General features: G+C 64.2%; 57 protein-coding genes and 1 pseudogene (1 of these 58 cut by a window edge). 27 read left to right on the forward strand and 31 right to left on the reverse strand.

What is annotated here, in order from left to right; translation table 11 throughout:
• Positions 1–425: 425 nt before the first annotated feature.
• Complete coding sequence (tyrS, locus tag BM046_RS14140) at positions 426–1,625, reverse strand: tyrosine--tRNA ligase (RefSeq protein ID WP_090540613.1); 1,200 nt, start codon at positions 1,623–1,625, stop codon at positions 426–428.
• Between the two features lie 240 nt (positions 1,626–1,865).
• Between tyrS and BM046_RS14145 the strand changes: the two genes are divergently transcribed.
• Both BM046_RS14145 and BM046_RS14150 read left to right on the forward strand, forming a co-directional pair.
• A complete protein-coding gene (locus BM046_RS14145) occupies positions 1,866–3,311 on the forward strand; it encodes a peptidoglycan DD-metalloendopeptidase family protein (RefSeq protein ID WP_090540615.1) in 1,446 nt (481 codons plus the stop codon).
• Complete coding sequence (locus tag BM046_RS14150) at positions 3,311–4,411, forward strand: anhydro-N-acetylmuramic acid kinase (protein WP_090540616.1); 1,101 nt, start codon at positions 3,311–3,313, stop codon at positions 4,409–4,411. The genes BM046_RS14145 and BM046_RS14150 overlap by 1 nt, the downstream gene beginning before the upstream one ends.
• An 18-nt stretch (positions 4,412–4,429) precedes the next feature.
• Here the strand turns inward: BM046_RS14150 and erpA are convergent, their stop codons facing one another.
• The 3 genes from erpA to argC all read right to left on the reverse strand — a co-directional run bounded on the left by erpA (position 4,430) and on the right by argC (position 6,674).
• Positions 4,430–4,783 carry an iron-sulfur cluster insertion protein ErpA gene (erpA, locus tag BM046_RS14155; RefSeq protein WP_090540618.1) on the reverse strand — a complete coding sequence of 118 codons (354 nt, stop codon included), beginning with the start codon at positions 4,781–4,783 and terminating at the stop codon, positions 4,430–4,432.
• A gap of 131 nt (positions 4,784–4,914) precedes the next feature.
• A complete protein-coding gene (locus BM046_RS14160) occupies positions 4,915–5,640 on the reverse strand; it encodes a DUF6776 family protein (RefSeq protein WP_143084204.1) in 726 nt (241 codons plus the stop codon).
• The gene (gene argC, locus BM046_RS14165) at positions 5,640–6,674 is read right to left on the reverse strand and encodes an N-acetyl-gamma-glutamyl-phosphate reductase (RefSeq protein ID WP_090540622.1); all 1,035 of its coding nucleotides are present in this window, start codon (positions 6,672–6,674) and stop codon (positions 5,640–5,642) included. Before argC ends, BM046_RS14160 begins: the two co-directional genes overlap by 1 nt.
• A 109-nt stretch (positions 6,675–6,783) precedes the next feature.
• Between argC and hemJ the strand changes: the two genes are divergently transcribed.
• Positions 6,784–7,206: a protoporphyrinogen oxidase HemJ gene (gene hemJ, locus BM046_RS14170; protein ID WP_090540624.1), complete on the forward strand. Its 423-nt coding sequence runs from the start codon at positions 6,784–6,786 to the stop codon at positions 7,204–7,206.
• Here the strand turns inward: hemJ and BM046_RS14175 are convergent.
• Positions 7,203–8,681: an AAA family ATPase gene (locus tag BM046_RS14175; RefSeq protein WP_090540626.1), complete on the reverse strand. Its 1,479-nt coding sequence runs from the start codon at positions 8,679–8,681 to the stop codon at positions 7,203–7,205. The two genes, hemJ and BM046_RS14175, sit on opposite strands and share 4 nt — an antisense overlap.
• 89 nt (positions 8,682–8,770) lie before the next feature.
• Between BM046_RS14175 and BM046_RS14180 the strand changes: the two genes are divergently transcribed.
• Both BM046_RS14180 and coq7 read left to right on the forward strand, forming a co-directional pair.
• Positions 8,771–9,109, forward strand: coding sequence for a histidine triad nucleotide-binding protein (locus tag BM046_RS14180; protein WP_090540628.1), 339 nt, complete (start codon positions 8,771–8,773; stop codon positions 9,107–9,109).
• Between the two features lie 61 nt (positions 9,110–9,170).
• Complete coding sequence (coq7, locus tag BM046_RS14185; RefSeq protein WP_090540630.1) at positions 9,171–9,815, forward strand: 2-polyprenyl-3-methyl-6-methoxy-1,4-benzoquinone monooxygenase; 645 nt, start codon at positions 9,171–9,173, stop codon at positions 9,813–9,815.
• Between the two features lie 33 nt (positions 9,816–9,848).
• Here coq7 and BM046_RS14190 read toward each other — a convergent pair whose 3' ends face one another.
• Complete coding sequence (locus tag BM046_RS14190; RefSeq protein WP_090540632.1) at positions 9,849–10,271, reverse strand: OsmC family protein; 423 nt, start codon at positions 10,269–10,271, stop codon at positions 9,849–9,851.
• A 182-nt stretch (positions 10,272–10,453) separates the two neighbouring features.
• Here BM046_RS14190 and crp point away from each other — a divergent pair, with 182 nt between their 5' ends.
• The 9 genes from crp to BM046_RS14235 all read left to right on the forward strand — a co-directional run bounded on the left by crp (position 10,454) and on the right by BM046_RS14235 (position 22,269).
• Positions 10,454–11,098, forward strand: coding sequence for a cAMP-activated global transcriptional regulator CRP (gene crp / locus BM046_RS14195; RefSeq protein ID WP_090540634.1), 645 nt, complete (start codon positions 10,454–10,456; stop codon positions 11,096–11,098).
• A gap of 74 nt (positions 11,099–11,172) precedes the next feature.
• Positions 11,173–12,525, forward strand: coding sequence for an adenosylmethionine--8-amino-7-oxononanoate transaminase (locus BM046_RS14200; protein ID WP_090540635.1), 1,353 nt, complete (start codon positions 11,173–11,175; stop codon positions 12,523–12,525).
• Between the two features lie 3 nt (positions 12,526–12,528).
• Complete coding sequence (locus BM046_RS14205) at positions 12,529–13,251, forward strand: 16S rRNA (uracil(1498)-N(3))-methyltransferase (protein WP_090540637.1); 723 nt, start codon at positions 12,529–12,531, stop codon at positions 13,249–13,251.
• 94 nt (positions 13,252–13,345) lie between these two features.
• Positions 13,346–13,585: an exodeoxyribonuclease VII small subunit gene (locus BM046_RS14210; RefSeq protein WP_090540639.1), complete on the forward strand. Its 240-nt coding sequence runs from the start codon at positions 13,346–13,348 to the stop codon at positions 13,583–13,585.
• Positions 13,582–14,469, forward strand: a complete 888-nt coding sequence (gene ispA / locus BM046_RS14215) for a (2E,6E)-farnesyl diphosphate synthase (protein ID WP_090540641.1) — start codon at positions 13,582–13,584, stop codon at positions 14,467–14,469. Before BM046_RS14210 ends, ispA begins: the two co-directional genes overlap by 4 nt.
• A gap of 107 nt (positions 14,470–14,576) precedes the next feature.
• Complete coding sequence (dxs, locus tag BM046_RS14220) at positions 14,577–16,460, forward strand: 1-deoxy-D-xylulose-5-phosphate synthase (RefSeq protein WP_090540643.1); 1,884 nt, start codon at positions 14,577–14,579, stop codon at positions 16,458–16,460.
• 88 nt (positions 16,461–16,548) lie between these two features.
• Complete coding sequence (locus BM046_RS14225) at positions 16,549–17,985, forward strand: Wadjet anti-phage system protein JetA family protein (RefSeq protein WP_090540645.1); 1,437 nt, start codon at positions 16,549–16,551, stop codon at positions 17,983–17,985.
• Positions 17,978–18,637 carry a DUF4194 domain-containing protein gene (locus BM046_RS14230; RefSeq protein ID WP_090540647.1) on the forward strand — a complete coding sequence of 220 codons (660 nt, stop codon included), beginning with the start codon at positions 17,978–17,980 and terminating at the stop codon, positions 18,635–18,637. Before BM046_RS14225 ends, BM046_RS14230 begins: the two co-directional genes overlap by 8 nt.
• Complete coding sequence (locus tag BM046_RS14235; protein WP_090540649.1) at positions 18,637–22,269, forward strand: ATP-binding protein; 3,633 nt, start codon at positions 18,637–18,639, stop codon at positions 22,267–22,269. Before BM046_RS14230 ends, BM046_RS14235 begins: the two co-directional genes overlap by 1 nt.
• An 11-nt stretch (positions 22,270–22,280) precedes the next feature.
• Here BM046_RS14235 and BM046_RS14240 read toward each other — a convergent pair whose 3' ends face one another.
• From BM046_RS14240 to nrdR, 11 genes are all read right to left on the reverse strand, one after another.
• Positions 22,281–23,042 (reverse strand): NYN domain-containing protein, encoded by a 762-nt coding sequence (locus BM046_RS14240; protein ID WP_090540651.1) that lies wholly within the window; start codon positions 23,040–23,042, stop codon positions 22,281–22,283.
• Between the two features lie 18 nt (positions 23,043–23,060).
• Positions 23,061–23,495, reverse strand: a complete 435-nt coding sequence (locus BM046_RS14245; protein WP_090540653.1) for a hypothetical protein — start codon at positions 23,493–23,495, stop codon at positions 23,061–23,063.
• Positions 23,492–24,103, reverse strand: a complete 612-nt coding sequence (gene ribA, locus BM046_RS14250; protein WP_090540654.1) for a GTP cyclohydrolase II — start codon at positions 24,101–24,103, stop codon at positions 23,492–23,494. The genes BM046_RS14245 and ribA overlap by 4 nt, the downstream gene beginning before the upstream one ends.
• Before the next feature lie 102 nt (positions 24,104–24,205).
• Positions 24,206–24,691 carry a phosphatidylglycerophosphatase A family protein gene (locus tag BM046_RS14255; RefSeq protein WP_090540656.1) on the reverse strand — a complete coding sequence of 162 codons (486 nt, stop codon included), beginning with the start codon at positions 24,689–24,691 and terminating at the stop codon, positions 24,206–24,208.
• Entirely contained in the window at positions 24,684–25,649 is a 966-nt protein-coding gene (gene thiL / locus BM046_RS14260) for a thiamine-phosphate kinase (protein ID WP_090540754.1), read from the reverse strand. Before thiL ends, BM046_RS14255 begins: the two co-directional genes overlap by 8 nt.
• Positions 25,650–25,672: 23 nt before the next feature.
• Positions 25,673–26,107, reverse strand: coding sequence for a transcription antitermination factor NusB (nusB, locus tag BM046_RS14265; RefSeq protein WP_090540756.1), 435 nt, complete (start codon positions 26,105–26,107; stop codon positions 25,673–25,675).
• 54 nt (positions 26,108–26,161) lie between these two features.
• A complete protein-coding gene (ribH, locus tag BM046_RS14270) occupies positions 26,162–26,638 on the reverse strand; it encodes a 6,7-dimethyl-8-ribityllumazine synthase (protein WP_044501218.1) in 477 nt (158 codons plus the stop codon).
• Positions 26,639–26,695: 57 nt separating this feature from the next.
• Positions 26,696–27,790, reverse strand: coding sequence for a bifunctional 3,4-dihydroxy-2-butanone-4-phosphate synthase/GTP cyclohydrolase II (gene ribBA / locus BM046_RS14275; RefSeq protein ID WP_090540657.1), 1,095 nt, complete (start codon positions 27,788–27,790; stop codon positions 26,696–26,698).
• 22 nt (positions 27,791–27,812) lie between these two features.
• Positions 27,813–28,478: a riboflavin synthase gene (locus BM046_RS14280; RefSeq protein ID WP_090540758.1), complete on the reverse strand. Its 666-nt coding sequence runs from the start codon at positions 28,476–28,478 to the stop codon at positions 27,813–27,815.
• A 119-nt stretch (positions 28,479–28,597) separates the two neighbouring features.
• Positions 28,598–29,731 (reverse strand): bifunctional diaminohydroxyphosphoribosylaminopyrimidine deaminase/5-amino-6-(5-phosphoribosylamino)uracil reductase RibD, encoded by a 1,134-nt coding sequence (gene ribD / locus BM046_RS14285; protein ID WP_235818656.1) that lies wholly within the window; start codon positions 29,729–29,731, stop codon positions 28,598–28,600.
• Positions 29,724–30,191 (reverse strand): transcriptional regulator NrdR, encoded by a 468-nt coding sequence (gene nrdR / locus BM046_RS14290; RefSeq protein ID WP_090540658.1) that lies wholly within the window; start codon positions 30,189–30,191, stop codon positions 29,724–29,726. Before nrdR ends, ribD begins: the two co-directional genes overlap by 8 nt.
• Positions 30,192–30,323: 132 nt before the next feature.
• On the opposite strand from nrdR, the gene BM046_RS14295 reads away from it, so the two are divergent.
• The 7 genes from BM046_RS14295 to BM046_RS14325 all read left to right on the forward strand — a co-directional run bounded on the left by BM046_RS14295 (position 30,324) and on the right by BM046_RS14325 (position 35,423).
• Entirely contained in the window at positions 30,324–30,989 is a 666-nt protein-coding gene (locus tag BM046_RS14295; protein ID WP_090540660.1) for a class I SAM-dependent methyltransferase, read from the forward strand.
• A 56-nt stretch (positions 30,990–31,045) separates the two neighbouring features.
• Positions 31,046–31,921 carry a thioredoxin family protein gene (locus BM046_RS14300; protein WP_090540662.1) on the forward strand — a complete coding sequence of 292 codons (876 nt, stop codon included), beginning with the start codon at positions 31,046–31,048 and terminating at the stop codon, positions 31,919–31,921.
• Between the two features lie 131 nt (positions 31,922–32,052).
• A complete protein-coding gene (locus BM046_RS14305; protein WP_143084205.1) occupies positions 32,053–32,277 on the forward strand; it encodes a hypothetical protein in 225 nt (74 codons plus the stop codon).
• Between the two features lie 69 nt (positions 32,278–32,346).
• Positions 32,347–32,901 (forward strand): DUF2796 domain-containing protein, encoded by a 555-nt coding sequence (locus BM046_RS14310; protein WP_090540666.1) that lies wholly within the window; start codon positions 32,347–32,349, stop codon positions 32,899–32,901.
• A 17-nt stretch (positions 32,902–32,918) separates the two neighbouring features.
• On the forward strand, positions 32,919–33,632 hold the full coding sequence (locus BM046_RS14315) for an ATP-binding cassette domain-containing protein (RefSeq protein WP_090540667.1): 714 nt from the start codon (positions 32,919–32,921) through the stop codon (positions 33,630–33,632).
• Entirely contained in the window at positions 33,632–34,894 is a 1,263-nt protein-coding gene (locus BM046_RS14320) for an ABC transporter permease (protein WP_090540668.1), read from the forward strand. Before BM046_RS14315 ends, BM046_RS14320 begins: the two co-directional genes overlap by 1 nt.
• A gap of 10 nt (positions 34,895–34,904) precedes the next feature.
• Entirely contained in the window at positions 34,905–35,423 is a 519-nt protein-coding gene (locus BM046_RS14325) for a DUF3299 domain-containing protein (protein WP_090540671.1), read from the forward strand.
• Here the strand turns inward: BM046_RS14325 and BM046_RS14330 are convergent, their stop codons facing one another.
• The 6 genes from BM046_RS14330 to BM046_RS14355 are packed head-to-tail and all read right to left on the reverse strand — an operon-like array spanning position 35,424 to position 40,266.
• A complete protein-coding gene (locus BM046_RS14330) occupies positions 35,424–36,530 on the reverse strand; it encodes a tetratricopeptide repeat protein (protein WP_090540673.1) in 1,107 nt (368 codons plus the stop codon).
• A gap of 2 nt (positions 36,531–36,532) precedes the next feature.
• Positions 36,533–37,222: an energy transducer TonB gene (locus tag BM046_RS14335; protein WP_090540675.1), complete on the reverse strand. Its 690-nt coding sequence runs from the start codon at positions 37,220–37,222 to the stop codon at positions 36,533–36,535.
• Positions 37,222–37,635 (reverse strand): ExbD/TolR family protein, encoded by a 414-nt coding sequence (locus tag BM046_RS14340; protein WP_090540677.1) that lies wholly within the window; start codon positions 37,633–37,635, stop codon positions 37,222–37,224. Before BM046_RS14340 ends, BM046_RS14335 begins: the two co-directional genes overlap by 1 nt.
• 12 nt (positions 37,636–37,647) lie before the next feature.
• Complete coding sequence (locus BM046_RS14345; protein WP_235818657.1) at positions 37,648–38,163, reverse strand: MotA/TolQ/ExbB proton channel family protein; 516 nt, start codon at positions 38,161–38,163, stop codon at positions 37,648–37,650.
• Positions 38,156–39,502 carry a MotA/TolQ/ExbB proton channel family protein gene (locus BM046_RS14350; RefSeq protein ID WP_090540680.1) on the reverse strand — a complete coding sequence of 449 codons (1,347 nt, stop codon included), beginning with the start codon at positions 39,500–39,502 and terminating at the stop codon, positions 38,156–38,158. Before BM046_RS14350 ends, BM046_RS14345 begins: the two co-directional genes overlap by 8 nt.
• Entirely contained in the window at positions 39,499–40,266 is a 768-nt protein-coding gene (locus tag BM046_RS14355) for a DUF3450 domain-containing protein (protein ID WP_090540682.1), read from the reverse strand. Before BM046_RS14355 ends, BM046_RS14350 begins: the two co-directional genes overlap by 4 nt.
• Before the next feature lie 190 nt (positions 40,267–40,456).
• Here BM046_RS14355 and BM046_RS14360 point away from each other — a divergent pair, with 190 nt between their 5' ends.
• Positions 40,457–41,167 (forward strand): OmpW/AlkL family protein, encoded by a 711-nt coding sequence (locus BM046_RS14360; protein ID WP_090540683.1) that lies wholly within the window; start codon positions 40,457–40,459, stop codon positions 41,165–41,167.
• Positions 41,168–41,232: 65 nt separating this feature from the next.
• Here the strand turns inward: BM046_RS14360 and BM046_RS14365 are convergent, their stop codons facing one another.
• Together BM046_RS14365 and BM046_RS14370 are read right to left on the reverse strand one after the other, a co-directional pair.
• The gene (locus BM046_RS14365; RefSeq protein WP_090540685.1) at positions 41,233–42,114 is read right to left on the reverse strand and encodes a sugar nucleotide-binding protein; all 882 of its coding nucleotides are present in this window, start codon (positions 42,112–42,114) and stop codon (positions 41,233–41,235) included.
• A gap of 79 nt (positions 42,115–42,193) precedes the next feature.
• Complete coding sequence (locus BM046_RS14370) at positions 42,194–42,871, reverse strand: histidine phosphatase family protein (RefSeq protein WP_090540687.1); 678 nt, start codon at positions 42,869–42,871, stop codon at positions 42,194–42,196.
• Between BM046_RS14370 and BM046_RS14375 the strand changes: the two genes are divergently transcribed.
• A complete protein-coding gene (locus BM046_RS14375) occupies positions 42,870–44,090 on the forward strand; it encodes an O-antigen ligase family protein (RefSeq protein WP_235818658.1) in 1,221 nt (406 codons plus the stop codon). The two genes, BM046_RS14370 and BM046_RS14375, sit on opposite strands and share 2 nt — an antisense overlap.
• Before the next feature lie 435 nt (positions 44,091–44,525).
• Here the strand turns inward: BM046_RS14375 and BM046_RS16525 are convergent.
• The 5 genes and pseudogenes from BM046_RS16525 to BM046_RS14400 all read right to left on the reverse strand — a co-directional run.
• Positions 44,526–44,600: pseudogene (locus BM046_RS16525) on the reverse strand (toxin-antitoxin system HicB family antitoxin); the annotation flags it as partial.
• Between the two features lie 66 nt (positions 44,601–44,666).
• Positions 44,667–45,074, reverse strand: coding sequence for a DUF5615 family PIN-like protein (locus tag BM046_RS14385; protein ID WP_090540689.1), 408 nt, complete (start codon positions 45,072–45,074; stop codon positions 44,667–44,669).
• Positions 45,071–45,763, reverse strand: a complete 693-nt coding sequence (locus tag BM046_RS14390) for a DUF433 domain-containing protein (RefSeq protein ID WP_090540692.1) — start codon at positions 45,761–45,763, stop codon at positions 45,071–45,073. Before BM046_RS14390 ends, BM046_RS14385 begins: the two co-directional genes overlap by 4 nt.
• 255 nt (positions 45,764–46,018) lie before the next feature.
• On the reverse strand, positions 46,019–46,516 hold the full coding sequence (gene ssb / locus BM046_RS14395; protein WP_090540694.1) for a single-stranded DNA-binding protein: 498 nt from the start codon (positions 46,514–46,516) through the stop codon (positions 46,019–46,021).
• A gap of 29 nt (positions 46,517–46,545) precedes the next feature.
• Positions 46,546–47,916 carry an MFS transporter gene (locus tag BM046_RS14400; protein WP_090540695.1) on the reverse strand — a complete coding sequence of 457 codons (1,371 nt, stop codon included), beginning with the start codon at positions 47,914–47,916 and terminating at the stop codon, positions 46,546–46,548.
• Between the two features lie 199 nt (positions 47,917–48,115).
• Between BM046_RS14400 and uvrA the strand changes: the two genes are divergently transcribed.
• The 4 genes from uvrA to BM046_RS14420 all read left to right on the forward strand — a co-directional run bounded on the left by uvrA (position 48,116) and on the right by BM046_RS14420 (position 53,758).
• On the forward strand, positions 48,116–50,947 hold the full coding sequence (gene uvrA / locus BM046_RS14405; RefSeq protein ID WP_090540697.1) for an excinuclease ABC subunit UvrA: 2,832 nt from the start codon (positions 48,116–48,118) through the stop codon (positions 50,945–50,947).
• A 335-nt stretch (positions 50,948–51,282) separates the two neighbouring features.
• Positions 51,283–52,287, forward strand: coding sequence for a methionine ABC transporter ATP-binding protein (locus tag BM046_RS14410; RefSeq protein WP_090540699.1), 1,005 nt, complete (start codon positions 51,283–51,285; stop codon positions 52,285–52,287).
• Entirely contained in the window at positions 52,284–52,949 is a 666-nt protein-coding gene (locus tag BM046_RS14415) for a methionine ABC transporter permease (protein ID WP_090540701.1), read from the forward strand. Before BM046_RS14410 ends, BM046_RS14415 begins: the two co-directional genes overlap by 4 nt.
• Before the next feature lie 35 nt (positions 52,950–52,984).
• Positions 52,985–53,758: a MetQ/NlpA family ABC transporter substrate-binding protein gene (locus BM046_RS14420; RefSeq protein WP_090540703.1), complete on the forward strand. Its 774-nt coding sequence runs from the start codon at positions 52,985–52,987 to the stop codon at positions 53,756–53,758.
• Between the two features lie 510 nt (positions 53,759–54,268).
• Here the strand turns inward: BM046_RS14420 and BM046_RS14425 are convergent.
• A protein-coding gene (locus BM046_RS14425; protein WP_090540705.1) for a catalase crosses the window boundary here: on the reverse strand, positions 54,269–55,531 show its 3' portion. Its footprint extends 198 nt past the window's final position; only the last 1,263 of its 1,461 coding nucleotides appear in the window; the start codon falls outside the window, past its right edge; it ends in the stop codon at positions 54,269–54,271.

Genomic DNA, 55,531 nt, shown 5'->3' on the forward strand with positions numbered 1-55,531 from the left:
GTTAAATACTGATCGGGTTTTGAGAAAACCCTAAACTTGGCTCAGCCTTTAATAAACTCATGAATTCACGAGTTACTTGCAAGGCTGATAATCTTGCGATCATCCAGCTACTCACAAGCACCCACACGAATTACTTGATTCCAATTTGTTAAAGAGCGATTCGGTTGCCACTTCGTTCAACCAAGGCCGCGCATTCTACGCTAACCTCCTGATCTGTCAAGCGTTTTTGTTTCGATTCTGTTGCCTCGAAACCGCCTGGCGATCGACCCGGAAGCTGTTCGCCTGCCGTGTCAGGGAGGCGCATTCTACAGGATCAGAACCCCTTGTCAACGCCTTCCGTAAAACCTTTTTCACTGCCTCGGGACGGGGTTGAACCGGCCGCCGCGGCGATGAGGTGGCGAATTATAGACCCATTCGCCGCCTCGTCAAGAGGCTTTCAAAATGATTTTGGCAAACTTCTTCTTGCCAGCCTGGCAGATGTGCTCCGAGCCCAGCGCAAAGACGAACTCGCGATCCACCACCTCGCCATCCACCTTGACCGAACCAGCACCGAGCAGGTCCCGCGCAGCGGCGGCATTCTTCACCAGACCGGCACGATTGAGCACGGCCGACACCGGCAGATCCGCATCACTTTCCAGCACCACCTCGGGAATATCCTCGGGCAGCTCACCGTCCTTGAGGCGGTTACCGGCCGAGCGATGGGCATTGGCAGCGGCCTCTTCCCCATGGAAACGGGCGACCAGCTCTTCCGCGAGCTTGATCTTGATGTCCCGAGGATTGGCGCCGGCTTCAACGTCCCGGCGCATCTGATCGATCTCTTCCATGCTGCGGAAGCTCAGCAACTCGAAGTAGCGCCACATCAGGGTATCGGGCATGGAAACGATCTTGTTGTACATGACGCCCGGCGGCTCGTTGATGCCAACATAGTTGCCCAGCGACTTGGACATCTTCGCCTCACCATCGAGCCCCACAAGCAGCGGCATGGTCAGGGTGACCTGAGGCTCCTGACCGTACTGACGCTGCAGCTCGCGCCCCATCAGCAGGTTGAACTTCTGATCGGTACCGCCCAGCTCGATGTCCGCCTTCAGCGCGACCGAGTCGTAGCCCTGGATCAGCGGATAGAGGAACTCGTGAATGGCGATCGGCTGATTGCCCTTGTAACGCTTGTCGAAATCATCCCGCTCGAGCATCCGCGCGACCGTGTACTTGCCGGCCAGCTGGATCATCTCGGCCGCGGAGAAGGCATCCATCCATTCGGAATTGAAGACAACCTGGGTGAGCTCGGGATCCAGGATCTTGAACACCTGCTCTTTATAGGTCTCGGCATTGGCCAATACCTGCTCACGGGTAAGCGGCGGACGGGTGCTGTTCTTGCCGCTGGGATCACCGATCATGCCGGTGAAGTCGCCAATCAGGAACAGGACCTGATGGCCGAGCTCCTGGAACTGGCGCAGCTTGTTGATCAGAACCGTGTGCCCCAGGTGCAGATCGGGCGCAGTGGGATCGAAGCCGGTCTTGACCCGCAGCGGCGTGCCACGCTCCAGCTTGGCGCGCAGCTCGGCCTCCACCAGGATTTCGTCCGCTCCACGCTTGATCAGCGCCAACTGCTCGTCAACCGACTTCATGCTGCTTTCCCGTCCAAAAAAGGTTGATAAAGGTCATAGGAGAAAAGGAAGAAACGATACAGCATTGATGCGCAAGATCAAATCTCGACAGCCCGCCGGGCGCGCGTGGGCAGGTAGCACAGACTGGAAAGTGACGCCTGAAAACTGACAGACGGGCACGGCAAAGCTTGCCTTGAGGGACTTTCAGTTATAATTTAGCAAGTTATTTCACTTTTCATAGAAACGACCACAAGAGCGCTTATGGGACATCACAAGTCAGAGTCACCGCGCTACCCTAAAAGCCATATCATGGCTGCCAGTGGTATCGCCGCCGCGCTGAGCATTTTCCTGCTCGTCATTCCCACTACCGAAGTCGAAGCCAAGCGAACACTTGTCCAACTCGATCTGCACGAAGTCACTGCGGAACACAAAGAACCGGTGCTTTCTGAAGAGTTGGACGCCCTGATCAGCGAAACGGTCACTTTTTCTTCACCGATCGAGCTGACCAGCATCCAGGAAACCCTTTCCACCGCCGCCTCCCCCGAGGTTGTCAATGCCGGCCTCAGCCTGCAGCCCGCACCCCTGGCGGCCCAGCCGGTCCGTCCGGAGTGGACCACCATGACGGTCGATGCCGGCGACACCCTGTCGATTCTTTTCCAGAATGCCGGCCTGTCGGCCAATACCCTGCACGCTGTCATCAACAGCAGCCAGGAAGCCAAGGCCTTTACCCGCCTGCGCGTCGGCCAACAGGTGGAGTTCAAGCTGGATAACGAGGGTCAGCTGCTGGCCATGCGGTCTCCTGTCAACAGTTTGGAAACCATCCGCATCGACCGTGATGGCGACAGCTACAGCTTCAGCAAGGATGTCATCGAGCCGGAAGTGGCCGAGAAATTTGCCAGTGGCACCATCGACAGCTCCCTGTTTGTCGCAGCACAGAATGCAGGCCTGTCCCACAACCTGACCATGCAGATGGCCAACATCTTCGGTTATGACGTGGACTTCGCCAAGGAAATCCGGCAGGGCGACCGCTTTGAAGTCCTGTACGAGGAAAAGCAGGTTGACGGCGAACGGGTCGGCACCGGCAACATCCTCGCTGCACGCTTCACCAACCGCGGCAACACCTATACCGCCGTGCGCTATACCGATGCCAATGGCCATACCAGCTATTACCGCGCCGACGGCACCAGCATGCGCAAGGCCTTCATCCGTACCCCTGTGGAGTTTGCCCGTATCAGCTCCCGATTCAACCCGGGTCGGCGCCACCCGGTACTGAACAAGATCCGCGCCCACAAGGGTGTGGACTATGCCGCCCCCACCGGCACCCCGATCAAGGCGACCGGCGACGGCCGGGTGGTCCACGTGGGCCGCAAGGGCGGCTATGGCAACACCGTCGTCATCAAGCACGGCCAGACCTACCAGACCCTGTACGCCCACATGAGTCGCTACGCCTCCGGCATCCGCGTGGGCAGCAATGTCAGCCAGGGCCAGATCATCGGCTACGTGGGCGCTACCGGCCTGGCCACCGGCCCCCACCTGCATTACGAGTTCCAGATCAATGGCGTGCATGTCGACCCGCTCAGCGTGCGGCTGCCCGCTTCAGACCCCATTCCCCAGCGCGAGCGTTCGGCGTTTCTGGCCCTCAGCAACCAGCTGATGGCCAGCCTCGACCGACATGGAGCAACACAGCTGGCACAACTGGACAACTGATGGACCACCTGCATATCGGCATCATGTCAGGCACCAGCCTGGATGGTGTCGATATCGCCCTTACCCGCTTCAGCGAGCAGCCACGACGCGCCACCCTTGTCGGCGCGTTGTGCATGCCTTTCTCCTCCTCCCTGCGCAATGATCTGCTGAGCCTGTGTCAACCGGGCGCAGATGAGATCCGCCGTGCCGGCCTGGCCGCCGAACAGTGGGCCCGGCTGGCTGCCGAGGGTGTTCACCGACTGCTTGCCAGGCACGACGTGGAGGCCACCCGGATCTCCGCCATTGGCAGCCATGGGCAGACCATCCGCCACCACCCGGAGTCGGGATTCAGCGTGCAGATCGGCGCGCCGGCGCTGCTGGCCGAGCTGTGCGGCATCGAGGTAATCACGGATTTTCGCAGTCGCGATCTGGCCGCTGGCGGCCAGGGCGCCCCGCTGGTACCGGCCTTCCATGCCTGGTTGCTGCAGGATCCCGCACACAGCCGGGCCCTGGTGAACGTCGGAGGCTTTGCCAACCTGACCCTGCTGGGTACGGACGGTCGGATACGGGGATTCGACAGCGGGCCGGGCAATGTCCTGATGGACCACTGGGCGCAACGGCATATCGGCCAGCCCTTTGACAGCAACGGTGACTGGGCACGTACCGGCCAGGTCCTGCCCGAGCTGCTGGAGCAGATGCTCGCCGATACCTACTTTCAGCGCCCGGCGCCCAAGAGTACCGGACGCGAATACTTCCACGAAGACTGGTTACAGCAGCACCTGAGCCGGCGCAACGCGGCGCCGGCGGACGTTCAGGCGACGCTGCTGGAACTGACCGCGCGCACCATTGCCGACGCGCTGGCAAGTTGCGGCCCCCTGCCCGCCGCGCTCCATGTATGTGGCGGCGGAGCCCACAACGGGCTGCTGCTGGAGCGCCTGCAGTCTCTGCTTGGCGATTGCCGGGTGAGCACCACCGCACAGCTGGGCGTGAATCCGGACTGGATGGAAGCCATGGCCTTCGCCTGGCTGGCCTGGCGCTGCCAGCAACGCCTCAGCGGCAACCTGCCGGCAGTCACCGGAGCAAGGGGGGAACGTATTCTGGGAGCCATCTACCCGGCGTGAGACCACGCCGGGACAATGTCAGATGGAAAACGAGGAGCCGCAACCACAGGTGGTGCTGGCGTTGGGGTTGTTGATAACGAAGCGCGAGCCCTCCAGCCCTTCCTGGTAGTCCACCTCGGCGCCCGCCAGATACTGGAAGCTCATGGGATCAACCACCAGCCGGACGCCGTCCCGCTCGATGACGGTATCGTCCTCGGCCAGTTCGTCATCGAAGGTGAAGCCGTACTGGAAACCGGAGCATCCCCCACCGGTGACGAACACCCGCAGACTCAGGCGATCATTGCCCTCTTCCTCGATCAGCGAGCGGACCTTGGCCACCGCACTGTCGCTGAACTGCATGGCAGCAGGGGTAAAAACTTCAACACTGGACATTACAACCTCCGGCGGCGGTGCCGCAGCACATCAAGCCGGTAATTATCCTTTTATCCGACTCTTTTGGTCAACTACTCTTGAAACCTGTCCGCTGGCCAGTCCATCCTGCGCTTGCGCCATCCGCCCTTCAATCAGGGCCTGACGCCCATATCGGTCCATTCCACCGTCTGCTCGAGCAGCAACTTGCCCTCGTTTTCGACCTTCAGCTGCACGGTTTTCGGCTCGAAACCCAGGGGCAGCATCAGCTCGACACCCTCAGTGTCAGGCACCACCTGGAAATAGCGGAAATTCAGGGGCAGATACTGGACGCGACCGCCGGTCAGCTCCGGCAGCCCATACTCTGCCCGGCCGTCGCCCTGCTGGCCGAGTACCGTCAGGCGCAGCCTTGCTTCCACAGTATCACTCTCATTGCCCACCCGGCTGACCATCACCTTGCAGCGGAATACACCCGGCACATCGGTGCGTTGCAGCTCGAAAGCCTGGATGCGCAGGCCGGGGGCGGCGGCACTGGGAGCCAGCGCACCTTGATACTGTGCCAGGTCCTGCTGCAGACGGAACAACTGCTGCTCCAGATCGGCGATCACCGCCTGCCCGTCAGCGACGGATTGCCGGGCAACCATCAGATCCACCTCGAGCTGCTGATGACGCAGGCGGGTTTCCTCCAGTTCGCTCTGGATCGCCGAGCGCTCGTCACGCAACCGCTGGTAGTCCTGCATGGCGGACGAGTTCATCGCGGCAAACCAGCCCAGCCAGACCGCCAGAGGCAACGCAGCAACCAGCATCCAACGCGCGCGGGTGCGCCGAGGCCCCGCTGCGCCGGGGTCCTGTTCTGCGGTTTCCTGCCTGTCAGCGGCCATCAGGGCATGAGCGCCGGGTGCTCGAGCCCCATGCGCTCATCCAGTCCCAGGGCAATGTTCATGTTCTGGATGGCCTGACCAGAGGCGCCCTTGACCAAGTTGTCGATGACCGACAGCACCACCACCAGGTCACCCCCCTGCGGTCGATGTACCGCCAGACGGCAGACGTTGGCACCGCGCACGCTGCGGGTTTCCGGATGGCTGCCGGCGGGCAGCACATCGACGAAGGGCTCGTTGGCGTAGCGCTCCTCGAACAGTTGCTGCAGATCGACGCTGCGATCCGGCACCTGGGCATAGAGCGTGGAGTGGATGCCACGGATCATCGGTGTCAGATGCGGCACGAAGGTCAGACCGACCTCGCGACCGGCGGCCCGCTGCAGCCCCTGGCGAATCTCCGGCAGGTGGCGGTGACCGCCCACGGCGTAGGCCTTCATGCTCTCGGTGGCCTCGCAGAACAGCGAGCCCAGGTTGGTACCGCGGCCGGCGCCGCTGACCCCGGACTTGCAGTCGGCGATCAGGTTATCGGGTTGCGCCAGCCCCTTTTCCAGCAGTGGAATCAGCCCCAGTTGCACCGAGGTGGGATAGCAGCCGGGTACCGCGATCAGCCGGGCGTTGCGGATGGCGTCGCGGTTGACCTCCGGCAGGCCATAGACGGCTTCGCCGAGCAACTCGGGCGCACCATGGGGCTGTCCGTACCACTTGCTCCACAGCTGGGCGTCGCTGAGACGGAAGTCGGCTGACAGGTCGATAATCCGGGTGCCGGTGGCCAGCAGTTCGGCGGCCAGCGAATGGGCGACACCATGGGGCGTGGCAAAGAACACCACGTCGCACTGGCCCAGGGCGGCGGTATCCGGCACGCTGAATTTCAGGTCGTCATAGTGGCCGCGCAGGTTCGGATACATGTCCACCACCCGCACACCCTCCTCGGATCGGGAGGTGATGGTCTCGACTCGAGCCTGCGGGTGCGCCGCGAGCAGCCGCAGCAATTCGACGCCGGTATAGCCGGTGCCCCCTACAATGCCGATCCTGACCATTTTGTGCCTCGTTCGATTAATATGGCTGACAAGCTCCCTATGATAAGAGTGTCCCGCCAATTTACCAACAGACCGGCAGCAGCGATCGGTCCGGATTCAGGAGTTCGATGTGTATCTGTGGATCAAAGCCTTCCATATCATGGCTGTAGTGACCTGGTTCGCCGGTCTGTTCTACCTGCCGCGGCTGTTCGTCTATCACGCCATGAGCGAGGACCAGATCAGCCGTGACCGCTTCAAGATCATGGAGCGCAAGCTCTATCGCGGCATCATGACCCCGTCCATGGTGGTGGCCGTCGGCCTCGGCATCTGGATGCTGATACTGATGCCCCAGTGGCTGCAACAGGGCTGGCTGCACGCCAAGCTGGCCCTGGTCGCGTTGCTGGTGATCTACCACTTCCTCTGCGGCGCCCAGCTGCGCCGCTTTGCCAGCGACAGCAATACCCGCTCCCATGTGTTCTACCGCTGGTTCAACGAGGCACCGGTGCTGGTACTGGTCGGCGCCATCCTGCTGGTGGTGCTCAAGCCTTTCTAATCCGCCATGACTGCCCGCTCACGGGCCCAGGCACGCAGCGCCTGAACCCGCTCGGCCATGACCACGGACAGGGGCGATGTTTCGCTCAGGGCCTCCAGCACATGCTGGTTGACCACCTCCTCCTGCCGGGCGGCGGCGCTGTACACCGCCGCCACCACCGCCTGCTCTATCTCGGCACCGGAAAAGCCCTCGCTGGCTGCGGCCAGCGCCGGCAGATCGAAGCGCTCCACCGCCAGCTCGCGGCGTGACAGGTGGATGCGGAAGATGTCCTCGCGCACGGACGCGGCGGGCAGATCGACAAAGAACAGCTCGTCCAGTCGCCCCTTGCGGATCAGTTCCGCGGGCAGCTGCGCGACATTGTTGGCCGTGGCTACCAGGAACACCCGGCTGCGGCGCTCGGCCATCCAGGTCAGCAGCGTACCCAGTACCCGGCGCGAGACACCCTGATCGCTGCCGTCATCGGCCAGCCCCTTCTCGATCTCGTCGATCCACAGCACGCAGGGCTGCATGGCATCGGCCATGGCCAGCGCCTCGCGCAGGTTCTTCTCGGTCTCGCCGATGTACTTGTTGTACAGCGCGGCAAAATCCAGCCGCAGCAACGGCAGGCCCCAGAGGCCGGCCACGGCCCGCGCCGCCAGACTCTTGCCGGAGCCCTGCACGCCGGCCAGCAGCACGCCCCTGGGCGCATCCGCGCGACCGCCATCGTTGAACGCCGCCTGGCGCTCCTGCAGCCAGCGCTTGAAGCGCGCCAGCCCGCCGACCTCGGCAAAGCGGGCGGTATCCTGCTCGAAGCTCAGTACCCCCTGCATGTCAAGCAGGCTGAACTTGGCCTGATTGAGCACCGGCAGGTCTTCCTGGGTGATGGCGCCGTCGTCGACGATCAGCTTGCGCGCCAGCAACCGCGCCTCCTCGTGGGTGACACCACGCAGGTTGCGCACCACCTGCTCCAGGGTGCGGTTGTCGGTACGCACCCGGCGGCCCTGGTTGCGAGCGGTCCAGCGCGCCGCCTCCTCGCGGATGATGGCCGCCAGCTGCTCGTCCGAGGGCATGCTCAGACTGATGCGCGCCGCCAGACGGCGCAGCTCCGGCGGCAGTGGCAGTTCATGACTGACCAGCAACAGGGTCGGCGCCTGCTCCTCCGGGTTCATCGCGATCATCTTCAGCAGCCGCACCACCCGGGGCGATTGCATGAAGGGGTGCAGGTCGCAGAATACGAACAGCGCCGGCTCGTTCTGCCGGCGTATGTAATCCAGCGCATGCTCCGGGTCGCTCATGTCTTCGCTGGCATCCAGCGCCGTACCGAAGCCCAGCCGCTGCAGCCCCTCCACCTGGTTCCAGGTATACCAGGTCTGGCTGCGCTTGACCGCCAGGGTGGCGATGGCTTCCAGCACCCGCAGCTCTTCCCAGGACTCGATGACGATCAGGCGAACCCGCGAGTCCAGAACCAGTCCCAGATCATGGATATCATTCTTCATGCGGCTTCCCGGCCTGCGACAGGCGCTGTTACTTTGACCGCCGGGTTGGTTACACTGGCGGCATTGGAATCCATTACAAGGAGAGCGCTGTGAACTGTCTGTTCTGCAGTATTGCCGAAGGCAAGATCCCCTCGAAGAAAATCTTCGAGGACGATCGCGTGCTGGCCTTCCATGACATCAACCCCCAGGCTCCGGTGCATTTTCTGGTTATCCCGAAAAAGCATATCGCCACCCTCAACGATATGACAGAGGAAGATTGCGAACTGGTGGGTTACATGACCTATACCGCACAGCGGCTGGCTCTGGAGCTGGGTTGCGAGGGCGGTTTCCGCACCGTGTTCAACTGCAAGGAAATGGGCAGCCAGACGGTCTACCACATTCACCTGCATGTGCTCGGTCAGCGGCAGATGGGCTGGCCGCCGGGTTGATCTGTCGCAGGTCCTGACCCGCGCCAACCGCTATACTGGGGCCAGTTTCAGGAGACACACGATGAGTACACGTCAATACAATCTGTTCGACCGCCTGCTGGTACAGGGCGAGCAGGCCATGCGCACCCTGGTACCGGGCGCGGCCCAGGCGGCCCGGCCGTCACCTGCACAGCACCTGCGCAGCGACGCGGTGGCCGAGGATCAGCGCCGCCACGTCGCCGGCCTGATGCGCATCAACCATACCGGCGAGGTCTGCGCCCAGGCGCTGTATCAGGGTCAGGCGTTGACCGCGAAACTGCCGGATATCCGTGAACAGATGGAACAGGCGGCCGCCGAAGAGATCGACCACCTGGCCTGGTGCGAACAGCGTCTGAACGAGCTGGGCAGCCGCCCCAGCCTGCTCAATCCGCTGTTCTATGGCCTGTCCTTCGGGCTGGGGGCGGTGGCCGGCAGGATCAGCGACCGCATCAGTCTGGGCTTTGTCGCCGCCACCGAGCAATTGGTGGAGCGGCATCTGGACGATCACCTGACCCGGCTGCCGAAGGATGACCTCAAGTCCCGCGCCATTCTCGAACAGATGCGCGATGACGAGATCGAACACGCCAACCACGCACTGCAGGCGGGCGGCGTGGTCTTCCCGCGCCCGATCAAGGGCGTCATGAAGCTGATGTCCAGGGTGATGACCAGCGCCACCTACCGGATCTGATCCGCCCGGCGGGGCGCGGCCGTCGGTTGCGCCTCAGTCCGCTTCGATGATCTCGTAGTCGTGGGTGATTTCCACCCCGCCACGGCCGAGCATGATGGAAGCGGAGCAGTACTTCTCTGCCGACAGCTCCACCGCCCGCTTGACCTGGGCTTCCTTGAGATTCTTGCCGGTGACCACGAACTTCACGTGAATCCGGGTAAACACCTTGGGTTCGGTCTCGGCCCGCTCGGCTTCCAGCAGGGTCTGCACATCGCGGACATCCTGGCGTCCCTTCTTCAGGATGCTTACCACGTCATAGCTGGCACAGCCGCCGAGGCCGATCAGCACCGTCTCCATGGGACGCACGCCCATGTTGCGACCACCCGCTTCCGCCGGGCCATCCATGACGATGGTGTGACCGCTGCCGGACTCTCCGAGAAACATGGCCCCGTCCACCCACTTGATCTGCGCTTTCATTCCACTCTCCCGCTGCAATGATGTTGTTGCTGGCGGCGGAGAATAACACACTGGATGGTCGCGACCCTGATGCTGGTTTTTGTCATGAAAACTGCACATAATCACTTTTGGTCTCATGACGAGCCTGCATGGATGCCCATGTTTGCATGGTCTGCCCGATCATTTCTGACAGGATGACAAAAATGGCTGCTCTTCTTCCCCTGCCAAAAATAAAGAATCTGGACGTATTTCTGGGTCATTGTTATCGCCGTCGTTTTGGCCCCCGCAGCACCATCATTCACGCCGGAGACGTCTCCGATCGACTGTTCTATATCGTCAAGGGCTCGGTCACCATCCTCATCGAGGATGAACAGGGCCGGGACATGATCATTGCCTACCTCAACCAAGGGGATTTCTTCGGTGAAATGGGGCTGTTCGATGAGGAACAGGCCGAGCAGGACCGCAGCGCCTGGGTCAAGGCCAAGACCGAGTGCGAGATTGCCGAACTGCCCTACAGCAAGTTCCGCGAAATCACCGCCCGTGATCCCGAGCTGCTGTATGTGGTGGGCCGGCAGATGGCCGATCGTCTGCGCCGAACCACCCGCAAGGTCGGCGACCTGGCCTTCCTCGACGTCACCGGTCGTGTGGCCGGTACCCTGCTGGAGCTGTGCAAGCAGCCCGACGCCATGACCCACCCCGACGGCATGCAGATCAAGATCACCCGCCAGGAAATCGGCCGCATCGTCGGCTGCTCCCGGGAAATGGTCGGCCGGGTACTCAAGACCCTGGAGGAACAGGGACTGATCAGCGTCAAGGGCAAGACCATGGTGGTGTACGGCACCCGCTGAGCCTTCCCCGGCTCAGCAGCCCGCCCCGCGCTGGGGTACAATCGCCGGATATCCATCTATCCGGCGAGGCTGAAATGGGGCTGAACAATCAGTGGATGCAGCGGGACCTGGCGGTACTCTGGCACCCCTGCACCCAGATGAAGGACCACGAGCACATGCCCATAGTCCCGATCCAGCGGGGCGAAGGCGTATGGCTGCACGATTTCGATGGCAACCGCTATCTGGATGCGGTCAGCTCCTGGTGGGTCAACATCTTCGGCCACGCCAATCCCTACATAAATCAGCGGGTCAAGCAGCAGCTCGATACTCTGGAGCACGTCATCCTCGGCGGCTTCTCCCATCAGGCGGTGATCGAGCTGTCCGAGCGACTGGTGGATATCACCCCCGCGCCGCTGACGCGCTGTTTCTATGCCGACAACGGCTCCTCCTGCATCGAGGTGGCGCTGAAGATGAGCTTTCACTACTGGCTCAATCAGGGCAAGCCGCAGAAGAAGCGCTTCATCACCCTGTCCAACAGCTACCACGGCGAAACCCTGGCAGCCCTGGCAGTGGGTGATGTGGCGCTGTACAAGGAGACCTACAAGCCGCTGCTGATGGACGTGATCACGGTTCCCTCACCGGACTGCTACGAGCGCGAGCCCGGCAGCAGCTGGGAGGAACACAGCCGGCTGATGTTCGAGCATATGGAACGCGCCCTCGAGCAGCACCACGAGGAGGTCGCTGCGGTGATCGTCGAGCCGCTGATCCAGTGCGCCGGCGGCATGCGCATGTACCACCCGGTGTACCTCAGGCTGCTGCGCGAGGCCTGCGACCGCTACGGCGTGCACCTGATCCACGACGAGATTGCCGTGGGCTTCGGGCGTACCGGCAGCCTGTTCGCCTGCGAGCAGGCCGACATGAGCCCGGACTTCCTGTGCCTGTCCAAGGCACTGACCGGCGGCTATCTGCCGATGTCCGTATGCCTGACCACGGACGAGGTCTATCAGGCCTTTTACGACGACTACGAGACCCTGCGCGCCTTCCTGCATTCGCACAGCTATACCGGCAACCCGCTGGCCTGTGCCGCGGCGCTGGCCACCCTGGATCTGTTCGAGCGTGACAATGTGATCGAGAACAACCGGACGCTGGCGGCCCACATGGCCAGCGCCACCGCCCACTTTGCCGATCATCCCCACGTGGCCGAGGTGCGCCAGACCGGCATGGTACTGGCAATCGAAATGGTCCAGGACAAGGCCAGCCGTACCCCCTACCCGTGGCAGGAGCGCCGCGGCATCCGGGTCTACGAGTACGGGCTGCGTCATGAGGCACTGCTGCGACCGCTGGGCAGCGTGGTGTACTTCATGCCCCCCTACGTGATCACGCCGGAGCAGATCGATCATCTGGCCAGTGTCGCCTGGGAAGGCATAGAGCAGGCGACCAGGAACTGACCCATGCGCGTATCCCGTTTCTATCTGGATGCCCCGCTGGGCGCGGGCGAGCAACTGCTCGATGGCGATCTGGCCCATTACATCGGCCGGGTGCTGCGCCTGGGCCCCGGTGCGCCGGTGCAGATCTTCAACGGTTCCGGCCAGGAGTGGCCCGGCGAGGTACTGGAGGTCGGCAAGCGCCAGGTGCGTCTGCAGCTGCATGAGCCGGTGGCAGGCCAGCCCGAATCGCCGCTGCGTGTTCACCTGGGCCAGGCCATGTCCCGCGGCGAGCGCATGGACTGGGCGATCCAGAAGGCAGTGGAGCTGGGTGTCAGCGAGATCACCCCGCTGGTGACCGAGCGCTGCGAGGTACGCCTGCAGGGCGAGCGCGCCGACAAGCGCCAGCAGCACTGGCAGCAGGTAGCGATCAGCGCCTGTGAACAATGCGGTCGCAGCCGTGTCCCACAGGTACACGCACCCATGGCGCTGGCGGACTGGCTGACAACGCTGGAGGCAGACCTCAAGCTGGTACTGCATCACCGCACCGATGCGGATCTGCGCGAGCTGCCCGCCCCGGCATCCCTGGCCCTGCTGATCGGGCCGGAGGGTGGCCTCAGTCGCGACGAGATAGCCCAGGCCGAAAACGGTGGTTTCCGAGCCGCGCGCTTCGGGCCCCGGGTGCTGCGCACGGAAACCGCGCCGGTGGTCGCCCTGAGCCTGGCCCAGCATCTGTGGGGCGATTTCTGAGCCGGGCCGGGCACGGTAAGGCGGGCTGATTGACCGCGCCCCGCCAGCACGGATAATGTTCAGCCGATTTTCATTTGATGACCCGAGGTATCCCATGTCCGGCAAGAAAACCGCTATCGACTTCGAGCAGTCGCTCGGTGCCCTGCAGAGTCTGGTCGAACGCCTGGAGAGCGGCAATCTCAGCCTGGAGGAATCCCTCGGCGCCTTCGAGCAGGGTGTGGCGCTGACCCGGGAGTGCCAGCAGGCACTGACCCAGGCCGAGCAGAAGGTCGCCCTGCTGCTGGAGCAGGACGGTCAGCTGACCACCACGCCCTTCGAGGACGACGGTCAATGAACGGGTTCGAGCAGTATCTCGGATCCTGCCAGCGCCGTATCGACTCCTACCTGGACCAGCAGCTGAATAACAGCCTGCCGCAGCTGAACCGCCTCTATGATGCCATGCGCTACAGCGTGACCGGCGGCGGCAAGCGCATACGTCCGGTATTGACCTATGCCAGCTGCGAGGTCTTCGGCACCGCCGAATCGGCAGTGGATGTGGCCGCCGCCGCGGTGGAGCTGATTCATGCCTATTCGCTGATCCACGATGACCTGCCGGCCATGGATGATGACGACCTGCGCCGCGGCCAGCCGACCTGCCATCGCGCCTTTGACGAGGCCACGGCGATCCTCGCCGGTGACGGCCTGCAGGCCCTGGCTTTCGAGTGGATCAGCCAGGCCGACCACTGGCAGCCCGCCACCCGTCTGCGGATGACCGCGGTGCTGGCCCGCGCCGCCGGCCCGCAGGGCATGGTCGGCGGTCAGGCCATCGACCTGGGCGCGGTGGGCCGCCAGCTCGACCAGAACCAGCTCGAGGACATGCATCAGCGCAAGACCGGTGCCCTGATTCGCGCCAGCGTGCAGCTCGGCGCGCTGGCCAGCGAACAGGCCGACGAGCAGCAGCTCGCCGCGCTGGACACCTACGCCCGCTGTGTCGGTCTGGCGTTCCAGGTGCAGGATGACATCCTCGACGTGGAAGGCAGCACCGAGGTCATCGGCAAGAACCACGGCGCCGATGCCGCGCGCGGCAAGCCGACCTTCCCTGCCCTGCTGGGGCTGGAACAGGCCCATCAGCTGGCCCGGTCGCTGCAGGATCAGGCCATTGCCGCCCTGGCCGGCTTCGACCAGCGCGCCGACCGCCTGCGCCAGCTTGCCCGTTACATAGTGGAGCGCCAGTTCTGACCGTCTATAAGCCGCCGCCGTGGCCGATGTTGGGCTAAGCAGCCTCATCGGTTAAACTGCGCCCTTGTTTCCTGTCGCTCCGGCGGCAATCAGAGTCCTGTCATTAGATGCCTAGTACTTTCCACGAAATACCCCGCGAACGTCCCTGCACGCCCCTGCTGGACAGCATTGACAGCACCGCCCAGCTGCGGGAGCTGGATGTATCGCGCCTGCCGGAACTGGCGGATGAGCTGCGCCTGTTCCTGCTCTGGACTGTTGGTCAGACCGGTGGTCATTTCGGGGCCGGGCTGGGCGTGATCGAGCTGACCATCGCTCTGCACTATGTCTATCAGACGCCGGAAGATCGCCTGGTCTGGGATGTCGGCCATCAGGCCTATCCACACAAGATCCTCACCGGCCGCCGCGAACAGATGGCCACCCTGCGGCAGAAGGACGGCCTGGCCGCCTTCCCCCGCCGCAGCGAAAGTCCCTATGACACCTTCGGCGTCGGCCACTCCAGCACCTCCATCAGTGCCGGCCTGGGCATGGCCATCGCCTCGCGCCTGCAGGGTCTGGACCGGCGCACCGTGGCGGTGATCGGCGACGGCGCCATGACCGCCGGCATGGCCTTCGAGGCGCTCAACCATGCCGGGGAAACCGACGCCGACATGCTGGTGGTGCTCAACGACAACGACATGTCGATCTCCCACAACGTCGGCGGTCTGTCCAACTACCTGGCCAAAATTCTTTCCAGCCGCACCTACGCCCACATGCGCGAGGGCAGCAAGAAGGTGCTGTCGAAGATTCCGCCGGCCTGGGAGCTGGCGCGCAAGACCGAGGAAACCGCCAAGGCGATGCTGGCGCCGGGGGTGCTGTTCGAGGAGCTGGGCTGGAACTACATAGGGCCCATCGATGGCCACGACCTGCCGACCCTGGTGACCACCCTGCGCAACATGCGCCAGCTCAAGGGGCCGCAGTTCCTGCACGTGGTGACCCGCAAGGGCAAGGGCTTCTCCCCCGCCGAAGCCGACCCTATCGGCTACCATGCGATCACCAAGCTGGAACCCAAGCCCGCTGCCAACGGTGTCAGCAAGCCGCGCTTCTCCAACATCTTCGGCCAGTGGCTGTGCGACATGGCCGAGGCCGATGCCCGGCTGATCGGCATTACCCCGGCGATGAAGGAAGGTTCCGACCTGATCGCCTTTGCCGATCGCTTCCCGCAGCGCTATTTCGACGTTGCCATCGCCGAGCAGCACGCCGTGACCCTGGCCGCCGGCATGGCCTGCGAAGGCGCCAAACCGGTGGTGGCGATCTACTCCACCTTCCTGCAGCGTGCTTATGACCAGCTGATCCACGACGTGGCGGTACAGGATCTGGATGTGCTCTTTGCCATCGACCGCGCCGGCCTGGTCGGCGAAGACGGCCCGACCCATGCCGGCAGCTTCGACCTGAGCTACCTGCGCTGCATCCCCAACATGCTGATCATGGCCCCGGCGGACGAGAACGAAACGCGCCAGATGCTGACCACCGGCTTCCTCTACAACGGCCCGGCGGCGGTGCGCTATCCCCGCGGCACCGGCCCGGGTGTGCCGGTCGACCCCGCGCTGACGCCCCTGCCCATCGGCAAGGGCCTGATTACCCGCCGGGGTCGGGACGTCGCCATCCTCTGCTTCGGCACCCTGCACGCCAACGCGCTGGTCGCTGCCGAGGCGCTGGACGCCACCGTGGCCAACATGCGCTTCGTCAAGCCGCTGGACACCGAACTGCTGCGCCAACTGGCCGACAGTCACGGGCTGCTGGTCACGGTCGAGGAGAACGCCATCATGGGCGGCGCCGGCAGCGCGGTGAACGAATGGCTGCTGGCCCAGGGCATCCAGATTCCGGTGCTCAACCTCGGCCTGCCGGATATTTACGTCGAGCATGACAAGCCGGCCAGCATGCTCGCCGAATGCGGCCTGGACGCCGCCGGCATCGAACGTGCGATCCGCCAGCGGCTGGCCAGCCTGGGCTAGTCATCGCGGGCCGGAAAGCGGAGCCGGAGCACAGTCCGGCTTCGCCGAATCCGGCATAATGCCCCTTTGACCTTTTCGAGCCTGATGCATGTTCTTCAGTGACGAGCGACTGCAGTTCTTCCGCCCCCTGACCAGCAAATACCGGGAACAGATAGTCGAATGTCTGCGCCTGCTGCACGGTCGGCTGTACAGCGCCAGCGCCGACTACGGCGAATCACTTCGCCGCGAGCAGGTGCTCGACATCTTCAGCGAGGCGCTGCAGCGTGCGCCCCTGCTGGACGGCGACGAGGAGGATCAGGGCCGCTTCAAGAGCAGCCGCGAACAGGCCGGCTGGATTCTCAACACCCTGGTCGATCACGGCTGGCTGGAGCGTCAGGTCGATCAGGTGACCTTCCAGTCCACCTACCCCTTCAGCCGCCTGGGTCGGCTCTTCACCCAGTCCCTGAGCGAGGCGATCGCGCACAGCGTGCGCACCCGCCACCGCAACACCCGCAACACCCTCAACGCCCTGTCGGCCTTCGCCGACCGCGGCGAGGTCTACGATCTGCTCGACGCCTACGAGTTCTCCGAACGCATCATCGCCGACTTCACCGACATCATCGCCGAGCTGGAGGAGCGCAAACGTCAGCTGGTGCGCGAGGTGGAACAGCGCCAGCTGATCCAGGAAGCCAGCGAGCAGTTCTTCGAATTCATGGAAAAGCGCTTCCAGCCGGACCTGGCCATCCGCCTGTCGGCGGACAGCGTCGAGCGCCACCGCGAACACCTGTTGCAGCAGATCGAACGCATCCGCCGCAAGCCGACCGAATGGAAGGCCCATGCCGAGCGCGAACTGCGCAGGCTCGCCCCCGAGCTGCTCGGCGACACCCGCAGCTCGGTACTCTGGCGCCTGCTCGACCATATCGAGGTACGCCTGCGCAACGCCGCCGACGTCATGCTGCCGGCCCTGCGCCGTACCCTGCAGAGCTTCACCCAGCGCGCCGACATCATCATCCGCCAGCTCAGCTATCTGCACAGCCAGCAGCACACCGATATCGTCGGGCTGTGCCGGGAACTGGCCAGCCTCCCCGAAGCGGAGCAGCACCAGCGCCTGGCCGCCGCCGGCGAGCTGATGGCCACCGTCAACCTGCAGCTGATCGACCCCGCCCAGGTCCAGCTGCGCGAGCGCCGCGCGCGTTCGCCGGTCCACAGTCTGATGCTCGACCCCGGGCTGCCGGATGACGACACCCTCAACGAGCTGGCCGTGCAGCGCCGGCTCGACCAGGCCTTCGCCATCAACGCCGGCAGTCTGCGCTCCTACCTGCAGGCCGCACTCGGTGAAGGGCGCCGCATCGACACCCGCGATCTGCCCATCCAGGACGCCCGGGACCTGCTGGCTGCCAGCCACCTGATCGAGCTGGCTGGCGCCGACCATGCCGCGCATGGCCTCAAGGTGCGCATCGAACCCAGCGGCGAAGTGCTGCAGGACGACTTTTTCAGCCGTCGCGACGGCTTCATCATCGAACTGGAATCCAACGACCATGCGTGAAGCACTGCAAGCCCGACTGGACGAACGCGGCGTCAGCAGCGCCGAGTTCTCCGATCTGATGATCCGCCTGCTCGACCGCGGCGTCCTGTGCCGGGACGAAAGCAAGCGCGAAGCCGAACTCTATGACCGCTTCCTGCAGGTGCGCGAGCTGGTGGAGGACTATCTGGCAGTGCTGCGCATACGCCTGCTGCACGAACCGCGTTTCAACCTGCTGCGGGTATTTCCGCCGGGCGCGGAAGTGCCCGGCCTGCCCGACACCGAGGACGACAGCCATGCCCTGCGCCAGCGCCTGAGCCAGCAGGAGGTGGCGCTGATCCTGGTCCTGCGCGCCGAATACGACAAGAGCCTGCGCGAAGGCCAGCTGGATGAACACGGTCAGGCACTGCTGTCCCTGGAAGCGCTGAATCTGAGCATGCGCAATCTGCTCGGTCGCAGCCTGCCGGAGACCGCCACCGAACGCCAGGCCCTGCTGCGCCGGCTGCGTCAACTGCGCCTGATCCGCAGCCCCGCCGAGATGGACACCGACAGCGAGGAGGCCTGGCTGACAATCCGCCCGGGCATCATCAGTCTGGTCACCGACACGGCCCTGGCCCAGCTGGCCCCGCAGGCGGCGGAGCAGCCCGAAGATCAACCCGAGTACGAGACGCCCTGATGTATCTGAAACGTTCGATTACCGTCAATTGGGGCAACCTGCCGGTGCAGGAGCTGGACTATGGCCCGGTCAATCTGTTCTCCGGTGGCAACGGCTCCGGCAAGACCACGGCCGCCGATGCGCTGCAGACGCTGATGACCGCCGCCCATGACAACCTGTTCAACTACAACCCCGGCCAGGACGAAACCACCCAGCGCGGACGCGGCGGCAAGCAGGTGCGTACCCTGGCCTCCTACGTGCTCGGCTGCGACGATGGCGCCTATGCCCGCCCGCATGACACCGATGGCTATATCGCCGGGGTGTTCCATCCGACCAGGGGCGAGACCAGCGAGCCTTTCACGGCAGTGATAGGGGTGCGCGCGCATCTGGATACCGCCGGCAGCAGCCGTCAGGCCCGTCAGCAGGAACTGCTGCTGATGATAGTCCCCGGGGAGATGCTGTCCCTGTCGCACTTCCTGCGCGAGGCCGAGGATGGCCGCCACGTACTGCCGGTCACCGAGCTGCCGGAACTGCTGCGGCGCCAGTTCGGCAAGCAGGGCGTGGAAGTCTACGATCGCAAGAGCGCCTATCTGGCCCGGCTCTACGGTGCCCTGCGCGGGCGCAGCGATGCCGTATCGGTCCGCGAAGCCAAGAATGCCGCCCGCACCTTCGCCAATTTCATGGCCTACAAGCCGGTGCGCTCGATCGACCAGTTTGTCGCCGAGGAGGTGCTGGAAGCCCGGGACTTCGGCGATACCATCCGCCGCATCCGCGACCTGCTGCGCACCGTGCATGGCATGGAGCAGGAAGCCAGCCGCATCCGCGGCGCGGTAGACCTGCTGCAGCAGGCCCGTCAGCAGGCCGATGACTACCTTGACCTGTGGCTGGAACGTACCGGTCTGGAGTATGCCGCCGCTGCCCAGATCTGGCGTCAGAACCAGCGCCAGTATCTGAGCGCCAAGGACGAGCAGCAGCAGCTGGCAGCGCGGCTCGCAGCCTGCGCCGACGAGCAGCGCCTGACCGGCGAGCGGCTGGATCAGGCCCACCATGAGCTGGTGCAGCTGGAAGCACGGCGCCAGGGCATTCCGGCACTGCACTCCCGGGACCAGCTGCAGGACCGCCAGCAGCAGTTGCATGCCCAGCTGCAGGAAGGCGTGGCGCCGCTGCTGGAGCAGGCCCAGCAGCGCGATCGCAATATCGAGGCCCTGCGCCAGCTGCAGCAGTTGCTCGGCCAGCACAGCCTGGGGCTGGAACTGCCGCACCTGACCAGCCGCAGCTGGCGCGAGGCCAGTCAGGCAGTGCTCAGCGCGGAGCAGCAGCCGGTGGCCGACCTCAACCAGCTGCTGGCCCGGGACTGGATCGATCTCAGCCCGCTGGACAGCGGGCTGGACGCGATACGCGCCCAGCAGCACAGTCACAACCAGTTGGCCGCGCACCTGCAGCAACCCCTGGCCGAGGGCATCAGCCTGCTGCAGAAGGTCGACCGTCTGAGCCAGGAACGCAGCGCCAGCCTCGCCCAGACCGAGCGCCAGATAGCCCAGGTCGAACACCAGATCAAGGGGCTGCAGGCCAGCCGGGTCAGCTATCCGGGCTATGTCGAGGATGCCCTGCGCGCCATCCGCCAGCAGTGCCCGGGCGCCGACCCGCGGGTGCTCTGCGACCATGTCGAGGTACTGGACGCAGACTGGCAGATGGCGATCGAGGGTTATATCGGTGGCAGCCGCTTCGCCATCCTGGTGGAGCCGGAATACGAGGCCGACGCCATACGTATCGTCCGTCAGCTCAGCAGCCGCGAACGCAACCGGGCCCGGGTCATCCAGGGTGACAAGGCACGTCAGGATGCCGAGCGCATCAGTGTGCCGGCGGACTCCATCCTGCAGGTGATGAGCTTCAGCCACAAGATTGCCGAATACTATCTGCGCGCCTCCTACGCCGGCGTGGCGCGGGTGGCCGACGCCGAAGCACTGCGCCGGACCCGGCGCGGGATCACCCGCGAGGGCATGGGCTCGGGCAACTATGCCCTGTTCCGCTGCGATATCGATGATGCCCAGCTGGTATTCGGTGCCGGTGCCCGCGAACGCAACCTGCGGGCCCAGCAACAACAGCTGGACCAGCTGCAGGTGCAGCGCCACAGCCTGCGTCAACAACTCCAGGCCCTGCAGCAGCTGGCCGCCCTGCTCGGCCAGATCCGCCCGCTGGACTACGCCGCCCGGGCCACGGTGCTGCTGGATTGCCAGCGCCAGCTGCGCGAGGTCGAGCAACAGCTCAGTGATCTGGATCTGGGTGCACATCAGGATCTGGATGACGAGCAGCAGCGGGTCAGCGCCCGCTATCAGGAGCTGCAGCAGCACCAGCGCGAACTGGTTGAGCAGCAGGGCCGGCTGGACGAGAAGCATCAGCAGGTCAGCCAGCGCATCCGCCAGCTGGCGGACCAGAGCGACAGTCTGCTCGAGCGCAAGGATCAGGCCGAACAGCACCTGCTTGAGGCCGCCGGCAAGTTGCCGGGCATGGATCCCCAGGCCCGCCTGGAACAGCTGGATGCGATGCTCGACGAGGCCCGCGAGCAGTTCGACTTCGCCGCCGACAGTGCCGCACTGACCAGCCGCCTGCATCAGCAGGCGATCAGCCTCGAGCGCTCGCTGGAGCAGTACAACCAGCAGGCCCAGCCGGCCGACATGCTGCTGCATGACAGCCCCGAGGCGCTGCACAGTCCCGGATTCTACGAGCACGTCGGCGGCCTGCGCCGGCAGCTGGACAATCTCTACAACCGCCTGCGCAACAACGTGCTGCTGGAGAAGCAGAGCCAGCTGGCGAGCCTGCGCGACAGCTTCAACACCACCTTCGTCAGCGACCTGTGCCACGAAATCCATCAGGCCGTGAACGACGGGCGCCGCACCCTGGAACAGCTCAACCGCGAGCTGGAACACCACCAGTTCGGCGCCGACCGCGAGCGCTTCCAGTTCGACTGGGACTGGCTGCCGGAATACCGGGAATACTGGGAGTTCTTCCAGGAAGTGATGAGCCTGCCGAACCTCGGCGACGGCACCAGCCTGTTCGGCGACAGCCTGTCGCAACGCGCCGCCGAGGTGCGGGACAAGCTGCTGTCGCTGCTGCTGGACGGGGATGAACAGCAGGCCCTGCGCGAGCTGGAGCGCATCAGCGACTACCGCCGCTACCGCCGCTACGACATCCTCAAGTTTCCCCAGGGCAAGGCGCCGATCCGCCTCAGCGAATATGGCACCGGCTCCGGCGGCCAGCTGGAGACCCCCGCCTACATCATCCGTGCCGCAGCGGTCACCAGTGCCTTCCGCTTCAATGAGGGCGACAGCCACCTGCGCATGGTGATAGTCGACGAGGCCTTCATGCACATGGATGAGACCCGCTCACGGGAAGTGATCCACTACCTGACCGATACCCTGGGTCTGCAATTGATCTTCATCATGCCGACCAGCAAGGCGGGCCCCTTCCTGGATCTGATCAGCAACCAGTTCGTGTTCAGCAAGGTGCCGGCCAGCCAGCCCATCGGTGAGCTGCAGACCCGGGTGCTGCTGGACCGTCAGCAGCTCAACCGCGAGCGCGTGGCCGAGCTGTGGGCCCAGCACCGCCGGGTTATCCGCCAGCAGGGGTTGCTCGACTTCATGGAAGCGCTCTAGGCTCAGGGCAATCAGCCGCCCCGCTTCTCGGGGCGCTGGTTCTTGATCCACAACAGGGTATTGTCACGCCGCAGGGTGAACAGGCCGATGCCCTCGACCAGCTCGCTGAGCTTGCTGTAGCCATAGTTGCGCGGGTCGAATTCCGGCATCTGCTTGGTGATGTGACTGCCCACCGGCCCGAGATTGGCCCAGCCATCATCCCCCGCCGCCGCATCTATGGCCTGGCGGAACAGGTTGCACAGCTTGGCATCCTGGCGCAGTTCCTGGCTGCTGCGGCGGGTGATGGCGCCCTGGTGTCCCTCGGCGGCCGCGGCGCTGCTGTCGTCGCGCTGCAGGAAGATCTCGGTATAGATGAAGCGGTCGCAGGCGGCCACCAGTGAGCGCGGCGTCTTCTGTTCACCGAAGCCGTAGACCATCTTGCCGGACTCGCGCAGGCGCGCGGCCAGACGGGTGAAGTCGCTGTCACTGGACACCAGGCAGAAACCGTCGAAGGTACCGGTGTACAGCAGATCCATGGCGTCGATGATCATGGCGCTGTCGGTCGCGTTCTTGCCGCTGGTGTAGGCGAACTGCTGGATCGGCTGCAGCGAGTGCTCCAGCAGGCTGGCCTTCCATTTCCCCAGTCCCGGCGTGGTCCAGTCGCCGTAGATGCGCTTGACGCTGGCGACACCGAAACGGGCCACCTCCGCCAGCAGACCCTCGATGATCGCCGGATTGGCATTGTCCGCGTCGATCAGAACCGCCAGGCTGTCGCCCTTGCCGTTGCCATTCATCGGCTGCACCCCCTTTTTTCAGTTCGACTGTCTGAACCGCTGGGGCGCCGGACGGTACAGCAGCATGGCGCCCTGGCTGGCGAGCACCAGCAGGATCAATGGCAGCATTTCCATGGTGCAGACATAGTGCAGCATGCCGATCCAGCCGGGCAGCTTGGCATGGGTCAGCCCCAGCAGCTGGGTATGGTGCAGACGGTTCCAGGCCTGTTCATCGGCAGCGGCGGGGGCCGCGTCCACTTGCTGCAGAGCCGCCTTGTAGAGGCCGAAGCGCCAGACGGTCAGCAGCAGTGTCAGCATGCCGGCAATGAACAGGGGTACCCCCACTCCGGGGTAGGCGCCGCCGCTGCGATCATGGAAGAACCAGACCACCGCGATCGGCAGTATCAGCGAGGCCAGACACTGCATGCGCCAGTTGCGCCGCATCGCCTGCCAGTGGATCAGGGCGTCCATCATTCGGCCTCGGCCTGATGAATGCTGCCCAGCAGGTGACCCAGCTTGCCTGCCTTGGTTGCCAGATAGTTGCGGTTGAAGGGGTTGAGCCCGGTGCGCAGCGGAATGCGCTCGGCCACGGTGATACCGAAGTCTTCCAGCGCCTTGACCTTGCGCGGGTTGTTGGTCAGCAGCTTGAGGCTGGTAATGCCCAGGTGCGCCAGCATCGGCTTGCAGATGCCGTAGTCGCGCTGGTCCGCACCGAAGCCGAGCAGCTCGTTGGCTTCCACGGTATCGGCACCGCCGTCCTGCAGATGATAGGCGCGGATCTTGTTCATCAGGCCTATGCCACGGCCTTCCTGACGCAGGTACAGCAAGGCGCCACGTCCCTCATCGGCGATCGCCTTGAGCGCCGCCTCCAGCTGGAAGCCGCAGTCACAACGCAGGCTGAACAGCGCATCGCCGGTCAGGCACTCGGAATGCAACCGCCCCAGCACGGGCTGGCCATCGCCCACATCGCCCATGGTCAGCACCACATGTTCCTTGCCGGTACCGGGTTCAAGGAAGCCGTGCATGGTGAAAGTGCCCCACTTGGTGGGCAGCTGGGATGACGCAACATAGGTGACTGACACGCTGTCTCCTGAGACCACACTGTTTTGAGAGGGCCGCTATCTTAGCAGCACAAGACCCCGGCAGTCAGCGCTGATCTGCCCGAGCGGTACGAAAGGCGCCGATCACAGCAGCCACTGGGCGCCCTGCAACACCAGCAGAGCCATGATCCCGGCGAGGATATCGTCGAGCATGATGCCCAGCCCGCCGCCGACCCGGCGGTCGACCCAGCCGATCGGCCAGGGTTTCCAGATATCGAACAGGCGGAACAGCACGAAGCCCGCGAGCAGCCACAGCCAGCCGGGGGGCGCCAGCCACAGAGCGATCCACAGGCCGACGAACTCGTCCCAGACGATGCCGCCATGGTCGTGCACGCCCAGATCCGCCGCGGTGCGGTGGCACAGCCAGATGCCCAGCAGGGTGCTGAGCAGCAGCACCAGGGCATAACCGCCCACCGGCAGCTGCTGCCAGAGCAGCACGAAGGGCAGCGCCGCCAGGGTGCCCCAGGTACCCGGCGCCCTGGGCATGGCACCGCTGCCGAAGCCGAAGGCCAGAAAGTGGATAGGGTTGCGCCACACCGAGGCCGGTGTCGGGCTGCGGGACTCAGCCATCGGCAGACTCCTTGAAATGTTGGTAGCCGCCGTCACCGGCGATCGGTTGTCCATCCAGCCAGACGCCCTGGCCTGCTTCGACCCGGCCGATCACCGTGATCGGCCAGTCGCCCAGCTGTGCCAGCGCCGCAACCGGCAGGCTGAACAGCAGCACATAGTCATCACCGCCGCGCAGCATCCAGTCCAGCTGCTGCCGGGCCGGCCAGTGCCGCAGTGCCGGTGCGGACGGCAGGTCGGCGCCCTGGATATGCAGCGCTACCCCGCTGGCCCGGGCCAGATGCCCGGCGTCCTGCAGCAGCCCGTCGGAAATATCCATTGCCGCACTGGCCAGCCCCTGCAAGGCCTGCCCCAGCTCGCACTGGGCCCGTGGCCGCCAGAAGCGCGCCAGCAGATAGTCGCGACTGGCCTCATCCAGCGGCGCGGGCAGCGGCTGACCCAGAACCAGCGCCAGCCCGGCAGCGGCATCCCCCAGCGGCCCGCCCACACAGAGCAGATCGCCGGGACGCGCACCGCTGCGGCGCAGGGCACGCCCACGGGCGACTTCGCCATACACGCTGATGCCGATGTTCAAGGGGCCACGGGTGGTGTCGCCGCCGATCAGGCTGATGCGATGGTCGACCGCGCACTGGGCCAGGCCATCGGAAAAGGCACCGAGCCAGGCCTCATCTGCGGTCGGAAGGGTCAGAGCCAGGGTAAAGCCCAGCGGGCGAGCGCCCATGGCCGCCAGATCACTGACCGCCACCGCCAGGGCGCGGTAAGCGAGATCGGTCGGACAATACTGTTCGGGAAAGTGGACACCCTGCACCAGACTGTCAGTGGAAATAACCCACTGGCAGCCCGGCGCGGGTTCAAGCAGGGCGGCATCGTCACCGATGCCCAGTGCCACGGCGGCCGGGTCACCGGCCTGTTGCAGCACTGCGCGCTGGAAGTACCGGCCTATCAGTCCGAATTCACCCAGCGGCATGTGGCAACCTCCGCGGCTCAACGCCCCCGGCGCGACGCATTGACCTCGACACTGCGCAGGCGGGGAGCCAGCTTGTCGAGAATGCCATTGACGTACTTGTGACCATCGGTGGCACCGAAGACCTTGGCCATCTCGATACCTTCGTTGATCACTACCTTGTAGGGCACGTCGGCTCGCTGGGCCATTTCATAGACGCCGATGCGCAGAATGGCCAGCTCGATGGGATCGACCTCGGCCACCGCGCGGTCCAGAACCTGCTTGAGCTGCTCGTCGATCTCGTCGAGATGGGCGGGCACGCCGCGCAGCAGTTCCTGGAAGTAGGCCCCGTCGGCGCTGTCGAAATCGTACTCGGGGTCGCTGCGCAGCTGGGCCTCGATGTCGCTCAGCGGCTGACCGGCCATCTGCCAGGAGTACAGGGCCTGCAGTGCCAGGCTGCGGGCCTTGCGCCGCATGGCGCTGCGGGACTGTCCGCCGGAGCGCTTGGGTCTTGCGTCGTGATCAGCCACTTAGGCCTCCAGCTGCTTGATCACGCTGACCATTTCGATTGCCGAGAGGGCGGCTTCCGCGCCCTTGTTACCTGCCTTGGTACCCGAGCGCTCGATGGCCTGCTCGATGCTGTCTACAGTCAGTACGCCGAAGGCGACCGGAATACCGGACTCCAGGGACACGGCGCCGACACCCTTGACGCACTCGCCGGCAACGTATTCGAAGTGCGGCGTACCACCACGGATGACTGCGCCCAGGGTGATGATGGCATCGTACTGCTTGAGGTCAGCCACCTTGCGCACCATCAGCGGGATTTCAAAGGCACCGGGGACCCGGACTATGGTGATGTCGGATTCCTTGACACCGTGACGCTTGAGGGTATCTACAGCGCCGTCGACCAGGCTCTCAACCACAAAGCTGTTGAAGCGGCCGACAACCAGGGCGTAGCGACCCTGTGCAGCGACGAAGTCGCCTTCGATGGTACGGATTGCAGTCATAACATTCTCTCTTAAAGAACCGGCGGCACTCGCTGGCACCGCCGTCATTCAATGCGTTTATTCGCAGGGCAGGTATTCTACTACTTCCAGGTCGAAACCGGATATGGCGTTGAACCTCATCGGCATCGACAGCAGGCGCATCTTGCGCACACCCAGATCCCGCAGGATCTGCGAACCCGCCCCTACCGTATTGTAGGTGCTGGGACGGCGTACGACAGGTTCACCACCGGCGATCTGCTGGACGTGATGCAACAGCTCTTCGCCGTCCATCTGATTGCCCAGCAGCAGCACCACACCATTGCCCTGCTCGGCCAGCTTGGCCATGGCCGCACGCAGGCTCCAGCGTCCGGGCTGGCGCACCATGAACAGGTCGCGCAGCGGGTCCATGTTGTGTACCCGCACCAGGGTCGGCTCCTCCGGCTCGATCGTGCCGAGGGTCAGGGCCAGGTGCACGGCGTTTTCCAGGCTGTCCCTGTAGGTCACCAGATTGAAGGTGCCCAGCTCGGTATCCAGCGGCTGCTCCGACACACGCTCGACGGTGCGCTCGTTGAGCAGGCGGTAGTGGATGAGGTCGGCGATGGTGCCGATCTTCAGTCCGTGCTGCTTGGCGAACTCCTCCAGCTCGGGGCGGCGGGCCATGCTGCCGTCCTCGTTCATGATCTCGCAGATCACCCCGGACTCGCCGAAGCCGGCCATGCGAGCCAGGTCACAGGCGGCCTCGGTGTGACCGGCACGGGCCAGCACACCACCGGGCTGGGCCATCAGCGGGAAGATGTGGCCGGGGCTGACGATGTCCTCGGCCACCGCATCGGGGGCTGCAGCGGCCTGCACGGTACGCGCACGGTCGGCAGCGGAAATGCCGGTGGAGACGCCCTCAGCCGCCTCGATGGAAACGGTGAACTTGGTGCCGAAGCCCGAGCCGTTGCGCTGTACCATCAGCGGCAGTTTCAGGCGCTCGCAGCGTTCCAGACTCATGGGCATGCAGATCAGGCCACGGCCGTAACGGGCCATGAAGTTGATATCCTCGGCGCGGCAGGCCTCGGCGGCCATGATCAGGTCGCCTTCGTTCTCCCGGTCCTCGTCATCCATCAGGATGACCATCTTGCCGGCGCGGATGTCTTCAACCAGTTCTTCAACAGTATTCAGTTTCATACGGCCCTCCCGGGCACGTTGTTCAGGACTTCAGAAAGCCGTTTTCGGCGAGAAATGCCATGCTGATGCCGCCACCGGCACCGGATTCGGCGGCCTTGTCACCCAGCAGCAGGCGCTCCAGGTAGCGAGCAATCACGTCCACCTCGAGGTTCACCCGGGTACCGGGCTGATAGTCACCCATGATGGTTTCCTGCAGGGTGTGCGGCACTATGTTCAGATCGAACACCGCTCCATCCACGCCATTGACCGTCAGGCTGGTGCCGTCCACGGTGATCGAGCCCTTCTGGGCTATGTATCTGGCCAGCTCCGCCGGTGCCTCGATGCGAAAGCGCACCGAACGGGCCTCATCCTCGCGTGACAGCACCTGACCGACGCCATCCACATGGCCACTGACCAGATGACCGCCCAGCCGGGTGGTGGCGGTCAGGGCCTTTTCCAGGTTGACCCGGCTGCCGACCTTGAGCTGGGTAAAGGCGCTGCGACGCATGGTTTCCTGGCTGACATCGGCCCAGAAACCGTCACCGGGCAGTTCCACCACGGTCAGACAGACGCCGTTCACGGCAATGCTGTCGCCCAGCTTGACGTCGCCCAGGTCCAGCTTGCCGGTTCTGACCTGAACCCGCACATCACCGCCGCGCGGCTGCAGACTGGCGATCTGCCCTGTTGCTTCGATTATTCCGGTAAACATCTTTGCCTCGGTTAGCTGTGCATTTTCCAGCGGCGCGGCCGCATCTGGCGCAGCCGACATGGAGAAGGGATCCGGGCAATTATAAGCGGGTCGGGCCGATATCGACAGCCCGACCGTGGTCAATCGGCCTGTGCGCGGCTCGGGTGGGCGGTGATGCGCCAGTCCCTGCCCAGGGCGCGCAGGTCGATGATCTGCAGATCCCCGGCCTGGGCCATGGCGTCGAAGGGCAGCTGCAGCAAAGGTCGGGCGTTGCTGCCGAGCAGGCGCGGCGCCATATAGACGACCAGTTCATCGACCAGTCCGGCCTGCCAGAAGGCCCCGGCCAGGGCGGCACCCGATTCCACCAGGACCTCGTTGCAGCCGCGCCGGGCCAGCTCGGCCAGCAGGCCGGGCAGGTCCACTCTGGCGTTCTGTCCGGGCAGTGCCAGCAGCTCCAGCTGCGGACGCTGATACTCAGCCTCGCGGCCCATGGCATCGGAGCAGACCACCAGCACGGGCCCTGGCTCGTGGAACAGCCGCCGGTCCAGCGGTACCCGCAGGCGACCATCGACCAGTACCCGCAGCGGCTGGCGCTGCGCCACCTGGGCAGCCAGCTCCGGCGCCAGCCCCAGCTCGGCAGCGCGCACGGTCAGAGCCGAATCGTCCAGCAGCACACTGTCGGCACCGCTGATGATGGCGCCACTGCGCGCCCGCAGGCGCTGCACATCGGCCCGCGCCTGCGGACCGGTAATCCACTGGCTCTCGCCACTGGCCATGGCGGTACGACCATCCAGACTCATCGCCAGCTTCAGCCGCACCCAGGGCAGACCCTGCTGCATGCGCTTGATGAAACCCGGATTCAGCTGCCCGGCCTCGGCTTCCAGCAACCCGCACTGCACCTCGACACCGGCCTCCCTCAGACGCTGCAGGCCGCGCCCGGCGACCTGCGGATTGGGGTCCTGCATGGCCGCCACCACGCGGCTCACGCCGGCGGCGACCAGCGCATCGGCACAGGGCGGGGTCTTGCCGAAGTGGCTGCAGGGTTCCAGGGTGACGTAGGCGGTGGCGCCCCGGGCCAGCTCGCCGGCCTGGCGCAGTGCATTGACCTCGGCGTGGCCCTCGCCGGCGCGCACATGCCAACCCTCGCCGACGATACGGCCGTCGCGTACCAGTACGCAGCCGACCCGTGGATTGGGTTCGGTGGTGTAGAGCCCCCGCTCGGCCAGGCGGATGGCTCTGGCCATCAGCGCCTGATCGCTCAGCGCCTCAGCCATCGGCGGGCTCGCCGCGGGACAGCCGATCGATTTCCTCGCGGAACTGGTTCAGATCCTGGAAGCGGCGATAGACCGAGGCAAAGCGGATATAGGCCACCTCATCCAGTTCCTTGAGTTCGGCCATGACCATCTCGCCGACCACCATGGCCTTGACCTCGCGCTCACCGGTGGCGCGCAGGCGGTGCTTGATCCGCCCCAGAGCGGCCTCTATCTGCTCGACGCTGACCGGACGCTTTTCCAGAGCGCGCAGCAGACCGGCGCGCAGCTTGTCCTCATCGAAGGGCTGGCGGCGACCGTCCTGCTTGATGATGCGCGGCAGCACCAGTTCGGCGGTCTCGAAGGTGGTGAAACGCTCCTGGCAGGCCAGGCATTCCCGGCGGCGACGCACCTGGGCGCCGTCGGCTACCAGTCTGGAGTCGATCACTTTGGTGTCATTGGCACTGCAGAACGGACAGTACATATCGCATCATTCCCGGAATCGGAGGCGCGCCTAGCATACCGCCTGCCCCCCGCCAGTAAAAGGGCATGGCGGTTTCACCGGAGCCGGCGATCTGGCTACAATGCCGGCCTCTCTTCCAGTCGGTTCTGCACCATGTCGACACCCCGCTTACTTGCCCAGCTCGAGGAATGCCTGCATAAGGTGCTGCCGGATGCGCGTCTGGCGCCCTGCAGCCTGCCCGGTCTGCCGGAACTGCAGCTGTGGCTGCTGGACCCGGTCAATCTGGACCGGGCCTTTGCCAGCGAGGAAACCCGACGCCTGCTCGAGCAGCCACCCTACTGGGGCTTCTGCTGGGGCAGTGGTGTGGCCCTGGCCCGCTGGGTACTGGACAACCCGCAGCAGGTGCGCGGCCGACGGGTACTGGATTTCGGCAGCGGCTCGGGCGTGGTCGCCCTGGCCTGCAGCGCGGTCGGCGCCAGCCGCAGCATCGCCTGCGATCTGGATCAGGGCGCCCAGCTGGCCAGCGCGCTGAATGCCGAACTCAACGGGCTGCCCATCGAGCTGGCCGATGACTACTTTGCGGTGACCGGCGAGCTGGATCTGATCCTGGCCGCGGATGTGCTCTACGACAGCGACAACCGCCCCTTTCTCGAACGCTTCCGGCAACGGGCCGACAGCGTACTGATCGCCGACTCCCGGGTACGCGATCTGCAGCACCCGGGCTACCACAGGCTCGGCCACCTGCACGGCCAGACCTGGCCGGAACTGGGCGAGCCGGTGGAGTTCCGTCAGGTGGCGCTGTATCAGAGTCTCCCTTGATAACCGCGGCGCCGCCCCCAGATAAGCCCTTCAAGCCCTTGCATTCAGGAACCTCAATGAGCCAGTCACCGCATATCTTCGACGTCACCGGCGACACCTTTGATCAGCTGGTAATCGAGAACTCCCGTCACAAGCCGGTGCTGGTGGACTTCTGGGCCGACTGGTGCGCCCCCTGCAAGGCGCTGATGCCGATGCTGGCCTCCATAACCGAGAGTTTCGGTGGCGAGCTGCTGCTGGCCAAGGTCAACTGCGACGCGGAGGTGTTTCTCACCGAGCGCTTCGGCATCCGCAGCCTGCCCACGGTGGTGCTGTTCAAGGATGGCCAGCCGGTGGACGGTTTCGCCGGCATCCAGCCGGAAAGCGCCATCCGTGCCATGCTCGAGCCCCATGTCAGCGCCGCGCCCGCCGAGGAAGAAGCAGAGGATGTCCAGGCCAGCGTAACGGCGCTGCTGGACGCCGGCCAGCCGGAGCAGGCGATCACCCTGCTGCAGCAGGCCATGGCCGAGCACACCAGCGATCCCCTGCTGCTGTTGCTGGCCCGGGCGCTCATGGATACCCGCCAGTTCGACGATGTCGAGGCGGTGCTGAATGCTGTCCAGGATCAGGATGGCAACAAGCAGGCCCTGGCCGGCCTGCGCGCCGGGCTCGGCTTTGCCCGGCAGACCGCGCAACTGCCCGAGCCGCAGGCGCTGCAGCAACGCCTGCAGGCCAACCCGGCGGACAGCGAGGCGCTGTACCAGCTGGCCCTGCATGACCTGGCCCGGGGCCAGGCCGAGGCGGCCCTCAACGCGTTGCTGCACCTGATGCAGAGTGACCGCAGCTATGGCGACAATGCAGCCCAGCGCACCCTGCTGCAGGCCTTCGAGCTGCTGGGCAACGACCATCCCCTGAGCATCAGCTACCGCCGCCGGCTGTACCAGCTCCTCTACTGATCCACCTTTTGTCGCATCCCCGGAGAAATGGCGGTGTGCTATGATCGCGCCGCCCGATCAATGAGGAGTCATCTGCAGCAACACCACGGTCTGCCCCGCTCCCCATCCACATTCAACAGGGGAGTGTCCTCATGAACCTATCGCCCGCCATGCAGCGGTACCTCGATTACATCCAGCAGCTCGAGGCCCAGGGCACACGGCTGGTGGAATTCCCCTGCCCTGCGTGCGCTGAAGGCATCCTTACCCCGGCAGCTGCGCCCTGTGAAGTCATCGACACCCTCACCGACTGCCCATACTGCGGCACCCTGTTCCTGATGATCAGCGAAAGCGACCGCGCCCGGGGCATGCTGATGTGAGGAGGCGGGCTGCCACCCGCTCCGAAATTGTTATAAGGTAACATCCTGAGCCATCAATGGAGCTACAGGATGCGTCGACTCTCTTCCCTGCCCCTCGCCCTGCTGGCCGCTTTCAGCGCCGGCATTCAGGCCCATGACCCCGGCCATCACGGGTCCAATGCCCCCGCCCACCAGCATGGTGTCGGCCAGCTGCATCTGGTGATCGAGCAGGACCAGCTGCATCTCGAGCTGCAGGTTCCAGCGGACGATCTGCTGGGCTTCGAGCACGCTCCCAGCACCGCGGAGCAGCACGCGGCTCTCGCTGCCCTGCAAGAAACCCTGCAGCAACCCGAACGGCTGTTCCGCCTGCCCGCGCCCGCCCGTTGCGAGCTGGAGGCAAGCGAGCTGCACAGCAGTCTGTTTGCCCCTGCCGACCCCGCCATCGAACATGGGCGACATGGGGAACATGCGGATATCAGTGCCCGCTACCAATTCCGCTGCGCGGCAATGCCCCGGCTGCAACAAGTGGAAATACTTGTGTTCGACCTGTTTCCCAATAGTCAACGACTGGTATTGCAGGCGATCACCCCCAAAGGCCAGACTGGCGCCGAGCTGACCGCAAAACGCAATCTGGTCGATCTGTGAATCACCCGAGCAAGTCCATGTCCCTACCCGTGATCCAGCTGGAAAACCTGGTGTTCGCCTGGCCCGGCCAGTCACCGCTGCTGGATATCGAACACTTCACCCTGGCTGCCGGCGAACGGGTCTTTCTCAAGGGCCCCTCCGGCAGCGGCAAGACCACCCTGCTCGGCCTGCTGGGTGGCGTGCAGTTGCCCGCGAGCGGACGCATCCAGCTGCTGGGTCAGGATCTGGCACGCCTGTCCGGCTCCCGTCGGGATCGCTTCCGGGCCGACCACAGCGGCTACATCTTCCAGATGTTCAACCTGCTGCCCTACCTCTCGGTGCTGGAGAACATCAGCCTGCCGTGCCGCTTCTCGGCACTGCGCCGCCGGCGCGCCATCCAGCGCCACGGCAGCGTCGAGGCCGCCGCCCGGCACCTGCTTGCGCACCTGGGGCTGGATCGACAGGAACTGCTGCGCCGCGCGGTAACCGAGCTGTCCATAGGTCAGCAGCAACGGGTGGCCGCCGCCCGGGCGCTGATCGGCAGCCCGGAGCTGGTGATCGCCGACGAGCCGACCTCGGCACTGGACGCCGACGCCCGGGAAGCCTTCCTGAATCTGCTGTTTGTGGAGTGCCAGGCGGCGGGCAGCAGCCTGCTGTTCGTCAGCCATGACGGTGCGCTGGAGCGCCTGTTCGACCGCAGCCTGTCACTGAGTGAACTCAATCGCGCCACCCCCGACGGAGGACTGGACTGATGTATCTGTTGCGTCTGGCCCTGCGCAGCCTGCTTAACCGCCGCTTCTCGGCCCTGTTGACGGTGCTGGCCATCGCCCTGAGCATCACCCTGCTGCTGGGTGTGGAGAAGATCCGCACCGAAGCCCGCGCCAGCTTTGCCGGCACCATCTCCGGCACCGACCTGATTGTCGGGCCGCGCACCGGCTCGGTGCAGCTGCTGCTGTATTCGGTATTTCGCATCGGCCACCCCAGCGCCAACATGCGCTGGGACAGTTTCCAGCGGATCGCCGACCATCCCCGGGTGGCCTGGGCGCTGCCCATCTCCCTGGGGGACTCGCACCGTGGCTACAAGGTCATGGGCACCAGCGCCGACTACTTCCTGCATTACCGCCACGGGCGCGACCGTGCACTGGCCTTCGCCGAAGGCAAGGCCTTTGCCGATCTCTATGATGCGGTGCTGGGTGCCGATGTCGCCCGCGAGCAGGGCTATGTGCTGGGCAGCGAACTGGTGCTGGCCCATGGCACCGGCTCGGTGAGTTTCGTCGAGCACGCAGACAAGCCCTTCCGCGTCAGCGGCATTCTCGAGAAGACCGGCACCCCGGTGGACCGCACCATCCATGTCAGCCTGCAGGGGCTGGAAGCGCTGCACGTCGACTGGCGTCAGGGCATGCCGGCCCGGGGAGCAGCCCGGATCAGCGCCGAACAGGCCCGCGACATGGCGCTGACCCCGTCGAGCATCACCGCCGCACTGCTTGGACTGGACAGCCGGGTGGCAACCTTCGCCGTGCAGCGTGATATCAACCGTTTCCCCGATGAGCCGCTGATGGCGGTGCTGCCGGGGGTTGCCCTGCAGGAGCTGTGGAGCCTGCTCGGCGTGGCGGAAAAGGCCCTGTTCATCGTCTCCGTGTTCGTCGTCCTGACCGGTCTGGTGGGCATGCTCACCGCCATTCTCTCCAGCCTCAACGAACGGCGCCGGGAGATGGCCATACTGCGCTCGGTCGGCGCACGTCCACGGCACATCTTCAGCCTGCTGCTGCTCGAGGCCTTCGGCCTGGCGCTGGCCGGTGCCCTGCTCGGGGTCGGCCTGATGTATCTGACACTGTGGCTGGCCCAGCCACTGATACTCTCGCACTACGGGCTGTTCATCCCGATCACCGCGCCCGGGCCCTGGGAATGGTCTCTGCTGGGCGGCATACTGCTGGCGGCAGTGCTGATGGGCAGCGTGCCGGCCTGGCGCGCCTATCGGCAATCCCTGATCGACGGCCTGTCGATCCGCACCTGAAGGAGACAGCATGAAACCGGCGTTATACCTGATCGCGGGGATACTGCTGCTGAGCGGCAGCGCGCTGGCCGGTATGCCCATGGAAATCGGCTGGGCCGAACTTCTTCCTCCGGAGCTGCGAGACCGGCCATTGATGCCCGAACCGGTTCACGACCTGAGTGCGCTGGGCGAGTTCGACGAGGAGCTGCTGGGTGACCCGGCGGTCCAGCTCGAGCCGGCGGCGCCGGTAGTGGCGGAACTCGATGGCCGCCACATCCGCCTGCCCGGTTACATAGTGCCGCTGGGCATCACCGAGGCCATGGAGGTCGAGGAGTTCCTGCTGGTGCCCTGGTTCGGCGCCTGCATCCATGTGCCGCCGCCGCCCTCTAACCAGATAGTGCACGTACGCAGCACCAGCGGCATCCCGCTGGATGCGCTGTACCAGCCGTTCTGGATTTCCGGGGAGGTGCGGGTGGAGCAGGTGGAAAGCGAGATGGCCACCGCCGGCTACCGGATCAGCGCAGCCAGCGTGGAGCCCTATCTGTACTGATCAGCTGTTGTCCAGCGCAGACTGGGCATAGCCTTCCCATTGGCGGATCAGCTGTCGCTGCTGCGCGCTGGCGCCGGACTGGGCCCGCTTGAGGGTACCCAGCAACTCTTGCCACTGCCCGTCCTCCAGCTGGAAGCCGGCCACACGCAGCCAGTGGTCGGCCCGGTTGCTGCCGTTGGCCAATGCCGCCCAGGCTTCCCGGGCCCGCTGGCGGTCCCGGGCCAGGGTCCAGAGTTGCGCCAGACGCTCCTGATGGGCAGCATCCCGGGGCAGCAGCTGCTGTGCCATCAGCTCCTCCAGCAGACGTGCAGCCTGCCAGGGCGCCCCGGCATTGACCTGCAGCGCCACCAGGTTGTCCAGATCCCGAGCACCCAGCCCGACTCCGGCCTCATGGGCCAGACGCAGGGTAGCCGCAGCGGCGCGCTGCTCCCCCGCCTGACTCTGCAGGGCGGCCAGTTGCCGCCAGTGTTCGGCCCGGGCCGGGTCGCGCTTGAGCAGCACCTTCTGCCACTGGGCAGCGCGGCCATGGTCGCCCTGCTCGTAACTCATGCCCACCAGCAGCTGATACCAGACGTCATCGGCGGCGGCATTGGCGCGCACCACCTCCTCGGCCAGCGGGATGGCCCGACGATACTCCCGCAGCCGGCTGTAGCACTGCACCAGCAACTGGGTCTGCTCCAGGTTCAGGCCAGCCTGCCGGCGCTCCTGCTCCAGCAGCCGGGCGGCCTCGGCAAACTCTTCCCGGGAGGCCAGCAGCTGGGCCAGATTGAGCCTGTCCTGGCGCGCCGCCTCCGGCTCCAGTCGATCATGGGCCAGGGCCTTGCGCAGCCAGCCGATGGCTGCCTCGTACTGCCCGGCACTGATGGCCACATAGCCGAGACGTTGCTGAATCAGTGCCAGCTCCAGACTCCCGGCCGGGGCCTGTTCCAGCGCGGAGTCGAGCAGGCGGCGGGCCTGGGCCAGATCACCCTTCTGCTGTGCCTGCTGCGCGCTGTTCAGCGCGGTGAAGACCACCGGACTGATCGCCTGCTGAGCCATACCCAGTGCCGGTGCCAGCAGCAGAGCGAGCCCCAGCAGGACGTTGCGACAATGTCGGACAGCGGCCATGGCTACCTTCCCTCCAGACGGAAATACAGGGTCTTGGTGGCTTCACGGGCCACCGGCTGACCGTTCTCCCGACGCGGGGCAAACCGCCAGCGGGCAGCGGCGCGGCGCGCCTCGCGCTCGAACACTCCGCGGGGCTCGGCGTGGGTAACCCGCAGGTTCTCCACCCGGCCATCGGCGGTGATGGTGAAGGCCAGGGTGACCTCACCCTCGATGCCTGCGGCCAGCGCCCGCTGGGGATAGTTCGGCGGAATATCCACCAGCGGCGTTACCTCCTCGGCGGTGGAGGGCTCTGCCGCCGGTGCCGCTGCGGCTTCAGGCGGCGCGGCGGGCGCCACCACGGCGGGGGCCTCGGCGGCGGTCAATCCACTGAGCGAGGGCGTCACCGCAATGTTGATACCCGGCGTCGGCAGGTTGGGCACCGCGATATTCAGCTGCATGCTGCTGTCGACCCGGGGCTGCTGCACGGACGGCGGCTGCGGCACCTCGGGCGGTTGCGGGCGCTCCGGCGCCTCGCGTGGCTGTCTCTGGCGGGCATCGCTCTGGGTATCGGAGACGCTGCGCACGAAACTGATCCGCGCCAGCTCGCTGGTCGGTTCGCGGTTGTCCCGCGGCGGCATGACCAGCGCGATCATCAGGGCGAACAGCGCCAGCGCCACCAGCAGTCCACCGGCAAAGCTGACCAGCAGCCGCATCAGATGTCTCCCGCGGTGGCTGCCAGGGCCACGTCGGTAACCCCGGCCATGCGCACCTGATCCATGACCCGGATCACCACGCCGCTGCGGGCGTCCTGATCGGCCTGCACCACCACGCTGCTGTCGGGCTGGTCCACCCGCAGCCGCTCCACCGCCGCGCGCACGCCGCGGATATCCACCTGCTGGCGATCGATCCAGATCTCGCCGTTGGGGTCCACCGCAATCAGGATGTTGCCCTTGGGCTGCTGCTCAGCACTGTCCGCGCTCGGGGTGTTGACCTCGATGCCGGTGGTCTTGATGAAAGTGCTGGTGACGATGAAGAAGATCAGCATGATGAACACCACGTCGAGCATGGGTGTCAGGTCGATGCCGGCCTCTTCGTCGCTGGCCGCGGAATGTCTGCGCATGCGCATGTCGAGAGTTTCCTATTCGTGACGCAGGCGGTCGGATAACCGCTGCATGGCAAGCCGCGACTGGGCATCGAGGCGGGCCAGACAAAACAGACCGCTGATGGCGATCACCATCCCGGCCATGGTCGGTACCGTGGCCCGTGACACCCCGCCGGCCATGGCCCGGGGGTTGCCGGTGCCGCTGACCGACAGCACATCGAATACCTGGATCATGCCGCTGACCGTACCCAGCAGGCCGAGCAGCGGACACAGGGCGATCAGCACCCGGATCAACGGCATGAAGCGCTCCAGGCGCTGTCGGGCGACTGACAGCCAGGCCTGGCGGACGTAGCGCGAAGCGACGCTGCTGCGATCGCTGCGGCGCAGCCAGTGACGCTCCAGCCCCGCTGCACGCTGGGGGAAGATCCGCCACAGATACCACAGGCGCTCGACCATCAGCGTCCAGAGCACTATGGTGAACCCGAGAATGGTCCACAGCACCCAGCCGCCGCTGTCGAGGAAGTCCCGCAGCAACCAGAAGGCTTCACTCACCACGTTTGGCTCCGGGGTCCAGATGCAGGGCGATGAGCCCGGCGCTCTGCTGTTCCAGCACCTGGGTCAGGGCCTTGCTGCGCGCGGCCAGGGTGGCATGCAGGAACAGCAGCGGAATGGCCACTACCAGACCCTGGACCGTGGTCACCAGGGCCTGGGAAATGCCACCGGCCATCAGCTTCGGATCACTGGTACCGAACAGGGTGATGGCCTGGAAGGTGACGATCATGCCGGTGACGGTACCCAGCAGGCCGAGCAGCGGGGCAACGGCGGCGAACAGCTTGATCAGCGAGTTGCCGCGATCCAGCACCGGGGTTTCCCGCAGGATGGCCTCGTCCAGCTTCAGCTCCAGGGTCTCCAGATCCTCCAGCCTGGGCTGATCGCCGATCACACCGAGAATGCGGCCCAGCGGGTTGTCGTCACGCAGGTTGCCCAGGTCGTTGGCCTGCTGATCGATCTGCCGGGAGACACGGAACAGCCAAGCCAGCTTGGCCAGCGCCAGCAGCACGCCCAGGGCGCCGAGGGCCATGATCACGTAGCCGACCAGACCGCCCTGGTGCACGCGGTCCATGAAGGTCGGGGTCTGCTGCATCTGCGCCAGCACGGTACCCCGGGTCGGGTCCACCAGCAGATCCGCCAGCTCGCTGCGCGGTGCGGCAAAATCCCTGATCAGATCCCGCGAGCCCGGCTGCCGGTTGAGCACCTGCAGCACCTCCACCTCGCTGCGGTAACCCAGGTACTGGTCATCGGCGATGGCCACGAAGGGGCCGACCAGCAGTACCGGCGCCTGCTGTTGCTGGCCGTCGCGGTCGACCACGGGCGCATTGATCCTGCTGATCCTGCCGCTGGCGGTCATGTCTTCCTGCAGCATGAACCAGAACTGCTCCAGACTCTCCACGGTGGGAATGCGGGTAGATGAGGCCAGCCGATCGAGCTGCGCCAGGCGATCGGGAAACTGGATGTTGAGCAGGGAATCCTGCCACTGACTGCGGGTGTCGGAGGCCATCTGGCGGACCACGCCGAACAGCTCGCCGAGGTAACCGCTGCGCTGCTTCATCTGCGCCTCGGTGTCGGCCAGCGCCTGTTCCAGACGGTCGAATTCAGCCTTGAGCCGGTCAGCCTCGGCCTTGATCGGCGCCAGCTCCTGCTCGGCCTGCCGCATCAGCTGCTGCTGGCGGTCGCGCTCACGCAGGAACTCGGCTTCGCGCTCGCGCATGGCGGCCTGCTCGCTGCTGCGCAGCTGGCGGATGTCCTGCAGCAGCTGGTCCAGAGAGGCGGGCTGGGCCAGGGCAATGGGGCTGGCCAGTACCAGGGTCAGGGCAATCCAGAAATGTCTCATTGTGCAGCTCCCTGTTCACTGACCGGGGGTAAGGGCAGACGCAGCAGCGCCGGGGTCTGCTGCTGGCGGGCAATATTGAGGCCCTGCTGCAGGGTGCGATTGTAGCTGGCGGGCAATGGCTGCCATTGCCGGGAGGCGTTGTCCCAGTAGCCCTGGGTGTGGCCGTCCAGGGTCTGGTAGAACAGCATCAGCCGGCCCAGCCGCAGGAACTCCACCACACGTTCACTGCCGTCGACGTCCAGACTGCCGCGCCAGGCTTCCAGGGTACGGCCGTAATCACTCTCGATCTGATACGCCTCCAGTACCCGGCGGTATTTTTCTGCCACTGTCACTTCCGGGCGGATCATCAGGGCCTTGAGCTGCTCCAGGCGGTCGGTGCGCTCATCCAGCAGGAAGGGCACGTCCAGCTCGATGAACTGCTCGAGCGAGCTGAGCATGCGCTGCAACAGTGGCATGACCTCGGCCTGGGTTTCCTCGATGGTCGCCAGCTGCGCCTGCAGCTCCGCCAGCTCCCGGCGCTGGGATTCGACCATGCCGGCCAGCTGCTTGTTGTAGTCGGCCAGCTGGTCCTTCTGCTGGATGGCGTTGCGATAGCGGTTCAGCGCATCCCGTGTTGCATCGTCCAGCTGATCGATACGCTGTTGCGAGCGTTGCGCCTCCGTCATCAGCGCCTCACCCTCGGCCAGCGCCTGCTCCCCCGCACTCTGCGCCAGGGCCAGTCCCGGTAACAGCCCCGCCATCAGGATTATTCGAACCAATCTCATCCGCTATCTCCAGCTCCGGCGGAATAAGGCACCCCGCCACAAAAGAGAACCATTATCATCTGCATCCCATCACAATTCAACCGCGACATTCCGTCGCAAGCCCTTCCGGCCGAACAATTGCTTCAGATCAATATTTGCTCCGACCCGGCTTCGTAAAGTGGCTCCATCAAAACTTCAGGAGCCAACACCTATGTCACGCACTGTATCCAGACTCTCCGCCGGCCTGCTGCTTGTTCCCGCTCTGCTGGCGGCTTCCATCGCCCAGGCCCACCAGGCCGGTGACATCATTGTCCGCGCCGGCGCGGTCACTGTTGATCCGCGTGAGGACAGTGGTCGCCTCAATCTGGACGGCGCAGCCGCTGGTGGTACCAGCGCAACCTTGGACAGCGACACCCAGCTGGGTCTGAACTTTGCCTACATGCTGACCGACAAGGTCGGTATTGAGCTGCTGGCTGCTACCCCCTTCAGTCATGAAGTGGGCGTCAAAGGTGTAAGCGCCCTGACCGGCATACCTGGCCTGGACGGAAAACTGGCGGATATCAAGCACCTGCCGCCGACCGTGAGCGTGGTGTACTACCCGCTGGCCAACGGTTCTGCGTTCCAACCCTACGTTGGCGTAGGTCTGAACTACACCACCTTCTTCCAGGAAGACCTGAGCAGCGCCAGGAAGGCGCAGGGCTTCAGCAGCCTGGAGCTGGACGACTCCTTTGGCCTGGCCTTCCAGGTTGGTGCTGACTATATGCTCAGCGACAAATGGATGGTCAACGCCCAGGTTCGCTATATCGATATCGATACCGAAGCTACCGTCAAGGGCCCCACTGCTCTCGGCGTGCAGAAGACCAAAGTCGACGTCGACGTCGATCCCTGGGTGTACATGGTGGGTCTGGGCTACAAGTTCTGATCGCCTGCCCTGCAATGACAACGGCCGCTTCTGCGGCCGTTGTCATTTGTGGGTTCCGGATTGCCTCAGCGGCTGAGCTGCTCCAGCAATTCGGGCATCTGCGCGCGCCAGCTGCGCTGCTTGATGCCGAACACCATCATCAGCTGGCGCGCCAGCAGCGCGGCGTTGCGCGGCCGACCACCCAGGGCTGGCAGGGTTTCGAAGGGCGCCGGTTCGATGGCGACGTCGGCCTGCAGCTGGCCGCTGCCGATCAGCTCCTGCATCACATACTGGACAAAGCCGATCCAGGTGGTCGCTTCACTGCTGCCATAGTGATAGGTACCCCACAACGGGGCCGCGCAGTCGATCTGCTTGAGCACCGACAGAATCACCCGTGCGGCGTCGGCGACCGGCGTGGGGTTGCCCCGCCACTCCTCGGCCAGGGTGATCAGCCTGGTGGACTTGAGCTGATCGACCAGCTGACCCAGGGGGCCGTCCGGGCAGGCATCAAGCAGCCAGCTGAAACGCATTATCACATGCTGGGGGCAGCGATCACGCAGCAGCCGCTCCAGATCCAGCTGCAACTGCCCGAGGGCGCCGGCGGGGGATTCCTCATCCTTTTCGGTATAGGCCGACGACTTGCGCCCGTCGAACACCCGGGCGCTGGAAAGCATCATCAAGGGTGTCTGCCTGGCTGCACAGCCCTCGATCAGCCGTTCTTCGAAGGCCCGCTGGGCCTCCAGGGTCTGCGCGTCCTGCAGGCCCAGCTGGAACTGCTCGCGATAGAACGCCAGGTTGAGTATCAGGTCGGGCTTGGCGCCATTGAGCAACTGGTCGGCCATGTCCGGCTGCCAGCCCTGCTCCGGACGCTCCACCGCCTCCAGCCGGATGAACTCGGCCGCCGCCTGGGACAGCAATGCCTGCCCCATCGAGTTCTCCGCCCCCAGCACCAAAACCCGCATTCGCATTCAGATAGACCCGCCCATGCCATTGAGATAGTGCATTGTGCAATGTCCAGCGCGATCCGTCACCCGGGTTTCTGCGGTCTCAGGTATAGGTGATCAGCGCCTGACGATCCGGCCGATCCAGATGGGGGACATTGTTGAAGCTGCTCAGGCGCATGGCTCGGCTGTTGAAGCGGCAGTGGGTGATGGCCGTGTTGCGGGTCTGCAGGTTGAGTTCGATCATCACCGACTCCGGTGCCTGCAGCAGCTGGCGCACCACCATGGCAATGGCGCCGCCGGAACTGACCACCAGCAGACGCTGCCCGACATGGTTCTGCATGACGGTGTCACAGAAGGTTTTCAGACGTTGTTCGAAGCTGGCCCAGGTCTCGGGCAGATCACCCTGCAGCTCGCCGGTCGACCACAGCAATATGCCCTTCTTCAAACGACGGAAGAAGTCGGCTGCCACCGGCTTCTCCGGCAGGGCATGTTCGGGGAACTGGGTGGTATAGGCGCGCAGCACCGAGTGGAAATCGAACTCGTTGAGCTCCGGATACACCTGGAACTGCTGCTCCCCAAGGCCCATGCCCACGCAGATGCCTTCGGCCGTCTCCCGATGACGCACCATGTCCCCGGTGATGATGTGATCGAACCGGGTGTCGCGCTCGGCAAAGTATTCACCCAGCAGGCGCGCCTGCTCATGCCCCAGCTCGGACAGCTGGTCGTAATTGCTTGAGCCGAAGGACGCCTGACCATGGCGCACAAAATAGATTTCCGACATGCCTGCTCCACAGATTCTGGGCGAAAAAAAAGCCCGGGGCATCCATACTCATGCAGCCCAACCGGATAGACAAGGTCATCAAAGAAGAGAATACCTGCGGCAAAGTGACAACTATCCTGCCAGAGGGGGCAGGACTGGTGCTTTACCTCGGCTCCACAACTCAGCAGGAAACCCGACAGAAAGTCTTGATTTTTATCTTGATAGCAGTTGCCTTGTCCTGACCGTACAGTTCTTTGCTTTTTATCTGGCCTCTTTTTTTACTGGGACCCGCTCGGTAAACCCCTACCTGATGTATCCCGGGTTCGACAACCCGCGCTTCTTTGGCCAATTCCAGACCATAATGATACCGATCATGCATGGACTATATTTTCATCGCATTTGGCAAGAGAAAATATTCAACCGCGGGATACTGGCAGCGATACTGATTCTTCAATGGTGTATTGTCTGGGCTCTGGCAGGGCGCGGTGTCATGCTCGGAATAGCAGCCGCCTTCAGCATCTTGCTACTTACTACAGGCCCTCGGTACAGGAGGCTGCTCCTGCAAGCGCTACTTGCCATGCTGATCGGACTAGCCCTGTACTGGCTGTTTTTCTTCTGCATCCCTTCCTGGGCCGGACTGGCACAGGATATTCCTTCCGGCCTGAGGTTTGGTCTATCAAAGCGCGACACCCTATGGCTTGGCGCGTGGGAGATGATCAAGAGCAATCCTCTGCTGGGCGTTGGCCCGCTACACTTTTCCGCTGTCTGGAATCATATAGGTGCCCATCCTCACCAGGCCGTGTTGCAATTTGCAGCAGAATGGGGAGTACCGGCAACGCTGCTGCTGTTATGGATCGTCGCACGCGCCATGTGGCAGGGGTTAATGGTAGTACGTACGCAACCCACTCCCTTGGACGCTGGTCTCTGGGCAGCACTAATGGCATCGCTGGTGCTGGCTCAGGTAGACGGCGTATTTGTCATGCCCTACACCGAAGGCTGGCTGGCACTCATAGCTGGCCTGGCCTTGGCACGATGGCAACAACCAGGTCATGCAGCCAACACCTTGAGCCTCTGGTCCGGGTATATGATGAAAGCCGTTCTGTTGCTGGCAGTTCTTGTTATCGCCAAAATCCTGATCGTCGACGTCCCTGTTTTGCATGAGACCTATCGTGAGTTTTACGAACAGCACCGTATCGGCAGCCCACCAAGATTCTGGGATCAAGGGTGGATTCCAATGTAGTGTCCTACTATCCGATAGAGGAGCATTTGTACTCCTCCCCCCCCAACTCGCCAAGACTCGTTGTTTCCGGGGTTAAAACCATCAGCTATATAAGCTTTTAGAGAGCCTGGCCGACAGGGTTGTGCCGACGGTCGGTTTTCAGGACCGGAAAATGCTCCTGCATTTACGGCACTTCCGCCATCCCTGGCGGTCGGATAAAAACCGCGAGCTTACAGGGACGTACTTGCAGCGTGTCGTAGCAGGGGCGTCCCAACGCAACGGCGGAAACGCCGAGTGGCTGAAGGTTTTTACCCACCCTTTCTGATTGCCCGCACCGTCTCAGGTGCCTGCTTCGCAGCCTTTCGGCGCGAGGGCGCGCCTCCTACAGGAAAGGTGGCCCAAGATTTGTGCTTCGCTACAGACAGGATGATTTGCGACAGAGCGGCAAGCAAGACTTCAATGCAACCGACTGGCCACCAGTCTGTTCAGACTGACACCCACCTCCGCCGCCTGAATCACCAGTGAACGGTGTGTTTCGGGCGAGTCCGCTCATCGAGCTGGTGCTCGACGCTCCCAGGTGGGGCGTTATGCTGCGCTTCAGAGCTTCATTACTTCAAACTTGCCGGGTACGCTGAATCGCCAGCCAACCTTGAACACGCCACCGCCAGTGATGCGTTCCGCCTGCTCGGTAATAGCTGGCCACCAGCGGACCAGATTGTGCGCAGTATCCCAGAAAGGTGCCTTGTGCCATTGTTTTGCGAGAACAAAGATAGCCAGCCCCGACTCACTGAACGCTCGCTTTTCCATCGATCCCTTGCTGAATTTATCCTTGGAAACGACAACCCAGTTGCCTTCCGCCCGCAATTGACTGATCCACTCGATATCAGGCGTATTGGCCTTGAACTTTTCACGCAAGGCAGTGACCTGATGCCCATCGGCTTTACTCAGCTCATGTAAAGCCCTGGCCAATGCTGGAGGCAGATTGTTATCCAGAAGAAACTTCATGCAGCATCCTTGCTCTCGAAACGAACGGCGGCCTCCACTTCAGCAGGGGATATCTCGTAGAGGCGTGCGACCCGGCGGGCATTGCGGTTTTCAGCGATAAAAGCAGCAGCCACCGACTGGGTATCTATGCCGGACTGATCGAGAATAGGCTTGCCGAAATGCCGACTGGGGTCCAGAACCACGGCCTTGCTGCGCTTGAGCGGATACCAGCGCAGCGCTTCACCTTCACTGTCATAGTCAATACCGGCGTACAACGAATCACTGATCACCTGCTTGAAGGCATATTGACGCTTTACCAGATCGATAAGTGATTCATCCCCCGTCTGTTCCAGGACAGTGGCAAAGATACTGCGACCATCTGTCTGAAAACGCCGACAGGTGAAAGGATATGGCTGCTTGAACCACTCGGCAGCATGCTGTGACGCCGCCCGGATAGCTTGCAAACTGATCCCATGCTGACGAAAAGCATGCACAAAGCGCACTTCCAGCAGGTCATGAAAACCAAGTGTTTTCTCATCCAGATCAACCAGCGCTGGCTGCCACAGCCCTGGATACTGCTTGCCGTCAGCGCGGTAGCCGAATACCCAGCGACCAAGTTGTGCCGCCGGAATGCCGGTATAGGCAGCGGCTTCAGGCAGGCTATACAGACCAACACCGATCAACGGGCTGATGGAGGAAGTGGAAGTCATGTTTGCCAGTCCAGGTACGGCCATCCTTGGTACCTTGCATGCTTTTGAGGAGCAACCAATTTAGCATGGATACCTCCCATGAACGAGCGACTGGCTCACACCCCGCGCCATGTCTACCGCCGAGCCCTTTCATCGAGCTGGTGCTCGACGTTCCCGGGTGGGGGCGTTGTGCTTGATCAAAAAAGCCCTGGGGTTCAGGGCTTTTTGGGTTTGCAGCTGGATTCCCGCTTTCGCGGGAAATGACGATATTCCGTTCTAGAACGGAATGTCGTCATCAAAGCTGTCGTAATCCGGCATCTGCTGCGGCTGCTGGGCCGGTGCCGGCTGCTGGGCGTACTGCTGCTGTTGCTGCGGCGCGGCCGGGCGCGATTGCTGCGGGCGCTGGCCCATGTTGTCGCCACCACCCTGGCCACGGCTGTCGAGCAGCTGCATCTGGCCATTGATGTCGACCACCACCTCGGTGGTGTAACGCTTGATGCCGTCCTTTTCCCACTCGCGGGTCTGCAGTCGGCCCTCGACGTAGAGCTTGGAGCCCTTGCGTACATATTCGCCGACGATCTCCGCCAGGCGACCGAAGAACACCACGCGGTGCCACTCGGTACGTTCCTGCTGCTGACCGGTCTGCTTGTCCTTCCAGCTGTCGCTGGTTGCCAGCGTCACGTTGGCGACGGCGTTGCCGTTGGGCATGTAGCGCACTTCCGGGTCGCCGCCCACGTTACCGATCAGGATTACCTTGTTTACGCCTCTGGCCATGCTCACTCTCCTCGGGTGTCTGGTGTATGTCAGACCGGATGCAGTACCCGGTCCAGTTGCTCGCGATCCAGCACCTGTGTATCGACTTTTATATAAGCGGCTGCTTCCTCAGCCACGATGATTGCCTCAGCCACTCCCGGTACATCCAGTACTCTGCGAAGCAATGCTTCATCCCTGACCAGTGTAGGGTCCACTGCCAGACGATAGCTCGTCACGTACGGAGGCTCGTCCATGGTAGCACCAATCGCCAGCCAGGAAATGGCCAGCAGCGCACAACAGACGAACACCCCGCCGAGACCGAAACTGCCGTAGACGGCGCCGCCCAGCACGCCGCCCAGGGCGGCACCGGCGAACTGGCTGGTGGAATAGATGCCCATCGCCGTGCCCTTGCTGCCGGCCGGAGCGATCTTGCTCAGCATCGACGGCAGGGTGGCCTCCAGTACGTTGAAGGCGGTGAAGAACAGCACCACCGCCACCACCAGTGCCGCCAGCGAGTTCATGCTCAGCCACATGAGCAGCTGGGTCAGCGCCAGCAGCAGGATGGCGCCCAGCACCACCCGCTTCATCCGTCGGCGCCGCTCGGCATAGATGATCAGCGGCACCATGCCGATGAAGGACAGCAGCAGGCCGGCAAGATAGACCCACCAGTGCTGCTCCCGCGGCAAACCGGCATGCTCCTGCAGGGCCAGCGGCAGGGCCACGAAACAGGCCATCAGCAGCGCATGGAGTACCGCGATGCCGTAATCCAGGCGCAGCAGATCGGCGTTGCGCAGGGCCGGCAGAAAAGCGCCTCTGGCTACCCCGGCGTCGCGATGGTGCTGCGCCTGCTGCGGGCTGGGTACCACCAGCGCCACCAGCGCGATGCCCACCAGCGCCAGCAGGGAGGTGCTGTAGAACACCCCGGCCAGGCCGGCGGCACCGGCGATCAGCGGGCCGACTACCATGGCCACGGCAAACGACAGACCGATGCTCATGCCGATCATGGCCATGGCCTTGGTACGATGCTGGTCCCGGGTCAGGTCGGCGACCAGGGCCATGATGGCAGCGGCGATGGCACCGGCGCCCTGCAGGATGCGCCCGGCCAGCACACCCAGCATGCTGTCGGCCTGCCCCGCCACCAGCCCGCCGAGGGCGAACAGGATCAGGCCACCTATGATCACCGGCTTGCGCCCAATGCGATCGGACAGCATGCCGAAGGGTATCTGCAGAAAGGCCTGGGTCAGACCGTAGGCACCGATGGCCATGCCGATCAGCAACGGGGTGGCGCCTGCGAGGTCCTGACCGTAGGTGGCCAGCACCGGCAGCACCATGAACAGCCCGAGCATGCGGAAGGCGAACACGCTGGCCAGCGAGGCGGCGGCGCGGCGCTCCTCGGATGACATGCTATCGGGCTGGTACATGGAAACTCCGGGTAGTGACAAAGGGCGGCATTTTAGCACGGCTGCTCGGGCAACACCGAACCCGTGCGCCCGTGCCGCAGGCCCGCCCGCGGCCGCATGTCTGGCAGCGGTTCGCTGGCTGTTTTTTGTCCGTTTTTTTGCGGGGATTGGCGCCGAACACGTATACTATCGGGCTTTGCTGTCTACCGGGTGGTGTACCTTGGATACAATCTCGATTCGTGGGGCGCGTACCCACAACCTGAAGAACATTGATCTGGAACTGCCCCGCGACAAGCTCATCGTGATCACCGGGTTGTCGGGCTCCGGCAAGTCCTCGCTGGCCTTCGATACCCTGTACGCCGAGGGGCAGCGCCGCTACGTGGAGTCCCTCTCGGCCTACGCGCGGCAGTTCCTGTCGATGATGGAAAAACCCGATGTGGATCACATCGAGGGCCTGTCACCGGCCATCTCCATCGAGCAGAAGTCCACCTCGCACAACCCCCGCTCCACCGTCGGCACCATCACCGAGATCTACGATTACCTGCGCCTGCTGTTTGCCCGCGCCGGGGAGCCGCGCTGCCCGGATCATGACCTGCCCCTGGCGGCACAGACCGTCAGCCAGATGGTCGACCAGGTGCTGGCGCTGCCCGAGGGCAGCAAGCTGATGCTGCTGGCACCGGTGATGCGCGAGCGCAAGGGCGAGCACCTGGCACTGCTCGACGAGCTGCGCGCCCAGGGCTTTGTCCGTGCCCGCATCGACGGCCGCATCCACGAGCTGGACGAAGCGCCGGCGCTGGAAAAGAACCGCAAGCACACCATCGAGGTGGTGGTAGACCGCTTCAAGGTCCGCGAGGACCTGCAACTGCGTCTGGCCGAGTCCTTCGAGACCGCCCTGCACCTGGCCGATGGCATCGCCATCATCGCTCCCATGGACGGCGAGGAACTGGAGGAAATCACCTTCAGCTCCCGCTTTGCCTGCCCCCAGTGCGGCCACTCGATCAGCGAGCTGGAGCCGCGGCTGTTCTCCTTCAACAACCCGGCCGGCGCCTGCAGCGGCTGCGATGGTCTGGGCGTCAAGCAGTTCTTCGATGCCCGCCGCCTGGTCAATGGTGAACTGACCCTGGCCGAAGGAGCCATCCGCGGCTGGGATCGGCGCAACGTCTACTACTTCCAGATGCTCAGCTCGCTGGCCGAGCACTACGGCATCGATCTGGATCAGCCCTTCGACGACATCAGCGAAAAGCACCGCAAGCTGATTCTGCAGGGTACCGGCAGCGAGAAGGTGCCCTTCCGCTACCTGAACGACCGGGGCGATATCGTCAAGCGCGAACACCCCTTCGAGGGCATAGTGCCCAACCTGGAGCGGCGCTACCGGGAAACCGAGTCCCAGAGCGTGCGCGAGGAGCTGGCCAAGTACCTCAGCACACAGCCCTGCCCGGACTGCAGCGGCACCCGCCTGCGCCGCGAGGCGCGGCACGTGTTCATCGACGACCGCAACCTGCCGGGCCTGACCACCCTGCCGGTCGGCGCGGCGGCCGAATACTTTGCCCAGCTGACCCTGCCCGGCAGCCGCGGCGAGATCGCCGAGAAGATTCTCAAGGAAATCCGCGCCCGCCTGCAGTTCCTGGTCAATGTCGGCCTCGATTACCTGGCGCTGGATCGCAGCGCCGATACCCTGTCCGGCGGCGAGGCCCAGCGCATCCGCCTGGCCAGCCAGATCGGCGCCGGTCTGGTCGGGGTCATGTATATCCTCGACGAGCCCTCCATCGGCCTGCACCAGCGCGACAACGAGCGTCTGCTCAGCACCCTGATCCACCTGCGGGATCTGGGCAACACCGTGATCGTGGTCGAGCATGACGAGGACGCCATCCGCCTGGCCGATTATGTGGTGGACATAGGCCCCGGTGCCGGCGTCCATGGCGGCCGGATCGTCTCCCACGGCACCCCCGAGCAGGTCATGGCCGACCCGAACTCGCTGACCGGCCAGTACCTGTCCGGGGCGAAGAAGATCCCGGTACCGGGCAAGCGCATCCCGCCGAGCAAGGACAAGTGGCTGCGACTCAAGGGCGCCTGCGGCAACAACCTGAAGAAGGTTGATCTGGAGATTCCGGTGGGCCTGTTCACCTGTGTCACCGGGGTCTCCGGCTCGGGCAAGTCGACCCTGATCAACAATACCCTGTTCCCGATCACCGCCACCGCGCTGAACGGTGCCACCACCCTGGATGCCGCGCCCTACGACAGCTTCGATGGCCTGCAGCACCTGGACAAGGTGGTGGACATCGACCAAAGCCCGATCGGCCGCACCCCGCGCTCCAACCCGGCCACCTACACCGGTCTGTTCACGCCGATCCGCGATCTGTTCGCCGGCACCCAGGAAGCCCGCTCCCGCGGCTACAAGGCCGGGCGTTTCTCCTTCAACGTCAAGGGTGGGCGCTGCGAGGCCTGTCAGGGCGACGGCCTGATCAAGGTGGAAATGCACTTCCTGCCGGATATCTACGTGCCCTGCGACGTGTGCAAGAGCAAGCGCTACAACCGCGAGACGCTGGAGATCAAGTACAAGGGCAAGAACATCCACGAAGTGCTGGAGATGACCATCGAGGAGGCGCGGGAGTTCTTCGATGCGGTACCGGCGCTGGCGCGCAAGCTGCAGACGCTGATCGACGTGGGCCTGTCCTATGTGCGTCTGGGCCAGTCCGCCACCACCCTGTCCGGCGGCGAAGCCCAGCGGGTGAAGCTGGCGCGGGAGCTGTCCAAGCGCGATACCGGCAAGACCCTGTACATCCTCGACGAGCCGACCACCGGCCTGCACTTTGCCGACATCCAGCAGCTGCTGGACGTGCTGCACCGCCTGCGCGACCACGGCAACACCCTGGTGGTGATCGAGCACAATCTGGATGTCATCAAGACTGCGGACTGGATTGTTGATATCGGCCCTGAAGGGGGCTCCGGCGGGGGCCAGATCATCGCCACCGGCACCCCGGAACAGATCGCCGAAGCACCGCAGTCGCATACCGGGAAGTTCCTCGGCCCATTGCTGGAGCGGGATAGATAGTCCGGGGCGGCAACCCCTCTTGCCGGGATGGAACCCGGCACGCCATTGAGTGCACTACCCTCCCTGGGAACGTCAAGCACCAGCTTGATGAGCGGACTGACTGGCAGCAGAGCAGCATCCTGCAGCGTCGCGGACGAGCTGGTGCTCGTCCCTCCCAGGGTTGGCCCGCCCTCGCTCAATAACCGCCCGTAGCTCACCAGATGATCCGTTACTCGCCTCCCGGACGTCAGGAGAACTGCCCGGTCAATACCCCCTGGAGCGCCAGCCCTGATAAACTGCCAACCCGCGCCATCCGGCGGCAATCATGCAATTCACCATGTTCTACGGGAACCCTTGTGATTGAATTTCAGCAGGTAACCAAGGCCTACCAGGTAGCAGGGCGTGAGATTCCCGCCCTTCACAGCACCGACCTGACCATTGAAGCGGGTCAGGTGTTCGGCATCATCGGCCATTCGGGGGCCGGCAAGAGCACCCTGCTGCGCCTGATCAACCGTCTGGAAGAACCCAGCAGCGGCCGCATCCGGGTCAACGGCGAGGACGTCACCGCGCTGGATGCCGCCGGCCTGCGCCGTTTCCGTCAGCGGGTGGGGATGATCTTCCAGCACTTCAACCTGCTGTCCTCGGCCACGGTGGCGGACAACGTCGCCCTGCCCCTGCGGCTGGCCGGCGAGCTGGATCGCGGGCAGATCAACCAGCGGGTGCGCGCGCTGCTGGAACGGGTCGGCCTGAGCGATCACGCCAACAAGTACCCGGCGCAGCTGTCCGGCGGGCAGAAACAGCGGGTCGGCATTGCCCGCGCCCTGTCCACCGAGCCGAGCATACTGCTGTGCGACGAGGCCACCAGCGCCCTCGACCCCCACACCACCCGTCAGGTGCTGCAGCTGCTGGCGGAGATCAATCAGGAACTGAAGCTGACCATAGTACTGATCACCCACGAGATGGACGTGATCCGCCGGGTCTGTGATCAGGTGGCGGTGATGGACGGCGGCCATATCGTCGAGCAGGGTCAGGTCACCGACGTGTTCCTGCACCCCCAGCATCCGACCACCCGCAGCTTCGTGTTCGACGACGAGAGCGATGAACAGCAGGCCGACGACTTTGCCCATGTGCCGGGCCGCATCCTGCGCCTGACCTTCCTCGGCGAGTCCACCTTCGCCCCGCTGCTCGGCCAGGTGGCCCGGGCCACCGGCGTGGACTACAGCATTCTCGCCGGTCGCATCGACCGCATCCGTGACCTGCCCTGCGGCCAGCTGACCCTGGCCCTGATCGGGGGTGATGTGGATGCCGCCATGGCCCTGCTGCAGGCCTCCCAAGTGCATGTCGAGGTACTACGCACATGAGCGAACTCTTCACCAATATCGACTGGTACGACATCTGGATCGCCACCCTGGATACCCTGCTGATGCTGGGTGGCTCGCTGCTGTTCACCGTGCTGTTCGGGCTGCCGCTGGGTATCCTGCTGTTTCTCACCGGGCCCCGGCAGATGTTCCAGCGCAACGGCCTGTACGCGGTGCTGTCGCTGATCGTCAACGCCCTGCGCTCGCTGCCCTTCATCATCCTGCTGATCGTGATGATCCCGGTGACCAAGCTGATTACCGGCACCTCCCTGGGCGTGGCCGGCGCCATTCCGCCGCTGGTGGTGGGTGCCACCCCCTTCTTCGCCCGTCTGGTGGAAACCGCCCTGCGCGAAGTGGATCGGGGCATCATCGAGGCGACCCAGTCCATGGGCGCCACCACGGCGCAGATCATCACCCGCGCCCTGCTGCCGGAGGCGCGCCCCGGCATCATCGCTGCGATCACCGTGATCGCCATTACCCTGGTCTCCTATACCGCCATGGCCGGGGTGGTGGGCGGCGGAGGACTCGGCGACCTGGCCATCCGCTACGGTTATCAGCGATTCCAGACTGATGTAATGGTGGTTACCGTTGTATTACTGCTGGTATTGGTGCAGATTCTGCAAAGTATCGGCGACCGCCTGGTTGTCCACTATTCCCGTAAATAAATAACAGGCACTGACCTCACCTTTCGGAGCATTTCATGAAAAAGATCGTAGCTGTCCTGGCGCTGGCCACTGCGTTTGGCGCCCACGCTGCTGAGAAACTCAGCGTCGCCGCCACTGCTGTTCCCCACGCGGAGATCCTCGAGTTCGTCAAACCCACTCTGGCCGAACAGGGCGTGGAGCTGGATATCAAGGTCTTCACCGACTACGTGCAGCCGAACCTGCAGGTCGCCGAAGGCCGTCTGGATTCCAACTTCTTCCAGCACAAGCCCTACCTGGATGAGTTCAACAAGGGTCGCGGTACCGATCTGGTGAGCGTGGCCAACGTCCACGTCGAGCCCTTCGGTATCTATTCCAGCAAGCTGGAATCGCTGGACAACATCCCCAGCCGCGCCACCGTGGCCATCCCCAACGACGCCACCAATGGCGGCCGCGCTCTGCTGCTGCTGGCCAAGGCCGGGCTGATCACCCTGAAGGACGACACCAACATCCTGTCCACCCCGCGTGACATCGCTGACAACCCGCACAAGCTGCGCATCCGCGAGCTGGAAGCGGCCACCCTGCCCCGCGTTCTGGATCAGGTGGATCTGGCTCTGATCAACACCAACTACGCTCTGGAAGCCGGCCTGAACCCCACCACCGACGCCTTGGCCATCGAAGGTGAGGATTCCCCTTACGCCAACATCCTGGTCACCCGCTCCGACAACAAGGACGCCGAAGCCGTCAGCAAGCTGGTTAACGCTCTGCAGAGCGACGAGGTGAAGGCCTTCATCGAAGAGAAGTACAAGGGCGCGGTGGTTCCGGCGTTCTGATTTGTAGTCACTCCCAATAAATCCCCTGTCACGAACGCGCGGCAGGGGATTTTTTTGTTCAGCGGATTTTAACGCCACCATGCTTGCGTGTCCGTGCAGGCCTCTGCGTTGGTACGCCCCTGCTAGGAGCCCGTGCAAGGCCGTTCTGGGGTGCAGGGCCGTGCCGACACGCCGTGAATACATCCCTGTAGGCTCGCGGTTTTCATCCCTGAAAACCGACGGTCGGCACAACCCTGCCCCCCAGCCCGCCTATAAACTCCGCAGCTGCTGAAAGCAAAACCATCAGCCACTCGGAGTTTCCGCCGTTGCGTTGGGACGGCCCTGATACGACCGTTTGATGTCAGGGATGACATCAACGAGCCTACACGGACGTACTTGCGGCGTGTCGTAGCGGGGGCGTACCAACGCAGAGGCTACCGGAAGATTCGCCGCCATAACGAATACCACGCAGACACAAAAAACCCGCGACTGATACCACGTCGCGGGTTGTTTCCTGCCCCCAGTCCGTTATCAGACTGGTACTTCGGACATCGGAATGCCCAGAGCTTTTGCCACACCCTCGCCATAGGCCGGATCAGCCTTGTAGCAGTGGGTGATGTGACGAATCATGATGTGGCGCTCCACACCGTTCATCGCCCGAGCCGTATTGTCGAACAACCGCTGTTGCGCGTCTGCCGGCATCAGTCGGAACAGATCGCCAGGCTGGGTGAAGTAGTCCGCATCCTCGGCCCGATAGTCATAACGGGCGGCGGGACCCTCCAGCGCCATCGGCGGCTCGCTGAAATCGGGCTGCTGCTGCCATTCGCCATAAGTATTCGGCTCGTAATGCAGGCGGCTGCCCTGGTTGCCGTCAACCCGCATGGCACCATCGCGGTGATAGCTGTGTACCGGGCAACGGGGCGCGTTTACCGGGATCTGGTGGTGGTTCACACCCAGACGGTAGCGCTGCGCATCGCCGTAGGAGAACAGACGCCCCTGCAGCATGCGATCCGGCGAGAAGCTGATGCCGGGCACCACGTTGGCCGGGGTGAAGGCAGCCTGCTCCACATCCTGGAAGTAGTTGTCCGGATTGCGGTTGAGCTCCATGTAGCCCACCTCGATCAGGGGGTAGTCCTTCTTCGACCAGACCTTGGTCAGATCGAACGGATGGAAGCGATAGTTGGCAGCCTCTTCCTCGGGCATGATCTGCACGTACATGGTCCAGCGCGGGAAGTCACCGTTCTCGATCGCCTCGTACAGGTCCCGCTGAGAGCTTTCGCGGTCATTGGCCACGATGGCGGCTGCTTCCGCGTCGGTCAGGTTCTTGATGCCCTGCTGGGTCTTGAAGTGGAACTTGACCCAGTAGCGCTTGTGATCGGCGCTGATGAAGCTGTAGGTATGCGAGCCGAACAGGTGCATGTGGCGGTAGCCGGCGGGAATACCCCGATCACCCATGACGTAGGTAATCTGGTGCAACGCCTCGGGCAACCCGGTCCAGAAGTCCCAGTTGTTGTTGGCGTTGCGCATGTTGGTGCGCGGGTCGCGCTTCACCGCGTGGTTGAGGTCGGGGAATTTCAGCGGGTCGCGGAAGAAGAACACCGGGGTGTTGTTGCCCACCAGGTCCCAGTTGCCCTGCTCGGTGTAGAACTTCAAGGCTGCGCCACGGATATCGCGCTCGGCGTCAGCCGCGCCACGCTCACCGGCCACGGTGGAGAAGCGGGCAAACATCGGGGTGCGCTTGCCGACTTCCGAAAAGATCCGTGCCTTGGTGTACTGGCTGATGTCATGGGTGAC

Source organism: Halopseudomonas formosensis (genome assembly GCF_900115905.1).
In the GTDB taxonomy this organism is placed as follows: domain Bacteria; phylum Pseudomonadota; class Gammaproteobacteria; order Pseudomonadales; family Pseudomonadaceae; genus Halopseudomonas; species Halopseudomonas formosensis.

Excerpts from the sequence above, each read along its gene's own strand:
- crp (WP_090540634.1), top strand. The coding sequence starts at position 10,454 with ATGGCTGCTCTTCTTCCCCTGCCAAAAATAAAGAATCTGGACGTATTT.
- BM046_RS14255 (WP_090540656.1), bottom strand. The coding sequence starts at position 24,691 with ATGGCTGAGTCCCGCAGCCCGACACCGGCCTCGGTGTGGCGCAACCCT.
- ribD (WP_235818656.1), bottom strand. The coding sequence starts at position 29,731 with ATGGCTGAGGCGCTGAGCGATCAGGCGCTGATGGCCAGAGCCATCCGC.
- coq7 (WP_090540630.1), top strand. The coding sequence starts at position 9,171 with ATGAGTACACGTCAATACAATCTGTTCGACCGCCTGCTGGTACAGGGC.
- BM046_RS14200 (WP_090540635.1), top strand. The coding sequence starts at position 11,173 with ATGGGGCTGAACAATCAGTGGATGCAGCGGGACCTGGCGGTACTCTGG.
- BM046_RS14230 (WP_090540647.1), top strand. The coding sequence starts at position 17,978 with ATGCGTGAAGCACTGCAAGCCCGACTGGACGAACGCGGCGTCAGCAGC.
- BM046_RS14315 (WP_090540667.1), top strand. The coding sequence starts at position 32,919 with ATGTCCCTACCCGTGATCCAGCTGGAAAACCTGGTGTTCGCCTGGCCC.
- BM046_RS14205 (WP_090540637.1), top strand. The coding sequence starts at position 12,529 with ATGCGCGTATCCCGTTTCTATCTGGATGCCCCGCTGGGCGCGGGCGAG.
- tyrS (WP_090540613.1), bottom strand. The coding sequence starts at position 1,625 with ATGAAGTCGGTTGACGAGCAGTTGGCGCTGATCAAGCGTGGAGCGGAC.
- BM046_RS14330 (WP_090540673.1), bottom strand. The coding sequence starts at position 36,530 with ATGGCCGCTGTCCGACATTGTCGCAACGTCCTGCTGGGGCTCGCTCTG.
- BM046_RS14295 (WP_090540660.1), top strand. The coding sequence starts at position 30,324 with ATGTCGACACCCCGCTTACTTGCCCAGCTCGAGGAATGCCTGCATAAG.
- BM046_RS14385 (WP_090540689.1), bottom strand. The coding sequence starts at position 45,074 with ATGAAGTTTCTTCTGGATAACAATCTGCCTCCAGCATTGGCCAGGGCT.
- BM046_RS14370 (WP_090540687.1), bottom strand. The coding sequence starts at position 42,871 with ATGTCGGAAATCTATTTTGTGCGCCATGGTCAGGCGTCCTTCGGCTCA.
- BM046_RS14145 (WP_090540615.1), top strand. The coding sequence starts at position 1,866 with ATGGGACATCACAAGTCAGAGTCACCGCGCTACCCTAAAAGCCATATC.
- BM046_RS14210 (WP_090540639.1), top strand. The coding sequence starts at position 13,346 with ATGTCCGGCAAGAAAACCGCTATCGACTTCGAGCAGTCGCTCGGTGCC.
- BM046_RS14310 (WP_090540666.1), top strand. The coding sequence starts at position 32,347 with ATGCGTCGACTCTCTTCCCTGCCCCTCGCCCTGCTGGCCGCTTTCAGC.
- ispA (WP_090540641.1), top strand. The coding sequence starts at position 13,582 with ATGAACGGGTTCGAGCAGTATCTCGGATCCTGCCAGCGCCGTATCGAC.
- BM046_RS14235 (WP_090540649.1), top strand. The coding sequence starts at position 18,637 with ATGTATCTGAAACGTTCGATTACCGTCAATTGGGGCAACCTGCCGGTG.
- nrdR (WP_090540658.1), bottom strand. The coding sequence starts at position 30,191 with ATGTACTGTCCGTTCTGCAGTGCCAATGACACCAAAGTGATCGACTCC.
- BM046_RS14320 (WP_090540668.1), top strand. The coding sequence starts at position 33,632 with ATGTATCTGTTGCGTCTGGCCCTGCGCAGCCTGCTTAACCGCCGCTTC.
- argC (WP_090540622.1), bottom strand. The coding sequence starts at position 6,674 with ATGGTCAGGATCGGCATTGTAGGGGGCACCGGCTATACCGGCGTCGAA.
- BM046_RS14280 (WP_090540758.1), bottom strand. The coding sequence starts at position 28,478 with ATGTTTACCGGAATAATCGAAGCAACAGGGCAGATCGCCAGTCTGCAG.
- BM046_RS14340 (WP_090540677.1), bottom strand. The coding sequence starts at position 37,635 with ATGCGCATGCGCAGACATTCCGCGGCCAGCGACGAAGAGGCCGGCATC.
- BM046_RS14355 (WP_090540682.1), bottom strand. The coding sequence starts at position 40,266 with ATGAGATTGGTTCGAATAATCCTGATGGCGGGGCTGTTACCGGGACTG.
- BM046_RS14160 (WP_143084204.1), bottom strand. The coding sequence starts at position 5,640 with ATGGCCGCTGACAGGCAGGAAACCGCAGAACAGGACCCCGGCGCAGCG.
- BM046_RS14420 (WP_090540703.1), top strand. The coding sequence starts at position 52,985 with ATGAAAAAGATCGTAGCTGTCCTGGCGCTGGCCACTGCGTTTGGCGCC.
- BM046_RS14360 (WP_090540683.1), top strand. The coding sequence starts at position 40,457 with ATGTCACGCACTGTATCCAGACTCTCCGCCGGCCTGCTGCTTGTTCCC.
- ribH (WP_044501218.1), bottom strand. The coding sequence starts at position 26,638 with ATGACTGCAATCCGTACCATCGAAGGCGACTTCGTCGCTGCACAGGGT.
- BM046_RS14300 (WP_090540662.1), top strand. The coding sequence starts at position 31,046 with ATGAGCCAGTCACCGCATATCTTCGACGTCACCGGCGACACCTTTGAT.
- BM046_RS14390 (WP_090540692.1), bottom strand. The coding sequence starts at position 45,763 with ATGACTTCCACTTCCTCCATCAGCCCGTTGATCGGTGTTGGTCTGTAT.
- BM046_RS14415 (WP_090540701.1), top strand. The coding sequence starts at position 52,284 with ATGAGCGAACTCTTCACCAATATCGACTGGTACGACATCTGGATCGCC.
- BM046_RS14350 (WP_090540680.1), bottom strand. The coding sequence starts at position 39,502 with ATGAGACATTTCTGGATTGCCCTGACCCTGGTACTGGCCAGCCCCATT.
- ssb (WP_090540694.1), bottom strand. The coding sequence starts at position 46,516 with ATGGCCAGAGGCGTAAACAAGGTAATCCTGATCGGTAACGTGGGCGGC.
- BM046_RS14225 (WP_090540645.1), top strand. The coding sequence starts at position 16,549 with ATGTTCTTCAGTGACGAGCGACTGCAGTTCTTCCGCCCCCTGACCAGC.
- BM046_RS14335 (WP_090540675.1), bottom strand. The coding sequence starts at position 37,222 with ATGCGGCTGCTGGTCAGCTTTGCCGGTGGACTGCTGGTGGCGCTGGCG.
- dxs (WP_090540643.1), top strand. The coding sequence starts at position 14,577 with ATGCCTAGTACTTTCCACGAAATACCCCGCGAACGTCCCTGCACGCCC.
- BM046_RS14245 (WP_090540653.1), bottom strand. The coding sequence starts at position 23,495 with ATGATGGACGCCCTGATCCACTGGCAGGCGATGCGGCGCAACTGGCGC.
- BM046_RS14190 (WP_090540632.1), bottom strand. The coding sequence starts at position 10,271 with ATGAAAGCGCAGATCAAGTGGGTGGACGGGGCCATGTTTCTCGGAGAG.
- BM046_RS14150 (WP_090540616.1), top strand. The coding sequence starts at position 3,311 with ATGGACCACCTGCATATCGGCATCATGTCAGGCACCAGCCTGGATGGT.
- BM046_RS14375 (WP_235818658.1), top strand. The coding sequence starts at position 42,870 with ATGCCTGCTCCACAGATTCTGGGCGAAAAAAAAGCCCGGGGCATCCAT.
- BM046_RS14400 (WP_090540695.1), bottom strand. The coding sequence starts at position 47,916 with ATGTACCAGCCCGATAGCATGTCATCCGAGGAGCGCCGCGCCGCCGCC.
- erpA (WP_090540618.1), bottom strand. The coding sequence starts at position 4,783 with ATGTCCAGTGTTGAAGTTTTTACCCCTGCTGCCATGCAGTTCAGCGAC.
- ribBA (WP_090540657.1), bottom strand. The coding sequence starts at position 27,790 with ATGAAACTGAATACTGTTGAAGAACTGGTTGAAGACATCCGCGCCGGC.
- nusB (WP_090540756.1), bottom strand. The coding sequence starts at position 26,107 with ATGCGGCGCAAGGCCCGCAGCCTGGCACTGCAGGCCCTGTACTCCTGG.
- BM046_RS14175 (WP_090540626.1), bottom strand. The coding sequence starts at position 8,681 with ATGAAGAATGATATCCATGATCTGGGACTGGTTCTGGACTCGCGGGTT.
- BM046_RS14305 (WP_143084205.1), top strand. The coding sequence starts at position 32,053 with ATGAACCTATCGCCCGCCATGCAGCGGTACCTCGATTACATCCAGCAG.
- BM046_RS14365 (WP_090540685.1), bottom strand. The coding sequence starts at position 42,114 with ATGCGAATGCGGGTTTTGGTGCTGGGGGCGGAGAACTCGATGGGGCAG.
- BM046_RS14325 (WP_090540671.1), top strand. The coding sequence starts at position 34,905 with ATGAAACCGGCGTTATACCTGATCGCGGGGATACTGCTGCTGAGCGGC.
- BM046_RS14240 (WP_090540651.1), bottom strand. The coding sequence starts at position 23,042 with ATGAATGGCAACGGCAAGGGCGACAGCCTGGCGGTTCTGATCGACGCG.